This is a genomic window from Parasphingomonas halimpatiens (genome assembly GCF_036663795.1).
Taxonomy (GTDB): domain Bacteria; phylum Pseudomonadota; class Alphaproteobacteria; order Sphingomonadales; family Sphingomonadaceae; genus Sphingomonas.
The window spans coordinates 57,479-102,417 of sequence record NZ_JAXOJP010000016.1; the positions used below are offsets into that span (position 1 = coordinate 57,479).

Genomic DNA, 44,939 nt, shown 5'->3' on the forward strand with positions numbered 1-44,939 from the left:
CAGCATACCTGCCAGGCCTGAATAGACCTGTTCCGCCGTCAGGCCATGAACGTGGGAATGATAGAACAGGGTCGCGGCCGGCTGACGGATCGGCAGCGTCGGACGCCATGTCGCGCCGGGCGCGATCACCTGATGCGGGCTACCGTCAAGCTCACCCGGCACCAGCAGCCCGTGCCAGTGCACCGTCGTATCGGCCGACAGGCCGTTGCTGACGGCCACCCGCACATCATCGCCGCGGTGAACCCGCAGAGTCGGGCCCAGATAGGTGCCGTTATAGCCCAGGGTGGCGCTTGGCCGGCCGGGAAAAAAGGCGGTCTCGCCTGCCTGCGCCTTCAGGCTGATCATCTGGCCTTGCTTGCGCGCATCGATCAGGCGGGGAATCGCCAGCTGCACGGCGTCCCCCGGCGCGCGCGCCGTCGATCCGGGTCCACGCGAACATGCCGCTGCAAGGAGCAGGCCGCCGCCAGCCAGCAATGTCCGCCGGGTCAGCATGGCCGCTTCGGACCGGATGAGCATTCAGCGAGCCGATCGATGATCGGGCATCCCGGCCGATCGTCGCCATGGCATCGACCGGCGAGATCGAGCAGCGCCGCCCGCATGACCTCGAGCTTGCGTGCCTTGTTCCCGAGTTCTTCGGCCCGCGCCTGGGCGAGTGCCTTGACCTCGGCGCTGGAACGGTCGCGATCGCTCCAGAGCGACAGCAGTTCGCCGATTTCCTCGATCGGAAAGCCCAGATCGCGGGCGTTCGCGACGAAGCGAAGGCGGTGGACGTCGGCGTCCGAATAGTCGCGATACCCGCTATCGCGGCGCGGTGCCGCGGGCACCAGGCCGATCTTCTCGTAATGCCGGATCATGCGCTGCGAGACGCCGCTGGCTTTCGAGGCGTGCCCGATGTTCACAGGCTCACCCGCTTGAGCCGGAGTGCGTTGGTCACGACGCTGACCGAGGAGAGCGCCATCGCCGCCGCCGCGATCATCGGCGAAAGCAGGATGCCGAACACCGGATAGAGCAACCCGGCCGCGACCGGAATGCCGGCCGCGTTGTAGACGAACGCGAAGACCAGATTCTGGCGGATGTTGGACATCGTCGCCTGTGAGAGTTTGCGCGCGCGCACGATTCCCATGAGATCTCCTTTGAGCAGGGTGATGCCGGCGCTCTCGATCGCGACATCGGTGCCCGAGCCCATCGCGATCCCGACCTCGGCGGCGGCCAGCGCGGGAGCGTCGTTGACGCCGTCACCCGCCATCGCGACGATGCGGCCTTCGCGCTTGAGCCGGTCGATTACCGCGCTCTTCTGGTCAGGCAACACTTCTGACTCGACCTCGTCGATGCCGAGCTGGCGCGCTACGGCCTCGGCCGTCGTCCGGTTGTCGCCGGTCAGCATGACGACCCGGATGCCTTCGGCACGCAGCGCGACAAGCGCCTCCCCGGTGGTCTTCTTGATCGGGTCGGCGATCGCCAGAACCCCGGCGACCCGGTCGTCGACACCCGCGAAGATCGCGGTGGCGCCATCGCGTCTCAGTTCGTCGGCCCTGGCGGCGAGCGGCGCTACATCGATACCATGCTCGTCGAGGAATGCGGCGTTGCCGAGCACGATCCGCCTGCCTTCGACTGTCCCGAGCGCGCCCTTGCCGGTCGGCGCGTCGAAGTCGGCCACCTCGGGGACCGCGATGTTCCGGTCGCCTGCCGCTTCGACGATCGCACGCGCCAGCGGGTGTTCCGATGCGCGTTCGACGCCGGCGGCGAGACGCAGGATCTCGTCCTCGCCAAAGCCTTCGCCCGCAACGATCTTCGTGACCGATGGCCGGCCTGCGGTGAGCGTTCCGGTCTTGTCGACGACAAGCGTGTCTACCTTCTCCATGCGCTCCAGCGCTTCGGCATTCTTGATGAGCACGCCCAACCCCGCACCCCGACCGACCCCAACCATGATCGACATTGGCGTGGCGAGACCCAGCGCGCACGGACAAGCGATGATCAGGACCGCCACGGCAGCGACAAGGCCATTCGCGAAGCGCGGCGCCGGTCCCCAGATGCCCCAGGCGGCAAAGGCAATGAGCGCGACGGCGAGGACCACGGGGACGAACCAGCCCGCCACATGATCCGCCATGCGCTGGATCGGCGCCCGCGAACGCTGGGCTTCGGCGACCATCTGGACGATGCGCGCCAGCATGGTGTCGCGACCGACCTTGTCGGCGCGAATTACCAGGGCGCCGGTCTGGTTGATCGTGCCGCCGATAACCTTGTCGCCGACTGCCTTTGTGGTCGGCATCGATTCGCCGGTCACCATCGACTCGTCGAGCGACGAGCGGCCGTCCTCGACAATGCTGTCGACAGGCACCTTCTCGCCGGGCCGGACACGCAGACGATCACCGACGACGATCTTGTCGAGCGCGACTTCCTCGTCATTTCCGTCCGCACCGACGCGCCGGGCGGTCTTGGGCGCGAGGTTGAGCAGCGCCTTGATGGCGCCCGACGTTTGCTCGCGGGCGCGCAGCTCGAGTACCTGGCCGAGCAGAACGAGAACGGTGATCACAGCCGCCGCCTCGAAATAGATCGCGACGGTTCCATCAGGTGACCGGAAGGCAGCGGGGAATATGCCGGGAGCGAGGGCCGCTACCACGCTATAGACCCAGGCCACGCCCGTCCCCATCGCGATCAACGTGAACATGTTGAGGTTGCGTGTCCTAAGCGAGGCCCAGCCGCGCTGGAAGAATGGCGATCCGGCCCAGAGGACGACGGGCGTGGCGAGGATGAGCTGGATCCAGACCGACACCCGCATCGACACCAGATGATGGAGCGCGGGAAACACATGGCCGCCCATCTCGAGAACGAACACGGGCAGCGACAGGACCAGCGCGATCCAGAAGCGGCGGGCCATGTCGGCGAGTTCTGGACTCGGCCCCGTGTCCGCTGTCACCGTCGCGGGCTCGAGCGCCATGCCGCAGATCGGGCAGGCGCCCGGATGGTCCTGCCGGATTTCCGGATGCATGGGGCAGGTCCAGATCGTCCCGGGCGCGGCCTCGGGAGCGCTGGCCGTCGCAGGCGCAAGATATCGGTCCGGATCGGCGACGAACTTGCCGAGACAGCCCGCGCTGCAGAAATAATAGGTCGCGCCATCGTGCGACGCATGATGCGCCGCGCTTTCCGAATCAACCGTCATGCCGCACACCGGGTCTATTGCCTGTGTCGCGTCCGACGGTGCCTGTCCGTGGTGATGATGTTCTTTTGCGGCATGCGCTGCGTCTTTCATCGGAATCCTCCTGGCATGTCGGGCGATGTGGGGTTTGACACTGTGTTAGGGTCAAGGGGTCTGGCCCGCATTACGGTCAATTACCTATCGGAGCAGATGTTTTTGAATGACGCTCTCGAAGCGCCCGATGACGGCAAGACGCTGCGTACAAGAAACGTGCGTTTGACATCACGCGGGGAAAGAGCCGCTGGCTATGACGGCAGGGAAAATCGTCCAAAACGGCGATAATCTTCTTCGGAATTGGCCGTTCAACTGTCTGACAATGCATGACTATCGCGAGAAAGGCGCATCCGGGAGAAAACATGCTCAGGCGGTCGTCGTGAGAAGCGGCTTTGCTGGAAGCCCAGGAAAGGACGAGTCCCAAATCAAGCGGTGGGAACGCCCTTGCGCTCGGTTCGGGTCGTTATGCCAAGACTGGCGTTCGCTGATGCGTTCGTCGACAATGCCCGCGCAGCTTCAAGCGAGGACGAACTGTTCGACCTGCTCTCCGCGTGTTGCGATGCGATGGGCATCCGCTATTTCGCGCTGGTCCATCACATCGATTTCGGGGTCGATGCGGTGCCCGCGATCAGGCTCCACAACTAAGTGACAGGTCGCTCGCGCTGACCGTCCCTGCGGTCAAAGCGGTCGTCCCATAGGATCGCCCTGCGATCAGCGATGCCGCATCGACCTTCTGGAGCGCCACGATGCCGCCGTCGGCGCTGCCGGGGTCGGACAGCGTCAGGCTGTTGCCGAGATCATTGCCGACCCCGATCGCCTCCAGGATATTGTCCGAGACGCCCAGCCGGCTGCTCGTCACGTCGCTGCTGTCGAGAGAGATGCGCGGCGCATCGATCATCAGCGCCTGGACGTCGGATCCAAGATTGCGCTGGCTGCTGGCGATGAGGCTCTCGCTACTCGCGACCACGCCAGCGTTGCCGGCGGAGAGGCTGGTGGGGCCGACTGCAGAAATGGCCCCCGGCAGGTCGGGCGCGAGACTGTCCGACGTCTGGTTGCCGCGCGCCGACGCGCTGATGGTGTTGCCGGAGACTGTCGTCGCGGAGTCCTGAACGGGCGCGGACAGGACGGTTTGAACCACTGCGCCACCAGCGTTCGAAATGACCGGGGCGGTGCGGTTGAGCTGATCGGTCACGACGAGCCGGGGACTCGCGACCTGGGTGCCAGCGACCTGCGCCTGCGCCGGCATGACGGCGAGCATGGTGACGAGCGCGGCACCTGCGCTGCCGAGAAGGTGACGCCGGGTCAATCGGCGACGCCCGACGAGACCGCGCCGCTGTTGGTCTGCGCACCGTCGACCGTGGCAGCGCCATGGCCGTCGCCGACGGTCGTTGCGCTGTCGTTGCCGGTCGCGGTCGAGGTCGCGCCGGTGACGGTCGGAGAATTCGCCAGCGCAGTCTGCGCGCCGCTGTTGCCCGTGGCAGTCGCCGCGATCGAGCAATTATACTGCCGCGCGATATTGGTGTTGTAGATCGGCGCCGCATAATAGCCGCCGCGCCGCTTCTCGATCATGTCGAGCACGGCCGCCTGGTTGGCGCGATCGGCGGATGTTTCGAACTGCCAGGCGAGGCTCTCCCCATAATTGTTGGCGAGGACGGGGGCGGGAGCGGTAGCGATTCCTGCGATCACACCGAAAGCTATGAGTCGGCGCCAATGGCGGCCGTCGGGCTTCGAATTACCTGAAAGGCGGGCGGTCATGAGAGTCTCCCCAAGGGCCTGCGGCGTGATGCGCGCTGGCGTCGGGGGCGATTAAGGGAGGCGTAAAGGTCGCCAGGCAACAAGGAATCGCAGCGATCGTAGCGTGGGGTGCAAAGACAGGAAAACGGCGTGACGCCTTCCCATCCGCGCTGACAAGCATGCAGAGTCACGAAGCCTGTCCACGCGTCAGCGAACAATTCGCCATATGGTCGTCACCGTGATAGACCATTGGCATCACCCGACCGCAGATGCAGGCGTCCCGTGACCGTGGGAGGATCGCGCCCTCGCCTGTAAATGCGGGGCTCCCGATGACGTCTAACGATCTCCATTCTTTCGCGAACGATTGAGCGGAAGTACCAACCACTCTTCCGGTGCGGAACCTCGAAGAGGCAAACCGGCTCGCGCAGGCGATCGTCAACACGATCCCCGAACCGTTTCTGGTGCTCGATGCCGATCTGCGCGTGCTCGAGGCGAGCCGATCCTTCTACGAGATCTTCAAAGTCGAGCCTGACTAGACCCAGGGCTGTCTGCTCTATGCGCTGGGGCACGGGCAATGGGACATTCCCGCACTACGCCTGTTACTCGAAACGATCCTTCCCGAGCGCGTCGCAATGGACGGGTTCGAGGTCGATCATGATTTTCCCGCGATCGGCCACCGCATCATGCTGCTCAACGCGCGCAAGGTCCTGTACGACGAGAGCGACACAATGGCGATCCTGCTCGCGTTTCGCGACGTAACCGAGCGCCGCGCGATCGAGCACGAGAAGGAAGCGCTGCTCAAGCGATCCGACGAACTGCTGCGGCAGAACCAGGTGCTGCTGCAGGAAATGAAGCATCGTGTCGCCAACAGCCTCCAGATCATCGCCAGCATCCTGTTGCTCAAGGCGCGCGCCGTGTCGTCCGACGAAACGCGTTTTCATCTGCTGGATGCGCATCAGCGCGTGATGTCGGTCGCCGCCGTCCAGCAGCATCTCGACATGACCGACGGCATCGACCAGATCGAGGTCTCCAACTATTTCGAAAAACTCTGTGCCGGCCTCGGTGCGTCGATGGTCGGTGACAATCAGCCGGTCGCGCTCACGGTGACCTCCGATACCGGCATGGTGCTGTCAGCCACGGCTGTCAGTCTGGGACTGATCGTCACCGAACTCGTCATCAATGCGCTAAAATATGCTTTTCCCGACCGGAAGCTCGAAGCGGCGATCGATGTTCGATATGCGATCGACCATGACGATTGGACCCTCACCGTTAGCGATAACGGGGTCGGCAAGGCGGCTGACGGCCCTCCCAAATCGGATGGCGGTCTTGGCACGACGATCGTCGCGGCCCTCGCCAAGCAGTTGAACGCTCAGGTGACGATGACGACGGGCGTAGCGGGATTTACCATCATCGTTGCGCACGCTGTCGCGGCGACACCGCTCCTCCAGGCCGCCTGAGCGGAGCGCCCCGGCATCGGGGTCGCATTCGTAGATCATTGTTTTCCTGAAAATGGATAGTTTCATGCGCAGGCGCGTTCGGGGGCTACATCAATCTGGGATCGTGACACCACGATCATCCGCACATCGAGACATCAGGCAATTTTGACAAACGATGTGCTGATTCTGGTGGTCGAGGACGAGGCGTTGATCGCCGAGCAAGTCATTTCAGGTCTCGAAGAAGCCGGCTACGCGGGCACGACCGCCTGCAATGCTGAAGACGCGATTGCGCTTCTGGAGGAGGACGGCGCAGCATTCCGCGCGGTCATTACCGATGTAAATCTGGCCCCAGGCAAATTGACGGGGTGGGACGTTGCGCGGCGCGCGCGGGAACTCGTCGCCGATTTTCCGGTCATCTATATGTCGGGCGCGAGCGGACACGAATGGACATCGAACGGCGTCCCCAACAGCCTGCTCATCGGCAAACCCTTTGCGATCGGCCAGATTATTACCGCCGTTTCGCACATGCTGAATTCCGGCGTGGCGAACGCTCCCGGGTAAACATCAGGGGCCGGCTGCACTGCGGCCGCCGACCCGTCGAATCCTGTCTGGCTGCCGATCACGAGAACCTCCCCCTGGCCACGGCATGATGCGAGCCGGTGTCGGGGGCGATTGGAAGAGGCGCGAAACGCGTCCGCGCAACAAGGATCGGAAGCGCCCGTAACGTGGCATTGAAAGACAGGAAAACAGCGGAGCGGCGTTCCGGGCCATGGGCTGTTTCGCTGTCGTCGGTGCGCAACGCGCGACCGGCAGGCCTTTCCGAACAGCCTCCGGCGTTCTACTAATGTTCCCTGAACGCCGAACCGGCGAAGGAGGATGACCATGACCAGCGCCACGGACGATCGCTACCTGAAGACCGAGCAACCCTTCGGGCGCTGGCTGATCGGCCAAGTCGCCCGTGAGGATGCGATCGGCGCTCTGGCAAGGTCGGCCAAGGCAGATTCGAAGTTTCCGAAAGACGGCGATTTCGAAGCGATCTCGCGCCGGCTGAACGAATTGCAGGCCGAGGGCGAAATGCACGTCGCGCTCGAAGATGCGGAAGGTGCCTGGTTGAGCTTATAGCGCGCTCAACGCGTTTCAGATCGCCAATGCGGCCGAGGCGTCGCGTTCCTCCGGATTTGTTATAAAACCTCGGACATTGGGGCACAGCATCCGAGGAAACATAACAGCAAATCCGCCACGGGAGCTTGCTCATGCCCTGCCAGGTCCGGCCGGCCGCAGCGACGTCTCAGATGATCGCCGTGTCCAGCTTGATGCCCTTGCATAGCGAGACCAGTTGTTTGGCGGCTTCCGGATCGCGCTGATCCATCGCGGCGCCGGCTGCGTCCTTGAGGGCGGCGGTGACGCCGCGGACCTGGGCGACATCGATCGCATCATGATGATAAAGGCCGCGCACAACCGCGCGGATGGCAAGTTCGGTGGCCAGATCCATGGCGACTCTCCTGACGACTCGACCGGCAGATTGCCGGCGCGCGCTTGTCGCCGACCTTACCCCGGCATGGCTCATCCTCACATGGCGAAATGGGCCGCCCGGAGGCGTACGACAGTGACTTTCACTCAGTGATAAGCCATGTGTCGCGACTCGCTGGCGAAGCTCTGTTGGTCCCTGGGAGGGACAGGAATATGGGACGCGCGCTCTACTATATCGTCAGCGAGGGTGGCCGTTGGATAGTCCGGCACAGCGGCGCGGATTATCCCTATCTCACGCGGTCGACGGCCATTTCAGCTGCGATCGATGCCGCGCGCGCTTCCGGCTCGAGGGGGCACGAGGCGGAAGTACTGATCGAAGGCACCAATGGCGCCTGGAGCGCTGAGTGGGTTTATGGCCGCGACCCCTATCCTCAGCCAAGCTGATCTTTTGGGCGCAGGACCGCGAGCGGGATAATGACCTCGCGTTCTTCGGCACGAGTGAAGGCCGCTGGCCTAGGAAGCCCGAACGGCGGTCACGTTGATCGTATCGATATGGCCGGCGGCACGGCGTTCATATTCCTCGGCCATCTTCGTGTGCGTCAGCGCGACCCCGCGGTCGCTGCAGGAGCCGGCCAACGCGCGCTCGCGCCGCGCCCGTTGCTGGAAATAGGGTCGGTCATCGACGTTGTGCATAACATCTCCATCGCCGCCCCGACTCAGAACCCTTCAATCTTATCATATCCAGGGTGCCGAGTCGCCAATGTCTGCCGGGTTGATCGGCTCCCGGCCAGGCACGGACGCGAAGATCGACAGCGCCCTCCCCCGGGCACTATGCACCATAACTGATGCATTAACTGCTGTAACGATCGATTTATGGTGCGTATTATAATTTCGCATCTTGCCGAATCCAGTTTCGCATCATAAGCCGTGCATTATCGGGAATAGTGCCTCTTTAATGGTGCAATAATGAAAACATCTCGCGCGCAGACCGCGCTTCCTCTTGCCGTCAGACGCGCCTTGACGAAGCTGGGCAGCGATATCGCGACGGCGCGAAAGCGGCGCAATCTGACGATCGCCATCGTTGCCGAGCGCGCCTTTGTGGGTCGCAACACCATCACCCGTGTCGAGCGTGGTGATCCGGGCGTGGCGCTCGGCATCTATGCGACGATCCTTTTCGTCCTCGGCCTTTCGGAGCGCCTGGGCGATCTTGCGGACCCGGCGGCGGATGAGGTCGGCACGTCACTCGAGATCGAGCGGCTCCCGATCCGGGCGCGGATTCCCAAGGCGGGGAGTCGCTGAGGCATGGACCGCGAGATCGATGTCCATCTGGACTGGGAAGGCGAAACCCTGCCGATCGGCCGGCTCTGGGCGCGTTCCAAGGGCAAACGCGAAACCGCGTCGTTCGAATATGCCCGGGAATGGCTGGGCCGGCGCGGCGCGTTCGCGCTCGATCCCAATCTTCCGCTCCGCTCCGGCCAGTTCCACACCGCCGGCGGCCTGTTCAACGCGTTTACCGATCCTGCGCCCGATCGCTGGGGCCGCAATCTCCTGTCGCGGCGCGAACGGCGCCAGGCGCGCGCCGAAGATCGCGCGCCCCGCACGCTCCTCGACGTCGATTTCCTCCTGCTGGTCGAGGACGAGACCCGGCTCGGCGCACTACGTTTCAGCGAAGCAGGGACCGATGCCTTTCTTGCCCAATCCGACACGCCGATCCCGCCCCTGGTGTCGCTCTCCAGATTGCTGACGGCCGCGACCCGGGTCATCAACGACAAGGAAAGCGACGACGACCTAAAGCTGCTGCTGGCGCCCGGCGCATCGCTTGGCGGCGCGCGACCGAAAGCGTCTGTTCGTGGCGGCAATGGCGACCTGATGATCGCGAAGTTTCCCAGCCCCACCGACGACTGGCCGGTGCCGCGCTGGGAAGCGACCGCCATGCAGCTTGCCGAACGCGCCGGGATCGATGTGCCCGCGCACCGACTGGAGACGATCCTGAAGCGCCCGGTCTTCATCATGCACCGCTTCGACCGCACGGCTGACGGCGGACGAATACCCTTCATCTCGGCACTGACCGCGCTCGGCGCTGCCGATGGCGACACGCGCAGTTATCTCGAACTTGTCGACATCCTGCGCCAGGACGGCGCGCGGGTGGAGCAGGATGCCGCGCAGCTATGGCGGCGAATGGTCTTCAATATCCTGATCTCGAACACCGACGACCATCTACGCAATCATGGCTATCTGCGGCACCGGGACGGATGGTGCCTTTCGCCGGCCTATGATCTCAACCCGATGCCGACCGACGTCAAACCAAGAATCCACGCATTGACGCTGGACGAGACCAATGACGAATCCTCGCTGGACACGGCGCTTTCGGTAGCGGGCGCTTTCGGCATCAAGCCCGACAAGGCCAGGGAAATCGCGGCGGAGGTCGGCGCCGCGGTCAGCGGATGGCGGCAGGCGGCCAAGTGCAACGGCCTCACGGCAGCGCAGATCGAGCGGATGGAAAGCGCGTTCGAGCATGTCGATCTCGGAAAGGCTGTCGCGGCCTGAATTCTCGATGGCTGCGGCCCAAATCATCGCGCCGTACCGCTTGCTGCGATCCGGCCGGATCGACACCACCTGCCGGGCCTATGCAGCCGCGCAATGCGGGAAAAGCGGCAGACAGGAAGGCTCGCGCTCCGGTCTCGCGGACAGGCTCGCCGAAGCGACCGTCAACCACTCCACGGGCCAGTCGACTGACTCAATTTTGATGAGAATTGCGGGGCAAATGATGGCGGTTTCCAATCTGGGTGCGACGTCATGTAGAAAACGCTGCGGCCATCCTCGGTGATCTCACCGGGCTTTACTGTTATGTCGTCGTTGATCGCCGACGATGGTGCGACGATCCTGGTCCGAAGCACTTCGCCGACGAGCCAGTGCCGAAGGTGCGGAAGTGCGAGTCGCCGCGTCGACAGCCGGGTAGCGCCGTCAGATCTCGGACCTGCCCCCCGGGCGGGCCACCCTGTCAAACTGTTGGCAGATGCCGCCGCTTCCGCTGCGAAGCCGTACGATGCGGGCAATGGATATTCGCCGAACGCGTTGCCGTTCCATTTGGGACCGAATCGCAAGCGAAATGCCACCATTTTGGCTGTTATTTCATAAGCTTAATCAATTCTTCGAATTGACAAGCACCCGCAAATCCATGACAGAATAGCGACATAACAGAGTCGCCTTGCGGTCACGCCCCTGAGAAGGCGCCGACCTCAAGCATAATGGGGCGTGTCACGGGCCAAGGCGTTGGATGCGCCTCCGCGGCAGGGGTCGTGTTTTTATATGCCGAAATTGACGATCGCTGATGCGTTCGTCGATCGAGTTCGTGTCGCTTCAAGCGAAGCCGAGCTGTTCGAACTGCTATTGGATTGCTGCCGCGCGGTCGGCATCCGCTTTTTCGCCCTGGTTCACCATGTGAACTTCGGTCTGGAGCGGGTGCCCGCCATCCGGCTCCACAACTACCCGGCTGCCTGGCAGCGCTGGTTCGACGAGAATCAGCTCGGGCGATCGGACCCCGTCCACCGGGCCAGCCAGCTCATTTGCGAGGGATTCTGCTGGTCCATCGTCCCCGATCTGATCCCGATGACATCGATCGACCGAAGCGTCTTCTCTCAGGCCCGCGTCGTCGGTATCGGCGACGGCTACACGATACCAACGCATGTCCCGGGTGAGTTCACCGGCTCATGCTCGTTCGCCATGTCACCCGGCGAGCCCTTCACGCGCGAGCTCCAGATAGTCGCGCAGGTCATCGGTGGCGCCGCCTTCCAGGCCGCGCGTCGGATCACGCGCATCCGCGAGGCGTGGCCACCTGTCGAGCGGCCCTTGACCCAGCGACAGCGCGATTGTGTGCTGTGGTCGACACGCGGCAAGACCGACTGGGAAACCGGCGGGATCCTCGGGATCAGCAAGGGCACCGTGATCCAGCATCTGGCCAATGCCCGCGAGCGCTATGACGTCCATAACAAGGCGGATCTGTTGGTCCGCGCCTTGCTGGACGGCCTGATCGTCTTCTCCGAGCTCGGGCCGCGCCACCGGCCATAGAAAGTTCTTTCTATGGCAGATCGAGCGACCGTGTAGAATTTGGGCGCCTCCACAAACCTGGAGGCCGCCATGGCGCAACTGCTCAGTACGACACTACAAACCAGGGACGACGCTGCCCTGCGGGCGATGTACGCCGCCCGGAAACGCGTGTTCATCGACCTGCTCAAATGGGACCTGCCGGCCTTGGAAGGCCAGTATGAGATCGACGGGTACGACAATGAACATGCCCGCTACCTGATCCTTCTCGACAAGAGCGGGGCTCATCTCGGCTCGACGCGGCTCCTCCCGACCACCCGACCGCACATTCTGGGCGACCTGTTTTCGGCGCTTTGCGATGGGCCGGTCCCGACAGGACCGCGAACTTACGAGATTACGCGCTTCTGCCTGGATCGCACCCTGCGCGCAGCCGAGCGCCGCACGGTGCGGAACAGGTTGATCACCGCGATCGTCAGCCACGCGCTGAGCGAGGGCATCGATCGCTTCACCGGCGTCGCCGGGACGAGCTGGCTGCAGCAGATCCTCGGGTTCGGCTGGGACTGCCGGCCGCTCGGCCGGCCGCTGCCGCTACCCAGCCCGTGCGGCACGATCGGCGCCCTCGACATTCGTATCACCGACAACACGCCGGACCTGCTCGACGCTGCCGGCATCTGGTCGCCCGTCCCCGCCATCGACACCAATGAAAGGCGCGCCGCAGGCGCGAACGGCTGAGCCATGTTCGACATTTATGCTCCCCTCTCGCCCGGCTACGCCGCGGCCGCAGACGCGCTCCGTACCGATGGCTGGTGCCTGCTCACCGACCTCGTCCCCGCCGATCAGATCGCCGCGCTGGCGGAAGACTTCGACCCGCTGTTCGAAGCGACGCCATATTGTGACGGTGACTTCTACGGCCATCGGACCAAGCGCTTCGGCAGTTTGCTCAAACGCTCTCCCCGGGCCGCAGATTTCGTCCTCAATCCGACGATCATGGCGCTGGTCCGCGCGTCGCTCGGACCGTGGTGCGATACGATCCAGCTCAATCTGGCCCAGGCGATCGAACTCCATCCCGGCGCACCGCTTCAGTTCCCGCACCGTGACCAGGACATGTGGCAGGGCGTGAAGGGCAAAGTCGAATATCTGGTCAATGTGATGTGGCCGCTGACGCCGTTCACGCGCGCCAATGGCGGGACGCTGATCTATCCCGGCACCCACGGCGCGGCCGCGTTGCAGGAGGCCGGTCCCGGCCAGCCGCTCGTCGCGGCCTGCGACCCAGGCTCGGCGATCGTGTTTCACGGTTCGATACTCCACGGCGCCGGTGCCAACCAGACCGATGCCGTGCGTCGCGGCATGGTGGTCAGCTATTGCCTGGGATGGCTCAAGCCATATGAGAATCAATGGCTGGCCTATCCGCCACCAGTGGCGCGACGTTTCGCACCGGAGCTGGCGGCGCTGGTCGGTTATGCACAGCATCGTCCCAATCTCGGCAACTATGAGGGTGTCTGCCCGTCGATCCTGCTTGGCGACGATGTGCCGGAGCATATCGGCGCGATCGATGCGCTCCGGCCGGACCAATATGAGGCGGTGGCGGCGCACCGGTCGGCTCAGACCAGGGACACGGACGCGTGAGCCCCACCCACGCGATGGAGCGCAGCTACACAATGCTGCGAGAAATGCTGCGCGGCGGGGGCATTGCCCCCGGCGCGCGTCTGGACGCCAATCGCCTGGCCGACGAGATCGGGGTGAGCATGACGCCGGTTCGCGACGCGTTGAACCGGCTTACCGGCGAGCGCCTGGTCGATGCCAGCTCGGGCGAGGGATTCCACGCCCAGCAGCTCGGCGAAACAGAACTACGCCATCTCTATGAATGGAATTCGGCGATCCTCACCATGGCCGTACGCACCACACCACCGGCCGCACTTGCCCAAGCGGTTGATCAGGTCGGCCAAGGCGACTCGGTTTGCGACCGCACCTCGGCGTCGTTCGATCGTATCGGCCACGCGGTGCCAAACAGCGAATTGCGCGCCGCCATCCACGCAAGCACGATCCGACTACATCCATTTCGGATCGTCGAGCCCGAAGTGTTGGAAAGCGATAGCGAGGAACTTGCGAGGTTGCTCGTCGTCGACGGGGGGCAAGCGCTGGAAATCAGGCGATATCATCTGCGCAGGCTGCGCGCGGCAGGCGATATTCTTCGGCTCGTGAATGCGCGGTGGTCGCACAACACATTATAATACCATTATAATCTTTTTATAATCCCGACCCAAGCCGATCCTTCTCCCCGTCGCAACAACGCGACCGAAGGAGAATGACCATGGACCGCGATACCATCGAAACCGTCGAGCTCATCGATCTGGGCGCTGCCAGCGTCGAGACGCAGGGCGACGAGGTCGGCGCGATCGACACCTCGGGCTTCCAGCTCGCTTCCGGCCTCTCGAACGACTGAGCCAGACGGCCCGGCCCGGCGACAGTCGGGCCGGTGCCATGCTGATGGGAGGAAACCACCTGGATGATCTGGCGCATCTTGCCGCATGCCTCGGTGTGCATCGCTTCCGACAGATTGTTCCTGCTCGACATCAGGCGGGATCGCTATTTCCAGGTTCCGGAAGCGGTAGCTCCGGAAATGAGGACATGGCTCGGGAGCGCGGACGCTGCTGTCCCTGAACCGGTCAATCGGGTGCTGACCGCCAATGACATCCGGCGCAAAGACGATCCGGCGCCGACCAACGCGTCCCGCGAAACGGTCAGGATCCCGACCGGCCTGCTCTCCCCGACATGGATGACCTCAGGTGCACCGGCAAAGGTCGGCAGCGTGCTGCTCGCTCTCTGCATGACGAAGTTGCAGCTCCGGACACGTTCCTTCGCGTCCGTGCTGTGCGACCATCTCCACGCTTCCCCGGCGCGGGCGGGCGAAAAGGATAGCTGCCTGGATGAGCGCTGCGCGACCTTTGCGCGATCGCGGATCTACAGCCCGCTGCGCCGTAATTGCCTGCTGGACACACTCTCGCTCGACCGGTGGCTCGGGGACGACGCCCGAGAATGTCGCATCGTCTTCGGCGTAACCGCCCATCCCTTCTCGGCGCACTGCTGGCTTCAGTCGCCATATGCCGTGCTAAACGACAGTTATGACCATGCCTCACGGCACACGCCGATCCTCGCGCTGTGAACATCGCTCCCTATATTTTCCTGGTCACGCCGCGCGGTGAACGACGGTCCGCGCGCCTGAAGGCTTTTGTCGATGCAGTGCAGCGGACGCAAAAACTGGCGCTGCTCCGAGACGAGGAAGACCTGGTAGCCCTCGGCGCCAGCGGCGCGCCATGCACCGATCTGGCGAATGGTGGACTCATCTGGGGACATCTGTTCGCGAATGAATCCTCGAGGCCGATCTCTCGCCAGGCGCCCACCGACGATCTGTCGGCACCTGCCACGGACTTCGTACGACGCCATTGGGGAGGATATCTGGCTGTCCGCCGACGGCCTGACGGCATCGAAGTGCTACGCGACCCGGCGGGCGGCATTCCCTGCTACACAGCGGAAATCGACGGCACCCACGTCATGACGTCCCGCCCCGCGCTGCTCTGCGATGCCGGACTTCAGCCGATCGAGTTCGATTGGATGATCGTCGCACAGGCGCTCGCATACCGGGACATCAAGCCGGCGCGCACGGCACTGCGCGGCATAAGCGAGCTCCTGCCGGGCATGTCGATGCATGTCCGCCCCGATCGCGTCGAAACCCGCTGCGTCTGGTCCCCATGGCAGTTCGCCGGCGCCAGCGACGAGTTCGGCGATTTTGCTGCGGCGGCAGATGAGCTCCGGCAGGTCCTGAGCCAGACCGTCTCGACATGGGCAGGATGCTTCCGGCAGCCAGTCGTCGAGATATCAGGCGGCCTGGACTCGGCGGTCGTCGCCGCCTGCCTCGCGCAAAGCGGTAGGGATCCGGCCTGCCTCAATTTCTGGCCGACCGCCGGCGATCCCGACGAGCGTCCGTTCGCACGGGCAATTGCCGAAAGGCTCAAGTTTTCCCTGAACGAGGTACCGCTCGATGTGGCCAACATCGATCTCGCGGCGTCGCACGCGAAAGACCTCCCGCGTGCGAGCGCCCGGACATTTTCACAAGCGATGGATCGCGCCACAAGAAGCCTTGGGGTCGGGATCGGGGCGGATGTCTATTTCAGCGGCACGGGCGGCGATTGCGTGTTCTGTCACCTTCATTCCGCGCTTCCCGTCGTGGACCGTTACCTCCGGCAGGGAATAGGAGCGGGATTGTGGCGCACGGCCGAGAACGTCGCGCACCTCGCGCCGGCGACGATCTGGGAGGTCGCGAGCAGCACGGTGCGACTGCTTCGGCGACGCCAACACCGCTCGCTGACGCCGCGACGCAATCGTTTCCTGGCCCCGGTCACCGCTGCTGCACTTACCTGGCCGGCGGGAAATCCGTGGCTCGACATTCCTGAAGATGTGTTGCCGGGGAAGAGGCGCCACATTTCGTCGCTGATCAGCATCCAGAATCACCTAGAAGGCTATAGTAGGCTCGGAGATGGGCCGATCATTTCTCCATTGCTGGCACAGCCGGTGATGGAGCTGTGCATCCGGATCCCGACATGGCTGTGGTGCGACGCGGGTCGCAATCGCGCGGTCGCCCGCGCGGCGTTTGCCGACGCGCTACCCGCCGCGGTCATCGCGCGGCGGAGCAAGGGAGGCTTCGACAGCTTCGGTGCCGAACTGATCCGCCAGAACCGGAAACTGATGCGCGATATGCTGCTCGACGGAGCGCTCGCCGACCAGCGACTGATTGACACCGCCGCCGTCCGCCAGGCGCTCGAGCGCCCGTTACCCGATGGAGAGGCGATCGTGGAGTTGCTCGCCCTTATCGACCAGGAGGCATGGATCAGCGCATGGATGGCACGCCGGGCCTCGCGCTAACGCGGCGGCCGACGATTGAGCCGTCGCTTCATTTCTTCCCAACGGGCGATATCCGGCGCCCGCGCCGGATCCTCGCTTCGAACATCGCGCAGCCAGAAATCGAACCAGGCGACACTGCGCTCATAGACCGCCAGCTTATGCGCCGGGTGCCATTTCACATGATGCTCGTCGGGAAAGACAAAGGCATCGAGGGGAGCGCCCGACAGCCGGAACGCTTCCAGCGTCTCCAGTGCCGAACGATATTCCATGTCGGGCACCTGCACGAGCAACGGAACCCGCCAACCCGCCGCATGCGCCGCTATCGACATGGGTGCCCAGAACTCGGCATGACCAGGCCCTGGACGCGGATAGCCCCAGGCGAGCGTCGCCTCGCCATAGGCCGGGCCGGAAACGAAGAGCCCGCTCGGCTCGTCACAGCACGAACTGATCGCCGCGGCCGCGAACATGTTCGAATGGTTGAGCGCGAACTGCGTCGTGGTCGCGCCATCGCTCATCCCGGTCAGCCCAACTTCGGTCGGATCGGCGACACCGCGCTGGATCACGGTGTCGACGCCCATTTCGAGCGCACCGACAATCACGCGTCGCTCCGCCCAGCCGGCGATGTTGATCTTCTGCAGCTCGACCAGGTCATGCACCTTGGCCGCCCCGGCAAGCAGCGCCGGCCGCTGGAAACTGAGCACGGCGAAACCGTGGGCAGCGAGTATCTGGATCGGATATTCGTCGCCGGTCCCGCCCCGCAGGAAGCCCCGGCTGATATATTGCGTCACGATCAACGGATGCCGCTGGCCCGCCCGATGGTCGGGCGGCAGGACAAGATCGCCATAGGTCGCGCCCCCGTCCGGCAGTGTCCAGGCGATTCGCTCAACAGAGCCCAGGCGCAAATTCCGAAAATCGGGGTTGGGATCGAACATCACCGTCATACGGCCGCTGGCAGGATCGATCGCGACGATCTGTCGCGGCTGTGTCGCCGCTTCCCGAGCACAGATCAGATTGCCGCTGCCGAGTTGGCAGCCGAACAGTGCCTCGTCGGTAACGAGCAGGCGCCGCGGCGCCCTTTCACGGCCGACCCGCCATCGAAACAGCGACGAGCGCCCGCCATTCCCGGCATAGCCCGCGCGCAGGAACAACAGCGTGTCGCCGGGAAGCCACCAAAAGCCTGCGACATGATCGCCGCATATCTCGATCGGGCATGAAAGCGACTTGCCGCTGCGTTCGATGCGAAGCGGGGTCGCGCTGTACGGCAGCCCCGCATCGGCACGCCGCGCGCTGACGCGCCAGCCACCGTCCGAAGTGCCATCGACGACAGCGCGCCTGTCGCTCGGTGCGGCGGTGCCGGCTGGCCGGACTTCGCCGCTGTTCGGATCAAGGTGAACCTCGATCTCCGGCAGCGTCGTCGAGGGTGATAGCGGCCGATCCTCGGACAGTGACGCAAAGCGCTCGTCGAAATGGAACCCCGCCCTCCCCTCCCGGTCTATCTCCGCCCGGCCGGCGTCGAGCGCAGGCCGGATAGTGACCAGAAGCGTGTTGCCGTCTGACGACCAACGAACTGCGAGCGCGTCCGTTGCGAGGTCACCGGTCGGTCGCGCCGGCTTCCCGTCGACGCCGACATACCATGCCCGCGTGACGCCGCCATCGCGTCGCAAATAGGCCAGCCAACGCCCGTCCGGCGACCAGACCGGCGGAAAGGAGCGCGGGACGCCGGTGGGCACTGCTGGAATGCCACGAATGTCGACATCGGACTGGATGAACTCGCCGCCAATATCGAGCAGCCGGGGCGGCGCGTGGCGGTCGAGCGAGAACAGCACCACACCAAAGCAATATGCGTCACTGTCGGGATCGCCGCGGCGCAGGGTCAGCGCGAAGATCTTCCCGTCGGGCGACAGATTGAACACATTCTGCCACGCGGAATTGTCCAGCGAGCCGAAGTCGCGCAACCCGATCAGGTCACGCGGTATGATCAGGCGGTGCAGGGACGCCTTTGGTGCCGCCGTGAGAAGCTCGGCCGCGCAATTGCGAGGGGCGGCGCTCGCGGCGGGCACCGCAGCCACGATCACGGCTGCGGCCCCAAAGATAGCTGCGATCACCACGCCTTGCTCACCTGCAACGAGACGAGCCGCCCTATTGGACTGGCGTTCTCAGGATCATAGCCGTTGGTCGCGGTACCGACGATGTAGCTGACCGGCGGCGGATCGCGGTCGAACAGGTTGCTCGCATTGAACGTCAGACGGACGCCCTTGAGCAGCCCACTGGCCTGGCCGAACTTGTAGCCGATGTTGAGATCGACCGTCGTCCAGGATGATACGCGCGCCGCCGGCGAGACGGTCTTGTTGGTATAGGGTCCGACATAATTGACAAAGGCGGCGAGGTCCCAGCGCGCCGAACTCCATGCCGCACGGCCGCGCAGATGGAGATCGACAGGATTGCCGGTCGTGTCGAGTACATTGGTCAACGGCGCGGTTGCAGTGAGACCTTGGCGAATATGGAAAATGTGCGTGCCAACCACGCCAATATCCGCCCGGCCGCCGGCAGCGCCGAAGCCGTAGCCGACCTCAAAGTCGATGCCGTTCTGCTTCAAAACCGCGAGATTCTGCGTCCGCGCATCGACGACCGCGACGATCGGCGCCGTTGACGGGATGCCGGCCAGATCGAGATAGATTGGCGATGCGAACAGCGCCGCGACCCGCGCCGCCGAAGGGTTGGACTCAGTCACCGGCGCATAGACGCTGCGGTTGACCAGGAAGCTGGTCAGCTGAGAGGCGATCGAAGCGATGCGGTCGCGATAGACAACGTTGAAATAGGTCACGCTCGCGTGGAAGCCGGGGACCACCGACGGCTTGAGCTCCGCGCCCAGCGACCAGGTCTTGGCCCGCTCGGGCCGCAAATTGGGATCGTTACCGCGGATAACGATGATGTTCGACGCACCCGTCGCGGACTGCGGATCGGGCACGCTATAGGCGAAGATCGCCATGGAGCCCGGATCCTGGCGCTGTTCCTGCGACAGCGGCGCGCGGAACGACTTGCCGTAGCTGCCACGGATCGTGAGGCCGGCAAAAGGCTCCCAACTCGCGCCGAGTTTCGGGTTCGTCGTGCTGCCGAAGTCGCTGTAGTTCTCGGCGCGCACTGCGAACGAGAGGTCGAGCCGGTGCAACAGCGGGATCGTCGTGTCGCCGCCGAACAACGGCACCAGCAGTTCGCCGAAAGCCGCCTTGATCTTGCGCGCGCCGGGGAGCGGCGTGACCGCCAGCGGCACGGGCGTCAGCGACGAGACATCGCTGATGCCGGTCCCGGAGCGGTAGCGACTTTGGCGATAGTCGCCGCCGAACGCCAAGCGGACTTTGCCTGCGGGCAAGACGAACAGCGGCCCGTCCGCGCGCGTTGTCAGCGACCAGACGATCCCGTCATAGTCCGTCGATACGGAACCACGGACCTTGGCGATCGTCGCCGGATTGGTCGAAGGACCATCGCCGAACAGATTATAGGCGGTGGCGGGATTGGAGTCGGCGAGCGCGGCGTTCAATCGCGCGGTGTTGACCCGGTTGATGTCGTCATAATGCTCGGCCTGCCGGCCCCAGGTACCGTGGGCATCGAAGCTCCACGAACCGAGCTCGCCGGCGATTCCCGCGGTCCCGCCATAAGCGGTGACCTTGCCGCGATAGCGCTCAGCACCGAGATCACGCACGAAGCTGTACTGCACGCCGACCGCCTGATGGGTGCCGATCGGGTCGACATAGAAGGGATTGGTGACTGGCACGGTGCGCCGCGTGTCCGCGCTTGACCGGATCGCCTGGTCGAAGTTGCGGATCGACAGCAGACCGTGAGCGTAGATCCGCAGGTGGGGCAGCAGGTCCTGGCTGACAGCAGCGAACACCGAATGGCGCCGCTGATCGGGCAGCAGGTCGGTCATATATTGGCTGTTGCCCGTATTGACTGTCCCGGCAGTGAGCTGCGCCGCGGTCAGTCCGACACCATTCTGCCCCGCGGGTATCGCAAACGTCTTGCCGCCGGCATAGATCGTGCCCGGACTGGCATAGGCGACACGACGATCGGGACCACCAAAGGCGCGCAGATCGTCATTGGCATAAGCGCGGTCGCCGGCGTGAAGCGCGTCGCGCTTGTAGAACTCGTAGGCGATCATCGCATGGCCGCCCGACCACCGCGTGCCAAGTAACTGACTGGCGAGATATTCCTGTGCATCGCCGTCGGCTGTACCGATGCGGACGGTGCTTTCCGCGCCGGTGAAGTTGAGCCGCGGGATGATGTTGACGACGCCGGCGACTGCGTCCGATCCGTAGATCGCCGATGCGCCGTCGGGCACGATCTCGACCCGCTCGATCGCCGAAGCCGGGATCATCGACAGGTCGGCGAACGTCCCCGTCCCGCCACCCAGCGGTGGTCGATCACCATTCAGCAGCAACAGCGTGGAACTCTGGCCAAGGCCGCGCAGGTTCACGCCGGCGCCACGCGCCGCGTTGCCGCCGCCGACACCGGTCGTCGCCGTTGCAGTATTCTCGTTGGCCCCGCCGAGATAGTTTTGCGGGATCGACTGGGCGATCTGCTGGGCGGTGGTGAACCCACCCTGCTCGATCGCGCGGCGATCGATGACGACCAGTTCCGATCCGACTGGACCCTTGCCGCGGATCCGCGTGCCCGTGACCAACACTTCGGCCGGCTCATCCGGGTCAGAGGCAAGCGCGCGCTGCACGATCAGTACGCCACCGACACGCGACGTTGTCAGCCCGGTGCCCCGCAGCAGCTCGGCAAGCGCCGCCTCGAAACTGTACCTCCCCCTGAGCGCCGGCGCGTGCAACCCCGCGACCAGGTCGGTCGACACGACCAGCTGCTCGCCGGACTGACTTGCCAGCGTACGAAGCGCGGTGCCGAGATCCTGTTCCGCCAGATCATAATCGCGCTGCGATCCCGGCTGCGCGCTCGACGGAAGCGCGAAGGCGAAAAGTGCGGTGGTGGTGAGTGCCCAAATGGCCGTACGCTGCGATGTCATGCATCCCCCTCTTTTCGAGCCGCGAAAAGCGGCTTCAAAGGGCAGGACACCGGCCGTCGATCTTACCCCCTGAATTTTTCGAGGGTTGCAGCGATCAACGTCGGCGCAGGATGTAGATATCCGAAGAAGGGTGTTCGACGCGGAGGGCGAGCGCCGCCGCCAGGCTGGCGGCCAGCGTACTGGTCGGTACCGGCCGGAACACACCCGTCACCCTGAGCGGCGCGAGGGCGTTGTCGCCGAGCCGGATCTGCTCGCGCGAATAGCGATTCGTCTGCATCAGGACATCGCCGAGTGGCGTGCCGTCGAAGCTCAGCACGCCCGCCACCCAGCGGTTCGCGCTCTCCGGCGTCCGGCCGATCTTCGGCGCCTGTCCCGCCGCAAAGGAACAGGACTGTCCCTCTGCAAGGTGCGCGATCGATGCGGCCGACGCGGTCGTTCCCCGGCGCACATCGACCGTGCCGCGCAGCAGGTTCACCTGCATACTGCCGCGCCACAGCGCCACATCGAACAGGGTCCCGGTGGCGACGACCGATTGGCCGTTGGCCTCGACGACGAAGGGCCGCACGGCGCTGCTCGCGACATCGAACCGGGCGCGACCCTGTACGAGGCGAACGACGCGGCTTGCGTCGGTAAAGGCCAAAGAGACGACGCTATCGGTATCGAGCGTTACGGTCGAGCCGTCCGGCAGACGGAGGGTCCGGATCTGCCCGACGGCGCTCGCCAAGGCCGCTGCCGCCGGCCGTTCCTCCTGCTGCCACCCCTTCCAGCTGACCCCACCGACGACGACCGCCAGGCACGCTGCCGCCCCTGCCAGGGCGACGCGAGGCGTCGCCCAATCGGCCCAACTGTACTTGCGCGGCAGCTGCCGCGCCCGCCCCATCGCGCTATTGCGCAGCCCGCCCGACATCTCCCACTCGCGCTCGAGCCGCGCATAGGCCGCGCGGCGCGCCGGGTCGGCGGCGCGCCAGCGCTCGAAGTCGAGGCGTGATCGCTCCGCGTCGGGACCATGCATCCGCGCCCACCATTCGGCTGCGTCCACGCGCAGCGATTCGCTGTCCTCACGTCCCCCGGTGATTGGCATCAGGTCCGGCCGACACAGCGATCGATATGGGCAATGGCCTTAGACATCTGTTTTTCGACACCCTTGATCGACAAGCCGGTGACCTCGGCAATCTCAGCATAGCTCATGCCATCAAGCCGATGCGCCAGAAAAATTTCGCGTGTCTTCGGCTTGAGCTTCTTCAGGGCAGCTTCGATCCGGGCGAGACCATCGCGCGCCTCGAGCCGGCGAACCTCGTCAGCACCAGCGATCATCTCATCGTCGGCAACGACATGATCATGTTGGTGATGTCGCGCCGCCGTCCGCGCGCGATTGCGCAGCAGGTTGCGAGCGATCTGGCGCAGAAAAGCCTCGGGCTTGCTCACCGCGCCCGGCGAGCGCTCTTCGGCCTGCGTATAATGCAGAAAGGCCTGCTGCGTGAGATCGCGCGCGTCATCGTTGCCGGCCCGGTAGCGCGTGAAGAATCGTGTCAGGGAATGCTGCTGGTCGCGAAAGAGGACATCGAGCTTCACGGCTCGCGGCTGAGGTTCGGTTGGCGGTTTCGCCGGACGCGCTGCGGGCTCGCTCATCGCCCCACCCGGAAGACGTCACCGGCAATCGGCCCCATAGCCACCTCCATATCCCTGAGGCGGCCGGCCAGAGCCGGGTTCTGAGAAACAGGTTCGGATGTACCCGCGCTGCCGATTTTAGCCGCGAACGGCCTGGACATATGCGACAGCAACCCGGCCGGCACCGGGTCCGGTCGAAGTCCACATCCAAACGAGGTTCTCAGGCCTCGACGCAACCCGAACGGGTCGCGTAGCCATAGCTTAGAGCGGTCGACTCGCAACGCAAGCCCCAGAATTATCATAACGCTGCAAATAGATACGGGTAAACCGGAGCGCTGCATGCTCCGCCCCGCCCTATAAAATTGTTCATATACCGGGCCGGCGCGCGAGCCGTCATCGAGGCGGTACGCGACGATCGGAGGGTCAATCATCCGACGCGCCCAAGGGGTCCAGATGATCGAATTGCATTTGCTGCGCTACGTCCAGGCCGCAGCCGAGACGGGAAGTTTCAGCCGGGCTGCAGAGCGCTTCGGCGTCAAGCAATCGACGCTCAGCGACAGCATCCGTTATCTCGAATCCCGGCTCGGCCTAGTCTTGTTCGAGCGCTCGACGCGCGGCGTGATCCCGACCGATCCGGGCCAGCGATTCCTGCAGCGTGCCCGGCACATCCTCGAGGACTTCGACCGCCTGCTGATCGACACCAGGTCGCTCGCCACCGGCAACGTCGGCGTGCTGCGGATCGGCTTCCATACCTCGCTCACGACCGGCCACCTGTCCGAGTCGCTGGCAATGTTTCGCGCGGCCAACAAGGGAGTCGAGATCGAAGCCTGTGAGCTCAACCGGCGCGCGATGCTGACCGCGGTCGAACGTGGCCACCTCGACCTTGCCATAGCGGCTGGTCGTGCACCGTCCCCCACCTTACGGTCACGCAGCCTGTGGAGCGAGCGGCTGATCGCCGCCGTGCCAAGCGATCACCCGTTCGCGCATCGTGAGCGGCTGCACTGGACGGATCTCAAAGGGGCGACCTTCATCGTCTCGGCCGATGATCCGGGCCCGGACATCCAGGCACTCATCAATGCCCGTCTCGCCTCGCCGGGCCACGCGCCCGACATCCGCGTCCAGCGGGTCGGCCGCGACAATCTCCTGTCGTTCGCCGAAGGCGGCAACATCGTGATCGGCATCGGCTTTCCGGCCCGGCGAAGCCCCAGCGCCCCGACGCTCCACAGCGTCCACGACGCCTTCGCGGCGACGTCCCTCGAGCAGTGCCTGGTGTGGCGAGCTGACAATGATAGCCCGCCGTTGCGAAGGTTCCTTGCGATGATGACCGAGCGCTACGGGCGCACCATCGACGAATAGCCGGCGTCGACCGTCGCCGTACGAAACCCAGGCGACGTGATCACGTCACGATGACCGGGGTTGTAGACGCCCGAAGATGGGCGCCTCTCCGCGACGCTATTGATGCAGCGTGATCCTGGGACCCGCGCTGACTGGCGTGCACAGCCCGTCAGGGCAACCACCAGTGCAGGCGGCACCAACTGAGATTGAATTTCGCGAAATTCGACATATATGATGGCTTTTCGCAGATCATGAACGATTTGCACAAAGCAGCCATGGTGGCGTGAACGTTTTTCGCGAGAAGCGACATGAATGAATGGCCTTCGCAGCCCCAGACGGATTTTCGCACGATCCCGCTCCCGGAGTCGGGCGTGCCTGCCGGCTATGCCGCGCTGATCGATCGCCATGATTTGCGTGTGCCACTGTCCGGCCGACTGACGGCGATCGCCGGCCGCCATCATCCGCGCTCAAACGAGCAATGGCTGATGTTGACGCCCCGCTACGCGCCGAACAGTGATCTCGCCGGGCATCTCACCTTCGCGCTGCGTTATGAAGGTCTGAATCTTCCGGTGCTGGCGCAACTCTTTCGAACCGTGGCGCCGGCTGACATCGCAGGGATCGTGGAAGCCAGCCCCACAGGCTCCTATGCCCGGCGAATCTGGTTCCTGTACGAATGGCTGACAGGGACGCGGCTCGAGCTCCTCGATGCGGGTCCAGTGCGCGCGGTCCCTGTGGTGGATACGGATCAGCAGTATGCGCTGGCGCAGGGAGAGCCATCGCCGCGCCACCGGGTGATCAACAACCTGCCCGGGACGCCCGCCTTCTGCCCCATGGTGCGCCGGACCGACGCGCTCGACGCCTGGCGCGCCATGGCGCTCGACGCGCGCGCCAGAGAGACGGCAGTGCGCGTCCGCCCCGACCTCGTCGCCCGTGCCGCCGCCTTCCTGTTGCTCAATGACTCCAAATCGTCGTTCGCGATCGAGGGCGAGCGGCCATCGGGCGATCGCGCGTCGCGCTGGGGACAGGCGATCGCGCAGGCCGGCACATTTCCGCTCAGCCTCGACGAACTCAACCGCCTCCAGCGCATCGTGATCGGCGACGCCCGCTTCGTCCGCCTGGGGCTACGCGACGAGGGCGGTTTTGTCGGCGTCCATGATCGCGACACGAACATGCCCGTCCCCGATCATATCAGCGCGCGCGCAGAAGACCTGCCTTCGCTCCTCCAGGGCGTCATCGACTATGCGCAGCGATCGATCGCCGGGGGCATGGATCCGGTGGCGGCTGCGGCCTGCCTCGCCTTCGGCTTCGTCTATATTCACCCCTATATCGACGGCAACGGACGCCTTCACCGCTGGCTCTTCCACCACGCGCTCGCGCTCGCGCGCTTCAATCCACCTGGACTCATCTTTCCCGTCAGCGTCGCGATCTACCGGCGCATCGACGAATATCGCCGCGTGCTCGAATCCTATTCGGCACCGCTCCTGCCGCTGATCGAATGGGCGCCGACAGCCAGCGGCAACATCGAGGTGCTTGGCGATACCGCGGATTTCTATCGCTATTTCGATGCGACCGCCCATGCCGAGTTTCTCTATGCCTGTGTCGAGCAGGTGATCGAGCGCGACATGCCCGATGAGTTGCGCTTCCTCGAAGCGTTCGATGCGTTCAGTGAACGCATCCAGCAGATCGTCGACATGCCGACCGCCCAGGTCGAGCTTCTGCGCGGATTCCTGGCCCAGAATGAGGGAGCGCTTTCAGAGCGGGCGAGAATGCGGGAGTTCGCTGCCCTGACCGACGCGGAAGCGGTCGCTATCGAGCAGGCCTACGCGCTGAGCTTTGCCTGACGGCGACAGTCCAGATCAGCAGATAATCGGCCGCCGCGCACCGGCCCATCGAAAGGCCGCCGCGCCAGGGAGTGAGCGCGGCGGCCTTTCCCGCAAGGCGGGCCAGCCGGGGGGCATCGGCGGCCCGCCGCGGATCTCAATGACCGGCGGTGATCGCACTGTTCGCGATATTGCCGGTCGCGCTGGCGGCGAGCTGATTGCCGCTCATCGTCAGGGCGCCGTTCGACAATTGCGCGCCGCGGACCGCGAAGCTCGCCCCGGCGACCGAAGCCGACACCGGGCCATCATTGGTCTGGACGTTGCTCAATACCGCGCCGCGCGCGGCGCCAGGGCTACCGATCATGACCTGGTTGGTCGCGGCGTTGCCATAAGCGTTCGCGGTCATGGCATTGCCCGTGACTGCAAGCGCCGAGGAAGCCACGGAGCCGGCGGCATTGAGCGGCACGCCCATCGTCCCGCCGGCACTGGCCGTGACCGCGCCATCATTGCTCTGTGCATTGACCAGCACGGTCGGCGCCGTCGCGACCGTGTCGAACGACCCGACCTGCGCGCTGCTCGCACCCGTGAGCGCGGCATTCACCGGTCCGTTCAGCGTCAACGCATTGTCCGCGCTGTTGCCCCGCGCGACGGCCTGGGTCAGATTATCGGCGATCGTCACCGAGGAGCCGTAGATCGCGGTTCCCGTTGCTGTACCGCCCAGCCCCAGCGTCGCATCGGTGCGGGCGCTCGCATTGACGGTCGCAGCGCTCATCTGGCTGTTGGCGAGACCCGCAGTGGCACCGGTGCCGCCGGTGCTCGACACCGACACCGCATTGACCGCGTGATTGGCGGACGCATCGGCCACGGTGCTGTTGTCGCTGACCGTGAAGCTCGAGCCGGACATGGTCGCGCCGGCATCGCTGTTGACCAACCGCGTCTGGGCGGCAGCGCCAACGGTGCCATTCGCAAACTGAGTGCCGGACAGCACATGATCCCCGGTGACGCTGGCCGAGCCGAGATTGCCGGCATCAGCACTGGCCGCGCCGCCCGTGACGCCGTCGAGCTTCACCGCCGAGACGCTCAGGCCGTTATCCGCGTCGTTCATCACGGCCACTGCCCGGTTGGCATTGCCGCGCAGCGACACCGCGCTGTTGCCGACGCCGCCGCGCGTGACGACGACCATGTCGGAATTCGCGACCACACTGCCATCGCCGAACTGCGACGACGACAGCGCCGTGCCGGCAGCGGGAGATGAGACACCCGGCAGCGACGTGGCCGTCAGCGACAGTCGATCGAGCGCCGTGTTGCCCACTGCCGTGGCAGCCTGACTGTTATTGTCGAGCATCAGTGTCGATCCATTGGTATAGCCGACATCGCCGATCGCGAACTTGCCGGCGACGTTGCTCGTCACCGACGATGCCGCCGGACCGGTCGCCAGCGGCATTCCGAACTTCTGGTAGTTGGCCAGGGCGACATTGGCGGCAGCGCCATAGCCGCTATCGACCTGTCCGGCCGTAGCGTCGACATGGCCGCTTCCAGCGCTGACGCTGTTGCCAGTGACCGTCAGGCTGTTGCTCGCGCTGCTGGCAACTGCGGCGCCCGTGACGCTGTTGCCGGTGACCCGCAGCTGCGAACCCGCGACGCTGCCGAACGGCTCAATCCTTGCGCCGGCACGATCGCCGCTCGTCCCCACCACGCTGCGGATGCTGCCATCGACCGTCTGCGCATTGTTGAGATCGACGCTGCCGCGCAGCGCGTCCGCCTGGAGCGTCGCGCCATTGGTCGCGCTGTTGCCCATGGCGGCGGCGGCCGTCACGTTGTCCGAGGCGGCAAGGGTCGCGTGATCGACCGGGCCGGCGATGGCGACCAAGGTGGCTCCGCCACTCACCCCGGCCGAGACGCCGGCGTCCAGCTCCTGGACATTATGGACACTGAAGGCCGCGGTCGTGCTCGATACGCCGTCATTGCCGGTCATGGCGGTACCGACCGTACCCCATGGCAAACCACCGCCGCTGTCGATCCTATTGGCATCGACGGTCAGGAGATTGCCGTCCGCCCGATTGCCCGTCGCCACAGCGCGCATCTGGTTCCGCGACGCGGACAGATCGCTTCCATACAGGGCGCCGTCGACGCCGATCGTCGTACCGCCATTGGCCGTGGCGGAGACGCCGCCGGCGACCACGCGCTGAACGCCAGTAACGTTGGCGATCGCCGCTCCTACCTCATCGGCCGGGCTCACGCTGCCTGCGGTCAGCGCGAGCGACCGCGACGACTGATTGCCGCTGGCGACCGCGGCAACAGCATTGCTGTCGGCGCTGGCCGAGGAAGCGTTGAGGTCGCCGCTTACATCGACGGAGAAGCTCGCCGGCGCCGATCCCACCACGGCGCTGACCTGGCCAGCGAGCTGCTGGCGGCCGAGATTGGTGTAAAGGGCATTGGCGACATTGGTGTCGTCGGCCGCGGCCGAGACCGTCGAAGCCGGCAAGGAGCCGGCGGGCGCGACGACCGACGTGGCGCTGACCGACAGGGCGTCGGAAGCCACGTTGCCACCCGCCCTGGCGACGCTGTTGTTCCCACTCAGGTCGAGGCGGCTGGCCGACGCGCCGGTGATGGCAAGCTGCGTCACGCCGTCATTGCTGGCTGACACCGACGACGTGGCATCGCCGGTCTGGGCGCTGACCAGCCCGGCCCCCAAGTCAGCATTGTCGAGCCCGAGCTGGTCAACGGCCTGGTTGCCGAGCGCCGACGCTTCGAGATCATTGTTCGCGACCGAGAGATCTCCAGCCGAGACGCTCCCCGCGGTGATGCCGGTCTGGCCGCCAAGCAAGGTCGCCCGAACCGGCGCAGACATCATGCGCTGGCTGTTGGCGAGCAGATTGTCGGCTTGGCCGCTGGTCGCGCTTCCGTGGATCGATATCGTGGTCGGCGATGCTCCGAGGCCGGACGAAGAGCGGACCGGATCGAGCGAAGTCGTGGCGCTGTTGGCGCCGGCTGCTGCCGAAATCTGATTGTCGGCAACGCTGACCGTGCCGGCTTGGATCGACGAGAACGACGCGGCTGCGGTACCGCTGCTGGCATCGGCGCTGATCGTTCCGCTGGCGGTGCTTTGCTTGTTAATCGCCGAACGGAGCGCGGTGGCGTCGATGCTCTGCGCGCTCACTGGCAAAGCGAGCAGCACGGTCAGGGCAATGGCGCCGCCGGCGAGCAGCTGGGAACGCCGCGCGCGGCGGCGGGTCATGAATATGTGCATGATGATCTCCTGTGGATTGAAAAGGGGGTCTTGGTGTCAGGCTGGTTTGGGACCGAGGCACCTCCCATCCGTTCGAGGATCGAAGTCCTCAGCCGTGGCTGGCGGTCGACGCCGCCGCCGGCCGTGTGACGGCGGTCGATTGCGCGATGCAGGATGACGGATCCCTGCGGCTCACCGCGCCAACCAACTGCATGGTCGCCTCTTCGAGCGCGGTGCGGATGCCGAGCTGGAGCGGCTCCTGCCCCTTGGCGCCGAGGTTCACGTCGAACAGGTTCGAGCCGAAGAACTGGAACAGACCGAACCCGACCTCATAGCCGGTGAATTGCTTCGCCAGGCTGACCGTAGCCGGACGGGATCGTCAGCCACCAGGGAAAGGCGCGGGTTCGCTCGACGCCGTGCTGGTCCCGCCAGCGGCCGAGTACGCCACCGGTCGGTACGTCCACGGGACCGACCACGAGGTGCCCGCCATGCGCGGTCGGGCCGATCGCCAGCCACGGCGCATTGCTGTTGGCGCCCGCCTGTCCCCAGTAGAGCCGGGGGTGGGCATTGAAGATCATCAGTCCGCTCATCAGCATGACGGTGAGCGTCACCGCGTTCGTCCAGTGCCAGAGTCGCGTCGGCAATCGGTGGCGGTAGAAGGCGCAGGGCACGAGCACGGAAGGAAGCGGGGGATCCGCGGCTTCGCCTGCTGCCGATGCCGCGCCACCGCTTGGCGCCCCGGCCCGCTCTGTCGGCTTTCCCGGCGACCATCGCCGCGCCCGGCGCAGGAGGGTCGTCCAGACCAGCGGGGGGCTATTTGCTGGCATCGAACGTGCCCGCTTTTACCGCGATCGGTTTGGCCGTCGGGTAGAACTGGACGAACGTCGTCTCGACCGCGGCGTGCTGCTGGTGACAGGCATAGCAGCTCGCCGAGGTGGGAAGCACTTTTGCCGGCTTGTCGCCGGCGACTTCGAAGAACCCCCAGCCGGTCGGAAAGCGCTTCGCGTCGCGGATGTGAAGCTCGAGATAGGCGCGCTGTTCGGTCTGGAACTGCCCCGTCCGGTTGATCGATCCGTTGGTCGCGCCGCGGCGCCCTTCCTTCACGAAGATCGTGCCTTGGGGCCAATGCCCGGTTGCCTTGAAGGCGCGCCAGGAGGCCGGATCGACGAAGACATTATCGAAGGTGTCGTGCCCGGCGATCGGCTCGTCGCCATAGTTCATGTTCAGGCCCGAGGTCAGGAATATCCAGTCGCGATAATTGGCAGGGACCACGAGCTCGCCGGCGCCGTTATAGCGTGGCGTATCGCTCGCGTTCGCGGCGCTGATCAGCAACAGCGGTGATAGCAGCTTGAGTGCGCGCATCATGGTCATTGTCCTGTTCCCTTGTTGGCTGGAGCGTGTGGGTCGGATTCCTGTTCGCTTGCGTTGTCGTTAGATATCTCGCCCGGCATGGTCCGGCGCGCGGCTGCGACGAGCGCAGCCAGGGCGTTGGTGAGCGTTTCGCCGACACCGGGGTGAAACGGCGCCGCCACGGGCGGCGCGGCGTTCGGTGGCGGGACGCTGATCGAGGCTTCCTCGACGATCTGCGCCGCCATGGTCGACAGGATTTCGCGCAGCGCGGCATCGGCGTGGTGCGCGCGCGGAGCGGCGTTCAACACTGCGACGGGTTTGCCCGCGAAATCCTCGCACGAGACCAGCCAGTCGAGCGCATTCTTGATGACGCCGCTGACCCCATGGGCATATTCGGGGCTGGCGATGATCAGCGCATCGGCGGCGGCGATACGGCGGCGGAACGCCGCGACCGCGTGCGGCTGGTCCGGCTCCAGATCGGGGTTGAACAGCGGGAGCGCTTCGAGCGACACGATCTCGACGGCGACGCCGGCAGGCGCTCGCGCCGCGATCTCAAGGAGCAGCGCCATATTGACCGACTGCCGGCGAAGGCTGCCGGACACGGCAACGATGCGGGTCGCCCGGGCCATCAACCGACGCCCAGCAGGCCGGGATGACCCTGGGGCCGCGGGGCGGGACCGACCCACAGGAAGCGCCGGTCGGTCGCTGCGATCGGAACGTCGTTCACCGATGCCTCGCGCCGGCGCATCAGGCCGTTCTCGGCAAACTCCCATTGCTCGTTGCCGTAGCAGCGATACCATTGGCCGTCGGTGCGGCATTCATATTGGAAGCGCACCGCGATGCGGTTGTCGGTGAAGGCCCAGAGGTCCTTGACCAGGCGATATTCCTCCTCGCGCGCCCATTTCGCGGTGAGCAGCTCGATGATCTCGGCTCGTCCCCTGAGTATCCGGTCGCGGTTCCGCCATTCGCTGTCCACGGTATAAGCGAGGGCGACGCGTGCCGGATCGCGGCTGTTCCAGGCATCTTCCGCCGCACGGACCTTGAGCAGCGCGGTTTCGCGGGTGAAGGGCGGCAGCGGCGCTCGGGGAAGTTCGACGGTCATATATAGTCTCCACGGGCAGCGAGCGTGTCGCGCAGCGCCTGGTTTTCGGTTTCGAGTTCGGCGAGGCGCGCGTGCAGCGGTTCGACCGCGGCGGCGATCTCACTCTCGGTGAAGCGCGGTGTGATATGCTGCGGGCAGTTCCAGTCGAACGCCGCGAGATGGAGCAGGAAAGCGCGCTCGGGCACGCCGCGATAGTCGGGCAGGCTGAGCTTCTCGGCAAGGATAGCGTCGGCGGCAAGATCGCACGCCTCGATCCGGGCGTAGAGCTTCAGCCGCCTGCGCGCTGGATAGTCCATCAGGATCAGCGCGACGCGGTCGTTCACCGCAGTGTTGCCCAGGCTGATATATTGACGGTTGCCGCGAAAATCGGGGAAGCCGAGCGTCTTGTCGTCGAGTATTTTAACGAAACCGGGCGGGCCGCCGCGATGCTGGACATAGGGCCAGCCGGTTTCCGAAACGCTCGCCATGTAGAAACTGTCGCGCGCGGCGATGAACGCCTCCTCGGTCGGGCCGAAGCGATCGAACGCACGGTTGGCCCCGACCTTCTCGTACAGCCCCGCGCTGCCATGGGCGACCTGCGCCGCATGCACACTCGGCGTGGTCGCGATGTCGAGGAAGCCATAAGGCATGAGCGGTTCCGCAGCAGGGGATGCCGTCGGCGGGCGGGGGGCGTTGGGGGAACCCGCCGACGGCAAGGGGATCAGGCGGCTTGCGCGGCCAGGACGACGGGGAAATCGATGTCGGTCTCAGCGACGTTGTTGATGTAGTTGGTGAGCACGTTGAGCGCGACCGAGGCGACGATCTCGATCACCTGGGCTTCGGTGAAGCCGGCGAGACGGACAGCGGCGATGTCGGCGTCGCTGACCTTGCCGCGTGCGGCGAGAACCTGGCGGGCGAACACGATCGCGGCATCGGCCTTGGCGTCGCCCGAATGGCCAGCGCGGTTCAGTGCGATCTCGGTCTCGTCGATCTTCGCAAGGTTCAATCCGAGATAGGTATGCGCCGACAGGCAATAGTCGCAGCCATTGGCCTGGGCGATGGTGATCGCGATCCGCTCGCGGGTCTTGGCATCGAGCGTGCGACCGAGTGCCGCGTTGAGGCCAAGATAGCCTTCGAGCGCGGCGGGGCTGGTGGCGACCAGGCGGAACAGATTGGGGACGACACCGAGCTGCTTCTCGACTGCGTCGAGCAGCGGCTGGGCTGCGGCGGGGGCATCTTCACGGGCGGGGATGGCGAGGCGGGACATGCGATTTTCTCCGGGTCGAGCGGCTGGATGCCGTCTGCCCATTGAAGATGTCATTCCTGGCCCCTTGTGATAATCCGTTCATCATACATTTCACTCATGCAGGAATCGGGATAATCATGGACCGACTGGAAGAGTTGCGCACCTTCGTTGCGGTCGCCGACCTGGCGAGCTTCGCCGAGGCTGCACGCCACATGCGAATATCGCCAACCGCAGCGAGCCGGGCGGTAGCGTCGCTCGAGGCGTCGCTCGGCACGGCGCTCCTGCGCCGGACGACACGCTCGGTGCGGCTCACCGAAGAAGGCGCCGCCTATTTGGAACGCTGTCGTGCCGCTTTGACCGAGCTCGACGACGCGGCACTCTCGTTGCGGGGGGACGGTGCGACGCCTGGCGGGACGCTCGTCATCACTGCGCCAGTCACCTTTGGGCGGTTGCATATCCTGCCCTTGGCGAACCGCCTGCTACGCGCGCATTCGGGTCTCAAGGTCTCCTTGACGCTGATCGACCGTGTGGTTCGGCTGGTCGATGAGGGAATCGATGTGGCGGTGCGGATCGGCGACCTGTCCGACAGTTCGCTCCACGCGCTCAGGGTCGCCGAGGTGCGGCGTATGAGCGTGCCAAGTGCCGCGAGTTGATCCAGCATCTCGAACTCAATGCCGAATGGGTCGCGCGTCGCCTCTACAAGGAATGCTTCTTCGGCGGCACCGTGTCGGACGAGACCAAGCGCGAAGCACATGAGCGGCTGACGGTGGGCCTGACGGCAGCAGGCAGGCTCGCGAAATTCTCGCCCTATATCTTCGGCGCGACGTTTACGGCTGCGGACTGCGTCGCCTATGTCCATTTCACCATGATCAGGCTGGCATCGTCGGCGATCTATGGCGAGGACATGCTTGCGCGCCACCTCCCGATGGCGGTCGATTACATGGCCTTCATGGATGAACGCCCGCACATCCGCACGATGATGGCAGAGCGCGCCGCGGCCATGACGGCCTTTGTTGCACAGAATGTTCCTTACGACGGCTGAAGGCCGGCAGGCCATTTTCCGGGGCGTCGCTGTCACGCGGTGTCCCGCTTTTCGGGCGCAGCGATGGCGCGCCTTGTGCGTTCGCGACCATTGGGCAGGAGGTCGCGACTGGCATTGCAGGCATTGGCCGGCGCCTCGCTGGGCCCGGACGGGAATAAGAGCCGACGCTCTTCCGTCTCTGCTCTGGCGCAGCATCTCCCGGTGCCAATCCAGGACGGGCCGATCGCCCGCGCCGGGACCCGCCATGACCTCTTCGACGTTCGATGGCGACGATTTCCTGCACGAGCAGGCAAGCCTGCAGCGCTTCGACGGCGTGACCAGCGCGCCGCACTGGTTGACCGTAATGCTGCTCATCAGGCTGTTCGCCAGCGTCGGGAGCCTCGCATTCGTCGAGGATGGAAAGGCCGCTGCCTTCCTCTTATAAAGCAAACGCCTCCATATTCGAGAACAAGCCGAACGCGCTCGCTGGTCTGACAGCAGCGTCGGGCTTCCGCGGCTAGGCGTCGGCGATCGTCTGCGAATGTTCAAGGACGATGCGAGTCAGAAACGAGCCTCGCGCGAGCAGGAAATGTTCAAGCCGCGTGGGATAATCCGGCGCCACGGCTACTCTAACCGATGGCCGTCCGGCGAGAGCAAGACGCCAAGCCTCAAGCCGGGCGAGGCCGTCCGCGAGCGATAGGCCAGCAAGGCGCTCGAAGGCGTCGAGGTATCGGAACACCGGTGCGAAGGCAGCATCGACCAGTCCGAACCGCTCCCCCGCAAACCATGGCGCGGAGAGTGCGGCGTCGATCTGACCGAAACGCCGATCGAGCGCCGCGCGCTTGTTCGCGAAGGCCGGCTCGTCGGGGGCCGCGTAGAGCCCGGCAATATCCGCCAGTGTGCCCGATGCGAACTCGATCCACGCGCGGGTTTTTGCGCGCTCGACGGGATCGGCGGGCATCAACGGCGTTCCGCAGGTTTCGTCGAGATATTCGACGATCGCCGCGCTCTCGAACAGCGCATGTTCTGTGCCCACCGTCAAAAGTGGTGTCTTTCCCGTCGGCGAGAGTGCGAGAAACCAGGCCGGCTTGTCGGCAAGGTCGATGTCGATGCGCTCGAACGCGATCTGCTTCTCGGTCATTACGATGACGGCGCGCTGGACGTAGGGGCACAGCGGATGGCTGACGAGCATGAGGTGACCGGACACGAGTCGATAACTCTGCGGTAGCGATGAGGCATCGGGCGCTTCACGCGCGGGGATGGTCAGGCGGGACATGCGGGCGTACTCCAGTGCGGGCCGCTGGTTACTGCCTGCTGCCTGCGCCATTAGAGATGCTCGATTTGCCGACCCGCGATAATCCGGTCGTTCTGCACTTCACTCATGCGTGAATCGGGTTAATCATGGATCGGTTGGAGACGTTGCGAACGTTGACGGTGCCCCCTTGTGAATAGCAAATGCGGCCACTTCCTGCCCGCATCACAGGGCATGAAGGGCACGATCATCGTCGATTGAGCCAGATCCCTGCATATCGGGTTCGAACGACCCGAGAAATGCCGTGGCCGACGACACCAGGCGCGCCGGGCATTGTGCCTCGCGCAGGAGCTCTACCGTCGCCTGACGGTTGGTGACGATCTCCCAATGGCCGACACCGGGGAGCGCTGCGGAGGATTCGCGCGCCTCGCCCAGGATTTTCACCAGCTTGGCAGGGTCGGGCGTGTGCACTGCCATGCCCTCGCCGGCGAACGCGGCGTCCGAGATGCCGAACTGCGCGCACGCCACCTCCAGTGCGGCGGTGTCGTCGATCCTTGCCTGGCGATGTGCCGCCACGATCGTCTGCGCTGCCGGATCGGCGATGACGCCGTTCTCCAGCAGGACAGGCGCTTCGCCGGCCCAGGCCTCGTCGGGGCATCTTCTGGACACGGGGTCCATCGGCGTGAACGGACGGCTTTCGAGCGGATAGATCCGACAGATCCGCGGCCTCTCCGCATAATTGCCGCAGCGCATGTCGGGCTGGAGATGCGGGCACGCTCCCTGATGGTATGCCACCAGCATCACATGGACGCGAAAGGGCATGCCGCCGATCTCGACGGCGAAAGAGGTGTCGCGCCGGTTGGCGAGTTCGCGCTCGTCCGGCAACGGGTCGCGCGGCCAGGGGATCGCCTCGCACAGAAGCTGGACCTGATGGCCGTTGCCGGCCCAGACGATCGCCTCGTCAAGGCTGAGCGTGAGCCGCAGATCGTGGCAGCATCGCCCGCATTGCGTGCAGTCGAAGCAAATCCTCGTCGCGCTGCTCATGACGCGCAATCTCCAGATGGTGGCCACCAGCTGGATGTTCGTCGCGCCCCGGCATCTGGTTACACGGGTGGGCGCTTTTTGCCGTCAGGCCGCATCGAAGCGTAGCGCGGCGCCGTTCATGCAGTAGCGCAGGCCCGTTGGCCTGGGGCCGTCGTTGAAGACGTGCCCGAGATGTCCCGCGCATCGGGCGCAATGAACCTCGGTTCGCGTCATGCTGAAATCGGTGTCGGAACGCTCGGCTACGGCATGCGGGAGATGGTCATAGAAGCTCGGCCAGCCGGTGCCGCTGTCGAACTTGGAGGCCGAGGCGAAGAGCGGGAGGGCGCACCCGGCACAGGCGAAAACGCCGCTCCGATGCTCGCCGTTGAGCGGGCTCGAATAAGGGCGCTCGGTCGCGGCCGTTCTGAGAACGGCATAGCCTTCCGGCGACAGGCGCTGGCGCCACTGGGCGTCGCTGAGCTGGAAGGCCCCCGGCTTCGCGGCTGCTGTCGACCTGCCTGCCGGAAGGACAAGCGCGGCAAAGGCGACCGCCGCACCGCCGCTAAGGCATGTGAGAAGGTCGCGACGGTTCGGGGAGGGGATATCGGTCATACAGGGGCAATTCGCGCGCGACGCCGATCCGGTTACAATCACTTCCGGCTGTAACCGAAGCGCGGTGCGCGACGAATGGATGACAGGCCTCGGCACGGAAGAGATTGCGATGTTTGCTCCGAAATCGATCGCTGTCTTGTTTCTTGCCGGGGGCGCGCTGGCCGGCGGCGCGGCGGATGCCCTTGCCGGCCTCCGTGCCGCTGCAGGGGCGATCAAACGGGTTCCGGCCTCGTCCGTGAAGGCGGCCGTCGGTGGCGCGCGCGGTACCGCGATCCGACGATACGCATCGCCCATCGTCTTGCACTGCGCCACACAATCTCCGGCTTACGTAGCTTGCCAATAATCCTCTCCGGCTTGTGATGCCTGCCCCTTTCCCATCTACTTCACCGTCGCAAGTAATCTGGGTCTTGCTACACAATAAAATGCGGGTCATATTGCGTTAGTAATAATATCTAATGGGGATAATGTACTGCAATTTGCGAGTATTGCGCACGTGGTAAAAGCCGCTCGTTGCAAGAGTGGGCTCTGAATCTTATTTAGAGTTTTGTTTAAATTAATTTGAATATTACCTAGTACAAATCATTGGAGCTTTTCATGCGCCGGAATTTCTCACATATGTGTCGGATAACATCATTTATTGCTACGATAAGTATGCCGCTGTGTCTGGCTGCCACCCCGGCATTTGGCTCGTCAATCGATGCCGGCAAACACATTGCGGCGACAGGTGATGCCAGCGTTACAAAGCAGGTTGTCGACCTGCATGAGCACACACTTCCGTCAATGTTTCACAAGGGTTTTGTGTACATCAAGGTTTCCGTCAACGGCCATCCGGGCGCATGGATGATCCTCGATACCGGGTCGACCGAGTCGCTAATCGACACGGCATATGCAAACGCCATCGGGCTAAAGCTAACTCCGAGCGCGGAGGCGCAGGAAACGTTCGGCTCGATGAAGGCCGACACGTTCGACACCGACACGGTACGACTTCGCGTTGGGGTCGAGATGGAAAAGGTGGTTTCTTTCCAATCGATCGCACTGGGCGGCATGATGGGCCCGGACGGAATGGCTGCGGCGGGCTTGCTTGGCCGCACCTTCCTGGATGGGAAATCCATCGTGATCGATTACAAGCGTGAAGAAGTATACTTTGAAACAACGCCCCGGCCAGCCGATCACCGCGACGTCGCAATGACGCTCACCACGGGTATTCCTGTCATCAAGCTGACAATCGCTAATCGGTCAGTTGATGCATTGGTCGATACCGGTGGTACCTATGACATGATCATTACGCCAATGATGGCCAAAGAACTCGGTATTGAAAGCTTGATGGCCGATGCAAAACCGGTCGGTACGGTAGGGCATGGCGGCGAGCAACATATCGTGGTTGGTAGGGCTCCGCCATTCTCCATCGGTGATATTGCGGTGAACGACCTGAGCGCGGCCTATACGACCTTTGGTACCGCAACCGGTTCGCTTGGGGCTGGCGTAGCGCTTGGCATCGGATTTCTCAAAAAATACAAACTTACGCTGAATTACGTGGCTGATACTGTGCGATTTGAACCATGACATCTTAATTGGTTCGATATCGACGTCACTGGCGCGGCGAAGACCTGCAGCCTGATTCCCTGGGCCGGATTGAGCTGGAAAAGTTTGTGGTTACGAACCGCCCGGCTCAGTGGAAGACCCGCGCTTTGAGCTGCTGACGGTGTCATGGACACGTCTGTGGATCGGCGTCGAAGCGGGACCCCACCACCACGACGCCTACTGAGCTGATTTATATAGGCAAATTGCGCCAAGTCTGGGGTCCCGACTGGCGCCTATTGTGACCCCGGCGAATCTTCGAATTGGCATGGTTGTTCAGAGTGTTAGCGGTAGATCGGCTGGGGTCCCGCTTCGACGCGGATCGACAGACCCCAACGTTTGCCGTGGCGAAGGTCCTCCACCGTTCCCTCCCGCACCGTTACATCCACCGTGATTCGTGCGGGCACGAACAGCGTCACCTTAAGGCGGACCGGGACGAGCCAGAAGTCGCCGTGCTCGGTCGGCGGCGGTAGACATTCCGCGGACCAGCCCGATCGCTGGGGATAAGCATCGAGGATCCGAATACCTTTCGCCGAGGCATCTGCGCGAATAGTAACGCGCTCAATTCCCTCAACCGCGTCGGTCCTCACGACCATCTCGATGCGGTTTGACGTGGCCAGTCTTACATCGACGTCGGCACGTATCAAATCCAGCAGGATACGGTCGGTCTCCTCTGCGCCAACCAGGGTGACCCGGTGTCCAGTCATCCTGTCGAGCTGCCAGCTGAAGAACCCAAGAGCTGGCGCGCTGGCTTGCGCCTTGGCGACTGAAGGGAAAAGGGCGATCGCCAGCGCAGATGTGACTAGGCAGGACCAGCTCGCGGCAGCTCGCGCCGCGAACGCGGCAACGATACGCCGTAGAAGATATGCTCTTGCCCAATCCATCTTTCCCGCTCGCATTATGTCAGCCGTGCCTATCGCCGTTGAACTTCAAACGGCGGTGCGGATACCCGCTCCTTGCTGTCGTATCAGTGATCGTAGGCGGGATAATTCAATCGCAAGAGACGGGAAGCGCGCGACGGTAAGATCGCCTTGAAGGGATGGATGGAAGGCGAGGTAAAGACGATGCGAGCAGGACGAACGACGACCGAAGCGACGGCGGCCACCGAGAGCGACCCGCGATGGGCCCAAGTGGTCGACCGCGACCGGGACGCAGACGGAGTCTTCTACTACTCAGTCCGGACGACCGGGGTCTATTGTCGGCCGTCCTGCGCGGCCCGCCCCGCCAAGCCGGCAAACGTCGCGTTTCACGTCACCACCGGAGATGCGGAAGCCGCAGGCTTCCGCGCGTGCAAACGTTGCAAGCCCGACCAGCCGCCGTTGGAGCAGCGGACAGCAGCAAAGATCGCCATCGCATGTCGGCTAATCGAAAACGCCGAGGAGTCCCCTGCGCTCGCAACACTGGCGGCAGAGGCCGACCTCAGCCCGCATCACTTCCACCGCGTCTTCAAGTCGGTCACGGGGCTGACGCCGAAGGGTTACGCCAACGCGCACCGCACGCGGCGCGTGCAGGAGCATCTCGCGGAGGGATCGAACGTCACCGAGGCAATCTATGCCGCCGGTTTCAACTCAAGCAGCCGCTTCTACGAGAAAGCCGAAACGATGCTTGGCATGACCCCATCTGCGTTCCGCAAGGGGGGCGCGAAGACAGTGATCCGGTTCGCCGTGGGCGAATGCCAACTGGGCTCCATCCTGGTCGCGTCGAGCGACAAGGGCGTCTGCGCGATCCTGCTCGGTGACGAGCCCGAGTCACTTCTGCGCGATCTCCAGGACCGGTTCCCACAGGCGACCCTCGAAGGCGGTTCGCATGCGTTCGAAGCCACCGTTGCCACCGTCGTCGCTTTTGTCCAAGCTCCCGAACTCGGTCTGGACCTGCCGCTCGACGTGCGCGGGACGGCGTTCCAGCATCGGGTCTGGGAGGCACTGCGCGCCATCCGACCCGGCACCACCGCGAGCTACGCGGAGGTGGCGCAAGCCATCGGGGCACCACGCTCCACCCGGGCGGTCGCGCAGGCCTGCGCGGCCAACGCGCTCGCGGTGGCCATCCCGTGCCACCGCGTCGTCCGGACCGACGGGTCGCTGTCGGGCTACCGATGGGGCATCGAGCGGAAGCGCAGCCTGCTCGAGATCGAAGCGGCATGATCCAGGGCACGACCGCATCCGACGATCTGGACTTCGCGACGCTCGAGGAGGATCTTGACCGCCAAGGCTGGGCGCGATGCGCCGAACGCTTTTCGAAAGAGGTGTGCGCGGAACTCGTAAGCCTCTACGAGGACGAGACTCGGTTTCGCAGCAAGGTGGTCATGGCGCGCCACGGCTTCGGGCGTGGCGAATACCAGTATCTCAGCTACCCCCTGCCCGACCCCATTCAGTCGCTGCGGACGAAGCTCTACCTGACCGTGCAGCCTATCGCGAACCGGTGGAATGCCGCGATGGGTATCGACGTCCAGTTCCCCGCCGAGCATGACGCGTTCCTCGAGCGCTGCCACGCCGCAGGACAGTCGCGCCCGACGCCGCTGATCCTGAGATACGGCCCTGGCGACTACAACTGCCTGCACCAGGATATATACGGCGAACTCGTCTTCCCGCTACAAGTGGCGATCCTGCTCTCGGACCCGGCGACTGACTTCACCGGGGGCGAGTTTGTACTGACCGAACAGCGTCCACGTATGCAAAGCCGCGCCGCCGTCGTCCCGCTCGGGCAGGGCGACGCCGTTCTCTTCCCGGTACGCCACCGACCCGTGATCGGTGCCCGCGGAATATACCGAGTCAACATGAGGCATGGTGTCAGCGAGATCAGGTCAGGATTCCGCCACACGCTCGGCATCATCTTCCACGACGCCAGCTAAAGACCGATCGACAGGATTGCGGCGCAACAAACGGGGAGCGGGGCGCGTGCCAGCCCCCTATCCGGCCCCAGTAACGACGCGGCCCAAGGGGTAGCGAAAAACTGGGGAAAAGAGATGCATCGTGCCGCAAAAACCATATGCGCGCTATCGTGCGCAATCGCAGTGCCCGCGTGGTCGCAGGCCACCTCAAACGCGACCGTGGTCGCCGACGACGCCTTCGGATACACAGTCGGCGACGACACCGTCGGCATATACGACCAGAGTTCGGTGCGCGGCTTCGACCTCGAGTCCGCCGGCAACTACAGGATCGACGGCAACTACTTCGTTAAAAGCTCAGGCGTCAGCAACTTTTTCGTCGCCTCGACAGCTGTCCGCACCGGCTACAATACGTTCCAGCTAAACCTGCCGGGTCCATCAGGGGTGGTCGATTACCGCCTGCGCGATCCGGCGCGCGGCGACCCGACCTTGTTGACTGTCGGGCTCGACGAATACGTCCAGCCGTATCTCGACTTCAACTACAAGCACCGCAGCGCTGACGAGCGCTTCTCTACCTCGCTCGGCCTCGGCCTCGTCTTCGACGGCCGGGACGCGCAGGGCGGTGAAGGCGGCTCATGGCTCGTCGCGGGCACCGCGCGGGCGAGCCTCGGCGAGGCAGGTAGGGTCCGGTTATTCTTCGGGGAATACGATTACCGTCGGCAGGGTCAATTCCGGATCGGCTTAGCAGGCGACTCGCCGCCCCCCCGCATCGTCCGGGGGCGCTATCTCGGACAGGGTTGGGCACGCGAGCGCGGCCAGCGTCGGATCGCCGGCGTTCTGGCGGATAGCGCTCTCGGCGCAGGCTGGTCGATCGGCGCCATCGGCGTATTCTCGCAGGAGGACCCAACCCGCGCGTTCAGCCAGTTCTTCACCGATCTCCGCGCCGACGGCACCGTACGCTCCACGCTCATCGCATCCCCGCAGCAGCGCGCAACGGCGTGGTCAGGCGAGGCGCGCGTCAGCTGGGAAGGGCGAACCGGCACGATTTCGCACAAGGTCACGGCGGTCATACGCGGACGCAGATCACGCACACTCTTCGGTGGCGACGCGGTGATCGACGTCGGTCGCGTGAGTTACGGGGAGCGGCCGGTACAGTCGGCCACACCCGACCTGAGCGCTGGTCGCGCCGACCTTCGCGATTTGGTCGATCAAAGGGGCGCGGGGATTGCCTACCAGGCGAGTTGGCGCGACCGGGTGCGTGTTAATGTCGGAGTGCTGCGCTCCGACTACACCAAGACCTTCGAGGCCGCGGCGGGGCTGACCTCGAACAGGTCACTGCCCTTCCTATACAACCTCGGCGTGCTGGCGCGCGTCGCGCCGGGGTTCGAGACATATGCCAGCTATAGCCGCGGACTTGAGGAGGCGGGGACCGCGCCCGCCTCGGCGGGGAACCGCAATGCCGTGCTCAACGCAATCGTTGTGACGCAGGCGGAACTCGGACTACGCTACACGCTTCGGCCGGGCGTAACAGCGATCCTCGCGGGCTTCGAGACCAAGAAGCCCTACGCCGGGCTTGATGGCACGACCAATATATACGGATTGATCGGATCGGTCCGGCACCGCGGAATCGAGGCGTCGCTCTCGGGACCGGTCTCGCGGGACCTCTCTGTGGTCGCCGGTGCCGTTTATATCGATCCCAGGATATCGGGAGCCGCCGTCGAGCGTGGCGTAATCGGTGTCGTACCGGTCGGCGTGCCCTCCTTGCGCGCAATCGCAAACGCAAGCTACGCCGTGGCGGCTCTGAAGGGTTTGTCACTGGATATCGGGCTTACGTATACCGGCGAGCAGGCGGCAAGCTCGCGACCGGCGGGGACGGGTGGACGCCAGGCGATGCTGCCCGCAGACTTCTCGGTCGACCTCGGGGCGCGCTATCGCTTCACGGCGGCTGGCCGCCCACTGACGGTCCGCCTTCAGGTGCTGAACGTAACCAACAGCTACGCGTGGCAGGTCAACGGCTCCGAGACCCTTGAATACACGCCGCCGCGCCGTTTTCGCCTCGCCGTCACCGGGGAGTTCTGAGAAACCGCCACGGGAACACTAAATGCCCGCAAGAGAATAGGCGCGTCGTCACCTCTCGGCCGCCACAAATTACAAGAGCTGGAAGGAGCATCGCCTTGATCACCCTTTACGACTACCTGCCGTCTCAAAACGCCTGGAAGGTCCGGCAGCTTCTCAGACACTTGGCGATCCCCCACCGGACCGAGATAGTCAGCATATTCGAGGGGCAGGGTCACGAGGCAGCATTCCTCGAGATCAATCCTTGGGGCGCCGTGCCCGCTATAAGGCTTGAGGATGGTAGAGTGCTGTCCGAGTCTAACGCGATCCTTTGGTTCCTGAGCGAGGGCACAGCATATCGTCCTGCGGATGCGTTCGGCGGCGCGAAAGTCATGCAGTGGCTATCGTTCGAGATCGACTACATCCAGAATAGCGTCGGTTCGCTGCGCTACTGGGCACTTACGGGCAAGCTTGACGGGCGGCCACCGTCGATGGTCGACGGGAAGCGTTCGACGGCCGAGCGCGCGCTGGCCATCCTCGACGCCGAACTGAGGGTTAAACCGTTCATTTGTGGCGGCGGATACACAATCGCCGACATCGCACTGTTTGCCTACGCACATCGCGCCGACGAGGCAGGGCTCGATACTACCCAGCTATCGGCGTTCACGGACTGGGTCGCGCGGGTGCGCGCGCGGGACGGGTACCTCGCAGAGACGTACCCGTATTCAGACGATCCCTACGCCATGTGTGAACTCCCATAAGCGCTTAGTGCGTTGTGCGGCGATCACATCGCTGCGCGGGGCGCCAAGGACCATCCGCGTGGGTAACGGTCGGGAGTTCATGTCGAAGACACTCGACCGCTGGGCATACGAGAATGGTGTTACCCGGGTGAACGAATCAGGGGAAGTAATACCAGCGGGCGAAAGGACTGACTCTGCGGGGATTCCCAAGAGGTTGATTTTCTGATTCGATGCGGAAGTGTTGGATTGGAGGCGGGAGATGTCTGGGATCACGATTACGCGACTGGATATGACGGCGGCTGACCTTCGCCAGGCATCGGGTCGAGCGAAGAGCGCCCGGGCGGCGCGGCGGATATTGGCGCTGGCGTTGGT

Annotated in this window: 49 protein-coding genes (1 of these 49 cut by a window edge); 26 read left to right on the forward strand and 23 right to left on the reverse strand. The window is 64.5% G+C overall.

The genetic code is table 11. The features are described 5' to 3' along the window. The 3 genes in view from U1839_RS16175 to U1839_RS16185 are tightly spaced (each overlapping or abutting the next) and all read right to left on the reverse strand, a layout consistent with a single transcriptional unit that may run on beyond the window. A protein-coding gene (locus U1839_RS16175; protein ID WP_332804624.1) for a multicopper oxidase family protein crosses the window boundary here: on the reverse strand, nt 1-516 show its 5' portion. It extends 981 nt beyond the left edge of the window; 516 of the gene's 1,497 nt are visible here — the first part of the coding sequence; its start codon is at nt 514-516; its stop codon lies beyond the left edge, outside the window. Beyond that, nucleotides 486-899, reverse strand: a complete 414-nt coding sequence (cueR, locus tag U1839_RS16180) for a Cu(I)-responsive transcriptional regulator (protein ID WP_332804625.1) — start codon at nt 897-899, stop codon at nt 486-488. The genes U1839_RS16175 and cueR overlap by 31 nt, the downstream gene beginning before the upstream one ends. Next, entirely contained in the window at nt 896-3,250 is a 2,355-nt protein-coding gene (locus U1839_RS16185; protein WP_332804626.1) for a heavy metal translocating P-type ATPase, read from the reverse strand. The genes cueR and U1839_RS16185 overlap by 4 nt, the downstream gene beginning before the upstream one ends. A 405-nt stretch (nt 3,251-3,655) precedes the next feature. Here U1839_RS16185 and U1839_RS16190 point away from each other — a divergent pair, with 405 nt between their 5' ends. Continuing rightward, nucleotides 3,656-3,835: a hypothetical protein gene (locus U1839_RS16190; protein ID WP_332804627.1), complete on the forward strand. Its 180-nt coding sequence runs from the start codon at nt 3,656-3,658 to the stop codon at nt 3,833-3,835. On the opposite strand, the gene U1839_RS16195 is transcribed toward U1839_RS16190, so the two are convergent. Then, nucleotides 3,819-4,496 carry a hypothetical protein gene (locus U1839_RS16195; RefSeq protein ID WP_332804628.1) on the reverse strand — a complete coding sequence of 226 codons (678 nt, stop codon included), beginning with the start codon at nt 4,494-4,496 and terminating at the stop codon, nt 3,819-3,821. The genes U1839_RS16190 and U1839_RS16195 overlap by 17 nt on opposite strands. Next, nucleotides 4,493-4,945 carry a hypothetical protein gene (locus U1839_RS16200; protein ID WP_332804629.1) on the reverse strand — a complete coding sequence of 151 codons (453 nt, stop codon included), beginning with the start codon at nt 4,943-4,945 and terminating at the stop codon, nt 4,493-4,495. The genes U1839_RS16195 and U1839_RS16200 overlap by 4 nt, the downstream gene beginning before the upstream one ends. A 371-nt stretch (nt 4,946-5,316) precedes the next feature. Here U1839_RS16200 and U1839_RS16205 point away from each other — a divergent pair, with 371 nt between their 5' ends. From U1839_RS16205 to U1839_RS16220, 4 genes are all read left to right on the forward strand, one after another. Beyond that, nucleotides 5,317-5,460: a PAS domain-containing protein gene (locus U1839_RS16205; RefSeq protein WP_332804630.1), complete on the forward strand. Its 144-nt coding sequence runs from the start codon at nt 5,317-5,319 to the stop codon at nt 5,458-5,460. Nucleotides 5,461-5,556: 96 nt separating this feature from the next. Next, on the forward strand, nt 5,557-6,381 hold the full coding sequence (locus tag U1839_RS16210; RefSeq protein WP_332804631.1) for a sensor histidine kinase: 825 nt from the start codon (nt 5,557-5,559) through the stop codon (nt 6,379-6,381). 156 nt (nt 6,382-6,537) lie between these two features. Continuing rightward, nucleotides 6,538-6,921: a response regulator transcription factor gene (locus tag U1839_RS16215; RefSeq protein ID WP_332804632.1), complete on the forward strand. Its 384-nt coding sequence runs from the start codon at nt 6,538-6,540 to the stop codon at nt 6,919-6,921. Between the two features lie 321 nt (nt 6,922-7,242). Then, nucleotides 7,243-7,482, forward strand: coding sequence for a YozE family protein (locus U1839_RS16220; protein ID WP_332804633.1), 240 nt, complete (start codon nt 7,243-7,245; stop codon nt 7,480-7,482). Between the two features lie 166 nt (nt 7,483-7,648). Here the strand turns inward: U1839_RS16220 and U1839_RS16225 are convergent, their stop codons facing one another. Continuing rightward, nucleotides 7,649-7,852: a hypothetical protein gene (locus tag U1839_RS16225; protein ID WP_281126522.1), complete on the reverse strand. Its 204-nt coding sequence runs from the start codon at nt 7,850-7,852 to the stop codon at nt 7,649-7,651. 191 nt (nt 7,853-8,043) lie between these two features. On the opposite strand from U1839_RS16225, the gene U1839_RS16230 reads away from it, so the two are divergent. Further along, a complete protein-coding gene (locus U1839_RS16230; protein ID WP_281126521.1) occupies nt 8,044-8,274 on the forward strand; it encodes a DUF2188 domain-containing protein in 231 nt (76 codons plus the stop codon). A 69-nt stretch (nt 8,275-8,343) separates the two neighbouring features. Here the strand turns inward: U1839_RS16230 and U1839_RS16235 are convergent, their stop codons facing one another. Next, complete coding sequence (locus U1839_RS16235; RefSeq protein ID WP_332804634.1) at nt 8,344-8,523, reverse strand: hypothetical protein; 180 nt, start codon at nt 8,521-8,523, stop codon at nt 8,344-8,346. A gap of 324 nt (nt 8,524-8,847) precedes the next feature. On the opposite strand from U1839_RS16235, the gene U1839_RS16240 reads away from it, so the two are divergent. The 10 genes from U1839_RS16240 to U1839_RS16285 all read left to right on the forward strand — a co-directional run bounded on the left by U1839_RS16240 (nt 8,848) and on the right by U1839_RS16285 (nt 16,794). Next, entirely contained in the window at nt 8,848-9,129 is a 282-nt protein-coding gene (locus U1839_RS16240; RefSeq protein ID WP_332804635.1) for a helix-turn-helix domain-containing protein, read from the forward strand. Between the two features lie 3 nt (nt 9,130-9,132). Next, entirely contained in the window at nt 9,133-10,377 is a 1,245-nt protein-coding gene (locus tag U1839_RS16245) for a type II toxin-antitoxin system HipA family toxin (protein ID WP_332804636.1), read from the forward strand. Continuing rightward, nucleotides 10,346-10,657: a hypothetical protein gene (locus U1839_RS16250; protein WP_332804637.1), complete on the forward strand. Its 312-nt coding sequence runs from the start codon at nt 10,346-10,348 to the stop codon at nt 10,655-10,657. Before U1839_RS16245 ends, U1839_RS16250 begins: the two co-directional genes overlap by 32 nt. Before the next feature lie 428 nt (nt 10,658-11,085). Beyond that, on the forward strand, nt 11,086-11,898 hold the full coding sequence (locus U1839_RS16255; RefSeq protein ID WP_332804638.1) for a LuxR family transcriptional regulator: 813 nt from the start codon (nt 11,086-11,088) through the stop codon (nt 11,896-11,898). A gap of 69 nt (nt 11,899-11,967) precedes the next feature. Further along, nucleotides 11,968-12,606: an acyl-homoserine-lactone synthase gene (locus U1839_RS16260; RefSeq protein ID WP_332804639.1), complete on the forward strand. Its 639-nt coding sequence runs from the start codon at nt 11,968-11,970 to the stop codon at nt 12,604-12,606. Nucleotides 12,607-12,609: 3 nt separating this feature from the next. Then, a complete protein-coding gene (locus U1839_RS16265; RefSeq protein ID WP_332804640.1) occupies nt 12,610-13,500 on the forward strand; it encodes a phytanoyl-CoA dioxygenase family protein in 891 nt (296 codons plus the stop codon). Then, complete coding sequence (locus U1839_RS16270) at nt 13,497-14,105, forward strand: GntR family transcriptional regulator (protein ID WP_332804641.1); 609 nt, start codon at nt 13,497-13,499, stop codon at nt 14,103-14,105. The genes U1839_RS16265 and U1839_RS16270 overlap by 4 nt, the downstream gene beginning before the upstream one ends. An 80-nt stretch (nt 14,106-14,185) precedes the next feature. Further along, nucleotides 14,186-14,317, forward strand: coding sequence for a benenodin family lasso peptide (locus U1839_RS16275; RefSeq protein ID WP_332804642.1), 132 nt, complete (start codon nt 14,186-14,188; stop codon nt 14,315-14,317). 63 nt (nt 14,318-14,380) lie between these two features. Next, nucleotides 14,381-15,037: a lasso peptide biosynthesis B2 protein gene (locus tag U1839_RS16280; RefSeq protein ID WP_332804643.1), complete on the forward strand. Its 657-nt coding sequence runs from the start codon at nt 14,381-14,383 to the stop codon at nt 15,035-15,037. After that, nucleotides 15,034-16,794 (forward strand): asparagine synthase-related protein, encoded by a 1,761-nt coding sequence (locus U1839_RS16285; RefSeq protein ID WP_332804644.1) that lies wholly within the window; start codon nt 15,034-15,036, stop codon nt 16,792-16,794. Before U1839_RS16280 ends, U1839_RS16285 begins: the two co-directional genes overlap by 4 nt. Here the strand turns inward: U1839_RS16285 and U1839_RS16290 are convergent. The 4 genes from U1839_RS16290 to U1839_RS16305 all read right to left on the reverse strand — a co-directional run bounded on the left by U1839_RS16290 (nt 16,791) and on the right by U1839_RS16305 (nt 23,422). Then, nucleotides 16,791-18,881 carry an Atxe2 family lasso peptide isopeptidase gene (locus tag U1839_RS16290; protein WP_332804645.1) on the reverse strand — a complete coding sequence of 697 codons (2,091 nt, stop codon included), beginning with the start codon at nt 18,879-18,881 and terminating at the stop codon, nt 16,791-16,793. The genes U1839_RS16285 and U1839_RS16290 overlap by 4 nt on opposite strands. Next, on the reverse strand, nt 18,875-21,793 hold the full coding sequence (locus tag U1839_RS16295; protein WP_332804646.1) for a TonB-dependent receptor: 2,919 nt from the start codon (nt 21,791-21,793) through the stop codon (nt 18,875-18,877). The genes U1839_RS16290 and U1839_RS16295 overlap by 7 nt, the downstream gene beginning before the upstream one ends. A 94-nt stretch (nt 21,794-21,887) precedes the next feature. After that, nucleotides 21,888-22,874 carry a FecR family protein gene (locus tag U1839_RS16300; RefSeq protein ID WP_332804647.1) on the reverse strand — a complete coding sequence of 329 codons (987 nt, stop codon included), beginning with the start codon at nt 22,872-22,874 and terminating at the stop codon, nt 21,888-21,890. Further along, nucleotides 22,874-23,422: an RNA polymerase sigma factor gene (locus tag U1839_RS16305; protein ID WP_332804648.1), complete on the reverse strand. Its 549-nt coding sequence runs from the start codon at nt 23,420-23,422 to the stop codon at nt 22,874-22,876. The genes U1839_RS16300 and U1839_RS16305 overlap by 1 nt, the downstream gene beginning before the upstream one ends. Before the next feature lie 432 nt (nt 23,423-23,854). Between U1839_RS16305 and U1839_RS16310 the strand changes: the two genes are divergently transcribed. Beyond that, nucleotides 23,855-24,757 carry a LysR family transcriptional regulator gene (locus U1839_RS16310; RefSeq protein WP_332804649.1) on the forward strand — a complete coding sequence of 301 codons (903 nt, stop codon included), beginning with the start codon at nt 23,855-23,857 and terminating at the stop codon, nt 24,755-24,757. Nucleotides 24,758-25,044: 287 nt separating this feature from the next. Beyond that, nucleotides 25,045-26,577, forward strand: coding sequence for a Fic family protein (locus tag U1839_RS16315; RefSeq protein ID WP_332804650.1), 1,533 nt, complete (start codon nt 25,045-25,047; stop codon nt 26,575-26,577). 136 nt (nt 26,578-26,713) lie between these two features. Here U1839_RS16315 and U1839_RS16320 read toward each other — a convergent pair whose 3' ends face one another. From U1839_RS16320 to U1839_RS16355, 8 genes are all read right to left on the reverse strand, one after another. Then, nucleotides 26,714-29,794: a beta strand repeat-containing protein gene (locus tag U1839_RS16320; protein ID WP_332804651.1), complete on the reverse strand. Its 3,081-nt coding sequence runs from the start codon at nt 29,792-29,794 to the stop codon at nt 26,714-26,716. Between the two features lie 100 nt (nt 29,795-29,894). Then, nucleotides 29,895-30,068, reverse strand: a complete 174-nt coding sequence (locus tag U1839_RS16325; RefSeq protein ID WP_332804652.1) for a hypothetical protein — start codon at nt 30,066-30,068, stop codon at nt 29,895-29,897. Nucleotides 30,069-30,114: 46 nt separating this feature from the next. Continuing rightward, nucleotides 30,115-30,462 (reverse strand): cytochrome b/b6 domain-containing protein, encoded by a 348-nt coding sequence (locus U1839_RS16330; protein WP_443030629.1) that lies wholly within the window; start codon nt 30,460-30,462, stop codon nt 30,115-30,117. Between the two features lie 136 nt (nt 30,463-30,598). After that, nucleotides 30,599-31,156, reverse strand: coding sequence for a cytochrome P460 family protein (locus tag U1839_RS16335; protein WP_332804653.1), 558 nt, complete (start codon nt 31,154-31,156; stop codon nt 30,599-30,601). Then, nucleotides 31,153-31,764 (reverse strand): NADPH-dependent FMN reductase, encoded by a 612-nt coding sequence (locus tag U1839_RS16340; RefSeq protein WP_332804654.1) that lies wholly within the window; start codon nt 31,762-31,764, stop codon nt 31,153-31,155. Before U1839_RS16340 ends, U1839_RS16335 begins: the two co-directional genes overlap by 4 nt. Continuing rightward, on the reverse strand, nt 31,764-32,237 hold the full coding sequence (locus U1839_RS16345; protein WP_281125306.1) for a nuclear transport factor 2 family protein: 474 nt from the start codon (nt 32,235-32,237) through the stop codon (nt 31,764-31,766). Before U1839_RS16345 ends, U1839_RS16340 begins: the two co-directional genes overlap by 1 nt. Next, nucleotides 32,234-32,866, reverse strand: coding sequence for a pyridoxamine 5'-phosphate oxidase family protein (locus tag U1839_RS16350; protein ID WP_332804655.1), 633 nt, complete (start codon nt 32,864-32,866; stop codon nt 32,234-32,236). The genes U1839_RS16345 and U1839_RS16350 overlap by 4 nt, the downstream gene beginning before the upstream one ends. 71 nt (nt 32,867-32,937) lie before the next feature. Further along, nucleotides 32,938-33,483, reverse strand: a complete 546-nt coding sequence (locus U1839_RS16355; RefSeq protein ID WP_332804656.1) for a carboxymuconolactone decarboxylase family protein — start codon at nt 33,481-33,483, stop codon at nt 32,938-32,940. Between the two features lie 116 nt (nt 33,484-33,599). Between U1839_RS16355 and U1839_RS16360 the strand changes: the two genes are divergently transcribed. The 3 genes from U1839_RS16360 to U1839_RS16370 all read left to right on the forward strand — a co-directional run bounded on the left by U1839_RS16360 (nt 33,600) and on the right by U1839_RS16370 (nt 34,928). Next, entirely contained in the window at nt 33,600-34,115 is a 516-nt protein-coding gene (locus U1839_RS16360) for a LysR family transcriptional regulator (protein WP_332804657.1), read from the forward strand. Continuing rightward, the gene (locus tag U1839_RS16365; protein WP_332804658.1) at nt 34,112-34,504 is read left to right on the forward strand and encodes a glutathione S-transferase family protein; all 393 of its coding nucleotides are present in this window, start codon (nt 34,112-34,114) and stop codon (nt 34,502-34,504) included. Before U1839_RS16360 ends, U1839_RS16365 begins: the two co-directional genes overlap by 4 nt. A 244-nt stretch (nt 34,505-34,748) precedes the next feature. After that, entirely contained in the window at nt 34,749-34,928 is a 180-nt protein-coding gene (locus U1839_RS16370) for a hypothetical protein (protein WP_332804659.1), read from the forward strand. A gap of 72 nt (nt 34,929-35,000) precedes the next feature. Here U1839_RS16370 and U1839_RS16375 read toward each other — a convergent pair whose 3' ends face one another. From U1839_RS16375 to msrB, 3 genes are all read right to left on the reverse strand, one after another. Then, complete coding sequence (locus tag U1839_RS16375; protein ID WP_332804660.1) at nt 35,001-35,759, reverse strand: glutathione S-transferase family protein; 759 nt, start codon at nt 35,757-35,759, stop codon at nt 35,001-35,003. Between the two features lie 201 nt (nt 35,760-35,960). After that, entirely contained in the window at nt 35,961-36,779 is an 819-nt protein-coding gene (locus tag U1839_RS16380; RefSeq protein WP_332804661.1) for a YkgJ family cysteine cluster protein, read from the reverse strand. A gap of 84 nt (nt 36,780-36,863) precedes the next feature. After that, nucleotides 36,864-37,370, reverse strand: a complete 507-nt coding sequence (gene msrB / locus U1839_RS16385) for a peptide-methionine (R)-S-oxide reductase MsrB (protein ID WP_332804662.1) — start codon at nt 37,368-37,370, stop codon at nt 36,864-36,866. 651 nt (nt 37,371-38,021) lie between these two features. Here msrB and U1839_RS16390 point away from each other — a divergent pair. After that, complete coding sequence (locus U1839_RS16390) at nt 38,022-38,933, forward strand: aspartyl protease family protein (RefSeq protein ID WP_332804663.1); 912 nt, start codon at nt 38,022-38,024, stop codon at nt 38,931-38,933. Between the two features lie 299 nt (nt 38,934-39,232). Here U1839_RS16390 and U1839_RS16395 read toward each other — a convergent pair whose 3' ends face one another. Then, nucleotides 39,233-39,847: a hypothetical protein gene (locus U1839_RS16395; RefSeq protein ID WP_332804664.1), complete on the reverse strand. Its 615-nt coding sequence runs from the start codon at nt 39,845-39,847 to the stop codon at nt 39,233-39,235. A 144-nt stretch (nt 39,848-39,991) separates the two neighbouring features. Here U1839_RS16395 and ada point away from each other — a divergent pair, with 144 nt between their 5' ends. From ada to U1839_RS16415, 4 genes are all read left to right on the forward strand, one after another. After that, nucleotides 39,992-41,089, forward strand: a complete 1,098-nt coding sequence (gene ada, locus U1839_RS16400) for a bifunctional DNA-binding transcriptional regulator/O6-methylguanine-DNA methyltransferase Ada (protein ID WP_332804665.1) — start codon at nt 39,992-39,994, stop codon at nt 41,087-41,089. Then, nucleotides 41,086-41,796, forward strand: a complete 711-nt coding sequence (locus U1839_RS16405) for a 2OG-Fe(II) oxygenase (protein ID WP_332804666.1) — start codon at nt 41,086-41,088, stop codon at nt 41,794-41,796. The genes ada and U1839_RS16405 overlap by 4 nt, the downstream gene beginning before the upstream one ends. A gap of 198 nt (nt 41,797-41,994) precedes the next feature. Further along, complete coding sequence (locus tag U1839_RS16410) at nt 41,995-43,851, forward strand: TonB-dependent receptor (protein ID WP_332804667.1); 1,857 nt, start codon at nt 41,995-41,997, stop codon at nt 43,849-43,851. Between the two features lie 95 nt (nt 43,852-43,946). After that, on the forward strand, nt 43,947-44,588 hold the full coding sequence (locus U1839_RS16415) for a glutathione S-transferase family protein (RefSeq protein WP_332804668.1): 642 nt from the start codon (nt 43,947-43,949) through the stop codon (nt 44,586-44,588). Nucleotides 44,589-44,939 lie beyond the last annotated feature (351 nt).

Bases quoted from the DNA above. Each gene is read 5' to 3' on its own strand.
- U1839_RS16185 (WP_332804626.1), bottom strand. From the start codon at position 3,250: ATGAAAGACGCAGCGCATGCCGCAAAAGAACATCATCACCACGGACAG.
- U1839_RS16190 (WP_332804627.1), top strand. From the start codon at position 3,656: ATGCCAAGACTGGCGTTCGCTGATGCGTTCGTCGACAATGCCCGCGCA.
- U1839_RS16200 (WP_332804629.1), bottom strand. From the start codon at position 4,945: ATGACCGCCCGCCTTTCAGGTAATTCGAAGCCCGACGGCCGCCATTGG.
- U1839_RS16210 (WP_332804631.1), top strand. From the start codon at position 5,557: ATGGACGGGTTCGAGGTCGATCATGATTTTCCCGCGATCGGCCACCGC.
- U1839_RS16220 (WP_332804633.1), top strand. From the start codon at position 7,243: ATGACCAGCGCCACGGACGATCGCTACCTGAAGACCGAGCAACCCTTC.
- U1839_RS16225 (WP_281126522.1), bottom strand. From the start codon at position 7,852: ATGGATCTGGCCACCGAACTTGCCATCCGCGCGGTTGTGCGCGGCCTT.
- U1839_RS16230 (WP_281126521.1), top strand. From the start codon at position 8,044: ATGGGACGCGCGCTCTACTATATCGTCAGCGAGGGTGGCCGTTGGATA.
- U1839_RS16235 (WP_332804634.1), bottom strand. From the start codon at position 8,523: ATGCACAACGTCGATGACCGACCCTATTTCCAGCAACGGGCGCGGCGC.
- U1839_RS16245 (WP_332804636.1), top strand. From the start codon at position 9,133: ATGGACCGCGAGATCGATGTCCATCTGGACTGGGAAGGCGAAACCCTG.
- U1839_RS16250 (WP_332804637.1), top strand. From the start codon at position 10,346: ATGTCGATCTCGGAAAGGCTGTCGCGGCCTGAATTCTCGATGGCTGCG.
- U1839_RS16260 (WP_332804639.1), top strand. From the start codon at position 11,968: ATGGCGCAACTGCTCAGTACGACACTACAAACCAGGGACGACGCTGCC.
- U1839_RS16265 (WP_332804640.1), top strand. From the start codon at position 12,610: ATGTTCGACATTTATGCTCCCCTCTCGCCCGGCTACGCCGCGGCCGCA.
- U1839_RS16275 (WP_332804642.1), top strand. From the start codon at position 14,186: ATGGACCGCGATACCATCGAAACCGTCGAGCTCATCGATCTGGGCGCT.
- U1839_RS16280 (WP_332804643.1), top strand. From the start codon at position 14,381: ATGATCTGGCGCATCTTGCCGCATGCCTCGGTGTGCATCGCTTCCGAC.
- U1839_RS16295 (WP_332804646.1), bottom strand. From the start codon at position 21,793: ATGACATCGCAGCGTACGGCCATTTGGGCACTCACCACCACCGCACTT.
- U1839_RS16300 (WP_332804647.1), bottom strand. From the start codon at position 22,874: ATGCCAATCACCGGGGGACGTGAGGACAGCGAATCGCTGCGCGTGGAC.
- U1839_RS16305 (WP_332804648.1), bottom strand. From the start codon at position 23,422: ATGAGCGAGCCCGCAGCGCGTCCGGCGAAACCGCCAACCGAACCTCAG.
- U1839_RS16310 (WP_332804649.1), top strand. From the start codon at position 23,855: ATGATCGAATTGCATTTGCTGCGCTACGTCCAGGCCGCAGCCGAGACG.
- U1839_RS16315 (WP_332804650.1), top strand. From the start codon at position 25,045: ATGAATGAATGGCCTTCGCAGCCCCAGACGGATTTTCGCACGATCCCG.
- U1839_RS16320 (WP_332804651.1), bottom strand. From the start codon at position 29,794: ATGACCCGCCGCCGCGCGCGGCGTTCCCAGCTGCTCGCCGGCGGCGCC.
- U1839_RS16335 (WP_332804653.1), bottom strand. From the start codon at position 31,156: ATGACCATGATGCGCGCACTCAAGCTGCTATCACCGCTGTTGCTGATC.
- U1839_RS16340 (WP_332804654.1), bottom strand. From the start codon at position 31,764: ATGGCCCGGGCGACCCGCATCGTTGCCGTGTCCGGCAGCCTTCGCCGG.
- U1839_RS16345 (WP_281125306.1), bottom strand. From the start codon at position 32,237: ATGACCGTCGAACTTCCCCGAGCGCCGCTGCCGCCCTTCACCCGCGAA.
- U1839_RS16350 (WP_332804655.1), bottom strand. From the start codon at position 32,866: ATGCCTTATGGCTTCCTCGACATCGCGACCACGCCGAGTGTGCATGCG.
- U1839_RS16355 (WP_332804656.1), bottom strand. From the start codon at position 33,483: ATGTCCCGCCTCGCCATCCCCGCCCGTGAAGATGCCCCCGCCGCAGCC.
- U1839_RS16360 (WP_332804657.1), top strand. From the start codon at position 33,600: ATGGACCGACTGGAAGAGTTGCGCACCTTCGTTGCGGTCGCCGACCTG.
- U1839_RS16370 (WP_332804659.1), top strand. From the start codon at position 34,749: ATGACCTCTTCGACGTTCGATGGCGACGATTTCCTGCACGAGCAGGCA.
- U1839_RS16375 (WP_332804660.1), bottom strand. From the start codon at position 35,759: ATGTCCCGCCTGACCATCCCCGCGCGTGAAGCGCCCGATGCCTCATCG.
- U1839_RS16380 (WP_332804661.1), bottom strand. From the start codon at position 36,779: ATGAGCAGCGCGACGAGGATTTGCTTCGACTGCACGCAATGCGGGCGA.
- msrB (WP_332804662.1), bottom strand. From the start codon at position 37,370: ATGACCGATATCCCCTCCCCGAACCGTCGCGACCTTCTCACATGCCTT.
- U1839_RS16390 (WP_332804663.1), top strand. From the start codon at position 38,022: ATGCCGCTGTGTCTGGCTGCCACCCCGGCATTTGGCTCGTCAATCGAT.
- U1839_RS16395 (WP_332804664.1), bottom strand. From the start codon at position 39,847: ATGCGAGCGGGAAAGATGGATTGGGCAAGAGCATATCTTCTACGGCGT.
- ada (WP_332804665.1), top strand. From the start codon at position 39,992: ATGGAAGGCGAGGTAAAGACGATGCGAGCAGGACGAACGACGACCGAA.
- U1839_RS16405 (WP_332804666.1), top strand. From the start codon at position 41,086: ATGATCCAGGGCACGACCGCATCCGACGATCTGGACTTCGCGACGCTC.